Here is a 44,937-nt window from a genome sequence, read left to right as displayed (position 1 = left end):
CACCGTGCACCTACGGACATCATTTGAGCAAAATACTAGATTTTCTTATTCCTGCAATTTGAGCTTTTGTGAGTGTACTTTCATTGGTGTTGCACTTTGAAGCTACTGTAGGTACTGCTCAGACACTTGTAGGTTTAAATAATGCTCCCCCTCAGGGTATATAACTATCAGTTGCTTCCATACTCCGTTTGCTAAGTAAAATTAAAAAAGCAGGTTTTGTATGTATAGTCACCGTGGCACATTCAACATCGTGTCTCAAGTGACCACTGCAGCCGTCGTCCTAGCGGCTGCTGCCTATACATGCAAAACCTGCTTTTTATTTTACTAAGCGCACTTCAAATTCCAGCAACTGATAGTTATATACCCTGAGGGGGAGCACTACTGAAAATAGTGTGTGTCTGAGCAGTACATACTGTAGCGATAAAAGTGCAACGAATTGAAAGAACACTCACAAATAGAAAAGCGAAAAGCAGGAATTAGAAAAACAGTGTTTTGCGATTGTGTCCGTAGGTGCACGGTGCTGGTCTGGGAGGTGGGCAGGGGACGGCGCAGACATTTTAAAAGCGAGGTCGCCTAAGGTTAACTTAAACGGCCCCGCCTTTTCACGTTGTTATGGTAATTTGCTAGGTGGTGAGCTTGAACTTGCTAACAACCTCGGATAGCTCAGACGAAATATCGTTTTGCTGATCTGCCATCTGGTTGATTTCGGTTACGGTTTCTGATAGGCCCTCCACGGAATCCATTACGTTTCCACTGTTTGCTGCGGTATTTTGTGTAGCCTCAGCAATGTTTTGAAGTGCGAATCGAACTTCGCTCATAATATTCTGAATCGAATCTGTCATGATAGAAAGCTTTTCGGAAGTTTCCTTGATGCTTTCAGCATCCTGTCCATATCGCTCTGCAACGGATACGAAGTTCTGGTAGTCAGGTGTAACAGTTTCAGATACATAGTCTAATAGTGATTTAGCATTTGTTGCCAAGCCTTCAAAAGCTTCCTGGATACTAGAGATGGTATCCTGAATCTTCTCTACGGAATCGGTTGTCTGGCCTGCCAGCTTTCCAATTTCTGTGGCAACAACTGCAAAGCCCTTACCTTGCTCTCCTGCACGGGCTGCCTCAATAGAGGCATTAAGTGAAAGTAAAGTGATTTGATCGGCAATGTCAGCAATAACGCTTGCCATCTCTCCGATGTTTTCAACGACCTTAGATTGAGCAATACTGTCTTCTAGCTTAGTTTCGTAGCTAGCCTTCAAGGTCTGTGACTTGTCGAAGGCTTCCTGACTGCTCTTTCCAATTTCTGTTGCACGCTTTTCAATATCAATAGCTAAATCAAGGCTTCCCTTGGTTTCTTGATTAAGGTTGTCAGCAGATTCCGCAACCTGATCAACAGATGCTGAAAGCTCCTCTGTGGCAGCTGATGAATTCATCATATCTGAATTTACCGAGGTCATGATATCTACAATCTTGTCAAACTCTTCCTTGAGACCTTCTGCTGCATGCTTAAGATTTCCACTGGCATCATTGATTTCAACAGAGTAATCCGCAATGTGTTGGATAACCCCCTTGTTGTTTCCGTACATCTCATTAAGAGAATTAGACATAACAGAAAGCTCATCACGGCCTTTGACGTTAAGGCGGTCAACTGTAAAGTCACCTTCTGCAAGCTCTGTTGCAAAGAGCTGAACTCTTCTAATAGTTTTGGCAACACCACCAATTCCTATGACAATGATGATTATTGCTACTGTAACAGCAATTATACATACAAATACTAATGTGTTAATCAATCTATAGATTGGTTGCTTAAGCTCGTAGCTATTAATAACAATCATAAACTTCCAACCAGTTTCTGTGAGAGTATCATAGTAAACTTTATAGGTAGTCTTGCCATCCTTATATTCAGTCACACCTGATGTATTGGCAAGAACATCTTTTGCCATGTTCGCAAAGGAAGTATTAGAATCCTGGAGAACATTTCCGCTATTTTGAACCATCTGCTCATCATGTCCTGCAATCAATAATCCATCTGAGGCTGTAAGAATACCAACACCGGTTTCTCCAACCTTTACATTGGCTATTAATTCAGTGATAGAAGATAGCTCGATATCTACTGTGACACAACCAATCTTAGTTCCGTTTACCACGATTGGTGTAGAGCAAGAAGACATAATCATTCCAGAAGATTCGTCATAATAAGGGTCTGTAATCACCGCATTGTCTGATCCCATAGCATTTGTATAATACTCTTGATTAAAGTAATCATACTCAGCGTTGCTATATTCCCATGTGGTAACTGTACTAGCCCCATCCTTGTATACATAAGGACCGTAATACTTTTCCTCCGAATTATACTTGTATGGCTCGAACCATAGACCTGATCCTAGGACAATGTCATTTGTGGCAATCATATTCTGAAGCATTTTCTCATAGTCGTCCCATGCTGTATAGGTGTATGAACTTGCCACACTGATTGCTATAGCATCTGCAAGAATTTCAACATCTCTTAGTTTACCCTCAATCTCGGCATTATTTGCTTTTAGCTCCGCACTCATAGCCTGTCCAGTCTTTTCATTTACAAGATTCTGACTGGATACCGCAGAAATAATCGTTAATACAACCTGTGCCAAAACTAACACTGGAAGTATCAGCACAAGCATTTTAGTACCAATTTTCCTAAAATTCATACAGTCCCCCCTTAATCTAGACTATACGCCTTCTATGCTATATGATGGTTATTCATAATATTAATCCCAAGCTGTGAAATTTTGTTGAAAAAACCTCGTATAAAAAATGAAAATAAAATAGGACACGCAATATAACGTTGCATGTCCTACAATAATTATAACTAATTCACAAGTTCTTAGGTAAAAGCCCTAAAATACTCAATTCTATTCACTTTGTTTCAAGAAAATGTTCTCAATGGCATTTATAATCTTTGTCTGCATTGGAGGCTTTACGAAATAGCCTGCTGGCTTCAAATCAAGTACAGCATCTACATGTTCCTTGTCAGCAATTCCTGTAAGGAAGATAACCGGAACATCCTTGTAATCCTCTTCCGCTCTAATCATCTCAAGAGTCTGCTTGCCGTCAACAACAGGCATTTCATAGTCAAGGATAATCAAATCTGGTGAATCCTGGCCCATCGCCTTCATACACTGAGCCGCAGAAGTAGCAAGAGTAACTCTATACTTATCCTGGAGCATATTTCGCATATTTCTAAGTAAAACCGGGTTGTCATCCACCACAATAATGTGCTTTTTATCTATATCTACCACATCATTGATTATAGCGTCTGCATTCATGTTGAATTCCTTGCAGATTTCGCGGATGATGACTTCTCTGGTAGGCTGTGGGATGTGCTTACACTGGCCTGAGTAGTAATAAGAAATAAACATCTGCTTTTTCTTTTCTCGACCATAAGTAATTACAGGAAGCTCTGGGTTGTATTCAACAATAGCTTCATAAACTTCCCCCTGAACCAGCTCAAAATCATCTATATCCATGAGCACCAAATCAGGCACATAAAGCTTTAACATACTTCTTACAATCTTGCCGCTGTTTGTACAAAGCTGTGTGTGAAAATGTTGCTCAAGGAAGGAATTCACTTCCGATGTATCGCTACTAAAATCCCCAACAATAAGTATCTTTCGCATGTTTATTCTCCTTAGTCATTACTTTTGTAGCTCGTCTATATCTTGCAAAGCCTCATCATACTCCAAATTCAAAATATGAAGATTGAGATGATCTATCTTTGGTTGAAGCTCTGTAGGATAAGAATAAGACATCACCTGTTTAATCATATTATCTGCCTGCTCTGAATCCTGGCCCCTAATTGCCATCTTAACCATTTCAAGGAGGGCAAATAATTCATCCATATCTTCAAGTTTCGGCTTTTCAACCTCCGAATACAGAACTGAAAGCCTCTGCTTCATAATATCCATTTCTTCCAAGAGAACAGGTGTAAGGGATTTTATCCTGTCTAACCTATTATCTCTAGCCGCATATTCCAAAATCTTTGCAAATCCACCAAGGGATGTAGCACCAATGGTGTTTGCCATGCTCTTTATGGCATGAACCTTGATTCGATAATCTTCTAATGGGAAGTTGCCATCAATCTCATTGTAGTAGCTGGCAACTTGTTCCTTCTCATAATCGATTGCTTCATAAAAATCTACTGCCGTCTGGAAAACCATTTTGGTTTCTGGGAAATGAAGAAGGGCATAATCCCAATCCACTCCTTCAATTTCTGGTAACTCTACCTGACGAGCTCGATTTTTTCTAGCCTCATCTGTTCTATTAGTTTCATGATATTCCAGTAAATCTTCTGGCAGAAAATCTCGAATCGTCTTCTCCAGCTGAGCCGGAACAATTGGCTTGGATAAGAATCCATGGAAGCCCATTGTTAAATATCTTTCCCTTGCACCGGCTATTGCATTTGCAGTCAAGGCGATGACTGGTGTTCGCATACATTTGTTATTTTCCAGTGTGGCCATTGCCTTGAAGGTTTCCACACCGTCCATACCAGGCATCATATGATCCAAGAAAATCATATCATAATGCTCTCTTTGAATCTTTGATAAACATTCTGCACCGCTGGATGCCTCTTCAATATTTACTCTAGACTCTTTTAATAATGCAACAAAAACCTTTCGGTTCATGGTGTTGTCATCCACCACCAAGAATTTTGCATTTGGAGCCTCGAAGCTGGTGCTATATTCATAGTTTGAGGTCAGCTGCTTTAGCTTCTGCTCAAAATCTCCTATGTTTTCGTTGTTAACTATCTCTTGAGTGATAACAAAGGAGAAGGTTGAACCCTTTCCATATTCGCTTTCCACCTCAAGATTACTGCCCATCATCTTTAAAAGATTTTGGGTGATGGTCATTCCAAGACCTGCGCCTTCAATATTTCTGTTTCTGTTTTCCTCCAATCTTTCAAAGGATTCAAACATTCGCTTAATATCTTCTGGCTTAATTCCAATACCTGTATCTTTTACTGCAAAATACAAATCTGCAGTATTGTCGAAATTCCTTTTACAACTAGCAGAAATCTCGATATATCCTTCTCTAGTATATTTTACCGCATTTGTGATGATATTTGTTAATATTTGTCGGATTCTGACATCATCACCTATCATATCTGACGGGATATCAGATGCGATATTTAGCCTTACATCAAGGTTCTTTTCCTTAGCTCTTATTGTAACATTATTGAGAACATCGTGCATCAGGCTCATAAACTGATATTCGCCATTTACCACACCCATTTTTCCTGATTCAATCTTAGTGATATCAAGGATATCGTTTATGAGTGAAAGAAGATTCTGTGAGGCTGTCTTAATATCCAAGGCGTATTCCTCTACCACCTTCTCAGAGGTTTCACGAAGAATCATTTCATCCATACCCATAATAGTATTAATAGGAGTACGAATTTCATGAGACATATTTGCCAGGAAATTACTCTTCGCTTCAGTGGCAATCTGTGCCACCTTCTCTGCCTTCTTTGCCTGGAGAGTTTTCTCCAACAAATCATCGTTATTAATGGAAGCCTGTTTGTACAAGCCTACGTATATAGATTTCTGGAATTTTATGATTGAACCAATGGCAAAAGCACTTATTAAAAGTGATTGCACCACATCAAAGAAAACGCTCTGTCTAGAGTCTAAATCTATAACATAGTCAGGATGATAGTAGGAAATCACATAGCAGCCAACGATTATAGCCACATCAGTGAGAAGCATGAACACAAAATCCATGCCATCCAAAAGCATAAATACAAACACTATTCCCATGGACAACCAGCAGACCATACCACTGTTAATACCACCAGTCAAAAAGAACATAATTGGGAACAGACCTACACCCACAACAAAACATACTGCGATGGTGCTGTTCTTCAATCTATTTCTATAATTTGCCATATAGATGCATATTCCATCCATAACTATTGCAATGGCGATAACACCTGTTAGCGCTGGCGAAGTGCCATTTATTGCATTGAATGGAATAGCAATAATTCCTCCCAGGAAACCAATAATCGTAATGATGTTAAACAATATAAGATCTGTTGGTAAATCTGGGCTAAAGAAATGACCTATAAATCCAATTAATCTTTTCAATGTTTTGCTCCAATTACAAATGCACCTATTACCCGAGCGTACAAAACTCTAATATAACTATAATTGAAATATCAAACCGACACAATAAATAAACCGTGAATTTAGTGTGAAAAAGCCCACTATTCACAGACTTTTTGAACAGTGGGCTAAGATTCCTATTTAAATGTTTTCTATTTGCCAATCTATAGGGGCAAATCCCTTGGATTTCAAGAAATCGTTGGTTTTACTAAAATGCTTACATCCAAAGAATCCGCGGTAGGCAGATAAAGGCGATGGATGTGGTGCCTTTAATATCAAATGATTAGGATTGTTAAGCTTAGCACATTTCTTAGCTGCAGGTGAGCCCCAAAGCAAGAACACTATTGGTCTATCCTGTTGATTCAGGATGTCGATAACTGCATCTGTAAACTTCTCCCAACCTAAATCCTTGTGAGAATTGGCCTCATGGGCTCTAACTGTAAGAACGTTGTTGAGCATCAAAACGCCCTGTCTTGCCCACTTTTCAAGGTAACCATTATTAGGAATAAAGCACCCTAAATCATCGTGAAGCTCCTTGTAAATATTTACAAGAGAAGGTGGAGTCTTTACTCCTGGCTTAACCGAAAAGCAAAGACCGTGAGCCTGGCCTGGCTCATGATATGGATCCTGCCCAATGATTACCACCTTTACCTGAGAAAGCGGAGTGAAATCAAAAGCATTGAAAATATCATCAGCTGGTGGATATACCGGATGCTCATGATATTCTCGCTTCACACTTTCGTATAAGCTCTTGTAATATGGCTTCTTAAATTCTGGAGTCAGTGGCTCCAACCAATCATTACTAATTGCGCTCAACTATTATCTCCTAACTACGCTTGTTACAATGACAATCTCACTATATCCATTTACTATCGCTTTCGCTATACTCAGCAAATGGACATAGTCAGATTGTCATCTACTAGCTTACTTTTTCTAATTACTGCAGAATCCAATCATCCAAAGGTAACCAGAACCCTTTTGATTTGAGTTCGTCTTCGATAATATCGAGGGTCGCTTCGCTGTCGGCGCTGATTATGTGGTAATGATATCCGCTGGTGGCGGAGCTTAAGGATTTTGATTTACCGGATTCAATGGCCTCCATAAATTCCTTTGCCTCGCGGCGGGAGCTGACATTGAGAGGCGCTTCCAGACGATTATAATATCTGTGGTTGATAATTATATTTTCAGCCACTCCTCCATTATCAACTATAGTGAAGAGTTCATCAAGTATTTCCTCATCTGTGTGGCGACTTTTGATAATTCTCTTGCATTTATTTGTATTCGTAATTACGTATCCACGATTTGTGGAGGTAACCTCAATTCCATTTGCTCTGATAAGGGCAATATCTGTGACTACCACCTGACGGCTAACCTTTAGTTGCTCCGCCAAAGCTGTGCCTGATACAGGCTTATCAGATTTTTGAATTATCTCCACTATTTTTTGTCTTCTAGCCTGTCCGTCCATTCTTTCCTCCATTTATCATTTTTATGAAGAACCGTCGTTTATTAGATGGCGTGTAAATTCTTCATTGAGATATCAAGGATTGGTGCTGAATGAGTAAGTGCACCACTTGAAACATAATCAACTCCGCTGTCGATAATGTTTGCGATATTCTCCCTAGTAACATTTCCAGAACACTCTGTCTTTGCTCGACCATCTATTATTTTAACAGCTTCCTTCATGGTTGCAACATCCATGTTATCAAGCATGATAATGTCTGCTCCAGCTTCCACAGCTTCCTTTACCTGCTCAAGAGTTTCTGTCTCAATTTCGATTTTACGAACAAATGGAGCGTAGGCCTTTGCCATTTCAATAGCCTTTGTAATAGAGCCAGCCGCACCAATGTGATTATCCTTTAAAAGAATTCCATCAGAAAGGTTATAACGATGATTCTGTCCACCGCCGCACTTTACCGCATACTTTTCAAAAATTCTCATATTAGGAGTTGTCTTTCTAGTATCAAGAAGCACGGTCTTGCTGCCCTTCAAAAGAGAAGCAACTTCGTTTGTGTATGTGGCAATACCGCTCATGCGCTGAAGATAGTTAAGAGCCACACGCTCACCTGAAAGGAGCACTCTGATATCCCCCTTTACCTTAGCCATAAGCTGCCCCTTCTTAACAGCCTCTCCATCCTTAACATACTTTTCTACAACAGTTGTTTCATCAAGAATCTTAAAAACTCTCTCATATACGTCCATTCCGCAGATGATACCATCCTGCTTACAAATAAGCTCAACTTCGCCTGGCTGTGCCTCTGGCATTACCGAATTTGTAGTAACATCCTCGCTGGAAATATCCTCTCTAAGAGCCATTCTGATAAGCTCGTCTGCATTTAAAGTCATAGTAATATTGTTCATTTTATATAGCCTCCTTCTTGGCTCTTAAGTTTTCTTCTCTTTTAATTTCACCAACTACCATAGCGTGATAGTTTTCCATAATAGATGGCAAGTCTTCGTAACCATCCATGTTTACTAGATTATCAAAATCTTCTACTCGTTTAAAGTGATTCGTATTTACGATATCTGCTGCAGCACGTTTTGCAAACACTAGACTTTCCAAAAGAGAATTGCTGGCAAGTCTGTTTCGACCGTGAACACCATTACAGCTGGTTTCTCCAACAGCATAAAGCTGCTCCATTGTGGTTTTGCTATCCTTATCCACATGGATTCCGCCCATAAAATAATGCTGAGCAGGTACAACAGGCACCCAGGTTTCCAGAGGATCATAGCCTGCCTGCTTGCAACGAGCATAAATATTTGGAAAATGATTTAAAATCTCTTCCTTTGGAATAGGTGAAAAGTCCAGCCATACGTGCTCTGTTCCATCCTTTTCCATCTGGGCAAATATAGCTTTACTTACAACATCTCTAGGCTGAAGCTCATCTGTGAATCGCTCTCCAGCCTTGTTTCTAAGCACTGCACCTTCACCACGAACTGATTCTGAAATTAAAAAGCTTCGTCCACTTTGATTAGAATAAAGTGTGGTAGGATGAATCTGCACATAGTCACAATTTTCAAGCTTAACATTGTGATACATTGCAAGGGCCAGAGCATCACCAGAAATATGGCGATAGTTTGTGGAATGAGGATATACTCCACCAAGTCCACCACAGGCAAGAACTGTCACATCCCCCTGAATAGCTCTTGTTTTTCCGTCCATATCAGCAACCACTATTCCATAACACACATTATCCTTGCAAACCCAATCCACCATTGTAGTGTGTGCCATAAGGGTGATATTGTCTCTCTCCTGAGCTCTTGCTAAAAGCTTGCTGGTAATCTCTCTTCCAGTAACATCCTCATGGAAAAGTATTCTGTTATTGGAATGAGCCCCTTCCTTCGTAAATACGAATTCCCCATTTCGCTTTTCAAACTCAACTCCATAATTTTCCAGGTCTCGAATTATATCCTGAGAGCTTCGAATCATAATCTCCACAGATTCTTTTCTATTCTCATAATGACCTGCTCGCATTGTATCTTCAAAATATGCCTCATAGTCATCCTCATCCCTGAGCATACAGATTCCACCCTGAGCCAAAAAGGAATCACAACCATCCAGGGCATCCTTTGAAATTACAAGTATTTTCTTTTCTCTAGGCAGGCTGAGGGCACAAAATAAACCTGCCACTCCGCTGCCTACTATAATTACATCGTATCTATTATCCATAGTTATCTAAATCCTTTAGTCCGCCACCAACAGCTAATATATTTTTTCTTCATCGTTTACACTATACTCTCAGAAAAAACATATTATCTGCTGGTGTCTCACTTAGTTATTTTGCTAGTTCCAGCATACGCTGGAGTGGGTTTAACGCACGCTGGCGCTTCTCGTCGCTCACTTCTACAACACCGCTGCCATCACGAAGGCAGTTACGAATTTTTTCCAATGTAACCTTCTTCATGTTTGGACAAATCTGCACCGAGCCAGCAGAATAGAAGGTCTTTTCTGGATTGTTCTGCTTCAGCTGATAAAGCACTCCAAGCTCTGTAGAAATAATGAATTCCTGCTTATCAGACTTTGTTGCATAGTCGATGATTCCTGAGGTGCTACCAATATAGTCTGCATATTCAAGCACATCCAAGGTGCACTCTGGGTGAATTAACACCTCTGCCTCTGGATGTGACTCCTTTGCACGCTTTACCATATCTGCTGTTACATTCTTGTGAACATGACAGTATCCATCATTAAAAATAAAGTTCTTCTCTGGAACCTTTGTGGCAATATATCTTCCAAGGTTTTCATCAGGAATGAAAAAGATATTCTTGTTTGGCAATGCCTTTACAATCTTCATTGCATTAGCGCTAGTGACACACACATCTGAGTGCATCTTAAGCTCTGCAGTTGAGTTAATGTAGCAAACCACAGCCACATCTTCATATTCTTTTCTAACTTCCTCAATGCGCTCCACCTCAGCCATATGAGCCATTGGACAATCTGCCTTTTCATCAGGCATCAAAACTGTCTTGTCAGGGTTTAGAATCTTCGCAGACTCACCCATAAACTTTACTCCTGCAAAAACTATAGTCTTTTCCTTCAAGCCAACAGCCACCTTTGCCAGATAGTAGCTGTCGCCGATGTAGTCTGCTATAGCCTGAACTTCGTCATTAACATAATAATGAGCAAGGATTACCGCATCCTTCTCTTCTTTCAACTTTTGTATTTCTTCTACCAGTGTCATAACCTATTCTCCTTTTACTTGGCTTCCCTTCAATATCAACTAGAGCCCAATTGAACCTCTGTCCCACAACCGAAGCGGAAGAGTAGACTGTTGTCAGCCTAAGCTGACTTATGAGGTGTAACTTGACAATAACTATATCATATGACTAGTCTACTGACAAGACAGTTGTAAAAACAGTGATACTCATTGTGTCAAACTGGATTTTTTCATAATAATATGTATAATGTTGTAGCTAAGAATTTAATCGTTTAATTATGTCGGCCTGCTATAACTCCGGCAATCAATTCTTTAATCAAGGAGATATGTATGAATAACAAAAGCTCTAGAGCTTCTAACATAGAATTACTTCGTATTATTGCTATGCTCATGATTATCAGCTATCACATTATTTTGCACTGTGTAAACGTTCAGCTGACTAATCAAACTTCTATCGAAAGACTTCAAAACGGATGGTTTAACAATCCCTTATTTTATAAGCAACTATTGGCACTGGCACTTATAATGCCCTTTGGACTTGTGGGAAATGCTGTTTTCATAATGATTTCTGGATACTTTCTAGCAGACCGCGAGATTGATATGCTAAAGATTTCAAAGAAGCTGTTATCCCAGCTTTTATTTGCAGCTGTAACTTTGGTATTGGCCTCAGGTATTTTTATAAATTACGTAACTGAGGATGAGCTCAGCCAAAACCTTTTCAGCTACATACGAATTCAATACTTCAACAAAATGTCTTGGTTCGTAGGCTACTACTTCATCATCATGCTTTTGGCTTTTTGCTTTTTAAACAGATTCCTTGCCACCCTCGATAGAAAGAAATATCTTGGATTCTTATTTACAATCCTTGCCATTTCCCAGCTTGGTTGGTCCGGTTCGTTGCTTGATGATTTAGCAAAAGGCTTACGTACTGTTGTAATCGGTATTTTCCTTTACGCCTTAGGTGGATACATTAGAAAATATAATCCTTTTGAAAAACTTAGAGGATTTGTTTTAATCCTTATTATCATCGGTACAAATTGCCTTATTGGCATTTCCTACCACAATATTGCAGTAGGAAAAATCCAATCATACTATTACAACCAAAACACTCCTGGAATGGCCGAAGAGTTTTTCACCCAGTCTATTCCAAAGTTTGATAACTACAGTATCGTTGTAGTAATAATCGGCATCTGTGTATTCGAGCTTTTCAGACGCCTCAGACTTCCAGAACTAAAATTCGTAAATACGATAGCCTCTGGAACCTTTATGATTTATCTTCTCCACGACAATGGCTTTGCCTACAGTATCTGGCAAACCCAAGATTGGATAACACTTCTCTACAATGATTTCTGGGGATTCGTAAGACAGCTCGCCCTTTGGACCATAGCTGTATTTGTGATAGGACTTGTAGCCTACTGGATTTTCATTTTACTTATGAAGGTGATTAAGAAATCTAAGTGGTTGTATATAAAAGAATAATTTAGATAACGAATAATAGTGATTAAATATGATAATTAACGAACAAAAAGTAAAAGCAGCATTTGCCAGCTATACAAAAAACTTTAATCCAGAGGATCCAAAGATAGCTCTTAAAATTTCACACACATATAGGGTGGCAGAAAACAGCAGAGCTATAGCATCAAGTCTTAATATGTCTGAAGATGATATTGAAATTGCATGGCTTATAGGTATGCTTCATGACATCGGTCGTTTTGAGCAGATAGAGCGTTACGGAACCTTCAATGACAGTCAATCTGTGGACCATGGTGATTTTGGAGCTGATTTACTGTTTAAAGAGGGCTTGATTAGGAATTATATTGATGTCCGAGATTATGATGCTATTATCGAGACAGCCATCAGACAGCACAATAAATATCGTGTTTGTGAAGGTTTGAATTCCAGAACTGAGCAGTTTGCTCACATTATAAGAGATGCTGACAAAGTTGATATTTTTAGAGTTCAGGTAGAAGAACCTATCATTGGTATATATGGAGTTCCACTTGAGGAAATACAAAAAGAATTTCTGTCAGATGCAGTCTTTGAGCAATTCAAGGAACATACCGCTATATTGAGAGAATTGAAGAAATGTCACCTTGACTACTACGTGGGACATTTCTCTTTAGCCTTTGAGTTGGTATATCCATGCAGCAGAAAACTTACAAAAGAACAAGGTTATCTGGAACAATTGATGGAACTTAAAGTAGAAGATCCAAAAACGCAGGAAAGAATTGATTTCATTAGAGCAGAGATAAATAGTTGCTTAGAATAAAAATAGAGCCTTGGCGACCGCCAAGGCTCTACATCATTTCAATGATTCTTATTTTACTAATTCTAAATTCTTATTTCCCTAAAACTTCCTCAATTCCTTTAGCAAGCTGGTCGGCACAGCTGGTGCCTTTCATGCCACAAAGGTTTCCTTTGAGGACTTCCACTGTGTGGGCTGCATCAGCACCCTCTAAGAGCTTGCCGATGGCCTTTGTATTGCCATCGCAGCCGCCAGTAAATTTTACGTTGTGAAGTTTGCCATCCTCGATTTCAAAATCAATCTGTCTAGCGCAAACTCCCTTTGGAATATATGTGTGTTTCTCCATAATGACTCCTTAATATTTTATAATCTGCCAGTTTAATATGACTTCTTGCTGGCAGGACAAGGGATTGCCAACAAGAATCTATAAAATCTTAGATTTCTTTCACTTGCTGATTGAAAAAAATGATTACCAGCAAGCTATTAAAGTGGATCAATAGAATTGAGCATATCCAAATTCTTTACCTCTGTCTCAGTGAAGGTCTTCTCTGAGAAATCTGCAGGTAAAACTGTTGGCTCATACCAAATCTGACCCATGAAGTAGTTGTAAAGATCCTGGTCTCTAAATGAGTAGCCATGTCTAGCATACATTTCGTTTTTGATGGCATGAATTACCTCTGGTGCTATTCCATCAAAATCCGATGGTGAATATACTTTGTTTGCTGTATCTGCAAGATATGTGCAGTAGCGAGCATTTCCAGTGATTCCCTTTGACTCCCAGTACTGAGAAACCGGACCCCAGTATTTGTTGCCTTCGAGATGACCTGAACGCTCTGTAACAGCAGCTTCAATTTCAGCATCAGACCAACCTGCGATGTTGGATGCATATTCTCCTGGATCAACAACTTCGATAACAACATCTGCAAAGTCGTCTGGGTTAACCCCATCCATAGAAGAGCCAGCCTCGATATTCTCTTCTGAACCCTGCTCCTGAACAGGAGTTGCAGCATTTTCATCTGTAACTGCTAATTTTTTCTTTTCATGATTTAAAATGTTGAAGGTGAGAACGCCCACAAGAATACCTACAACTACACAGGACACACCCTCGATAATCCATCTTTTTGCGTTTGGATGTTGAGTTAAGAAATCTTTTGCGTCATAAAAGCGATCAAAAACCCAATCAACCGCATCCAAAACTCTGTCTCTGAATTCTTCCATTATTATTTTTCCCTTTATTTCCTTTTTCTAACTCTGTGAGAAAAGCCTCTTTTCACACTTCATTATACAGTATAACACATCTTTTTCGGTTATGTTACACATATTACGGCAGTATTACAGGGTCTGTTCTATTGCACTTCTTGTAGCATTTACGCTTCCCTGTGCCATTTCTTTACTTCCACCGCCTTTGGCTCCCAGCAATTCTCTGAGGCCTGTGGCAATAGCTTTGCAATCTCTGGTTTTGCTTCCAATAACGAAATTGTACCCATCTTCATCATTGCCAGAGAAGATTGCACATAATCCAGTATGTTTCTCAACAAGAGCGTTTACACCATCTCGCATATTTTTGGCATCTAAATCCTCTGTGAAGATGGTAACATCCTCAAGTTCAGGAGGATAGTTTTCAATTTTTTCTAAAAGGACTTTTGCCTTAACCTGAGAAATATCGTATTTCAGCTGCTTGTTGTCTGCCACCAGGCCTTCGATTTTTTCAGGAATCTCGTCCTCTCGACAATTCAAGGTCTGATATGCCTTTGTAAGTATATCCATTCTGCGATTGTAATCCTTCAGTGCGCGAAGCCCGCAAAGGATATACACTCTAACGCCACCCTTATATTTTTCAAAGGAGGTGACCTTAAGCATGCCTACCTGACCGGTTGACAGAACGTGTGGTGCACAACAGGCGCAGAAATCAACACCTTCAACTTCCACAATTCTAACAGGACCATCAAGCTCTTTCTTGCTTCGATAATCAAGCTTTGCCAGGGTTTCTGCATCTGGATAATAGGCCTTCACAGGAACGTCTGCTGCAATTACCTCGTTTGCAAGATGTTCAACGAAGCTAACCTGCTCAGCGCTCAAGTCTATGTTTAAATCGAGAGTAACTGTGTTGTCACTAAGATGAAAACCTACATTGTCAGCCCCATAAAGTCTGTGAGCCATGCCTGTGAAGATATGCTCACCTGTATGCTGCTGCATATTTCCAAAACGATGATGCCAGTCAATCATACCGGACACTTGCGCACCCACCTCAAAAGACACATCACAGTAATGGACAATTTCATCACCTTCCACCTGAACATCCATAACCCTGCCTTCACCCAGCAGACCAACGTCACTGGTCTGGCCACCCTGCTCTGGGAAAAATGCAGTTTGATCTAAAACCACCTTATATCTATCTTCGCCATCATTTCCAATGGCCTCACAGGAAATGACCTTTGCTTCAAATTCTTTGATGTAAGCATCTTTGTCGTAAAGCGGAATTGTTTTCATACCCTCTCCTCCAGATTTGTCAGTCGCTTAAGCAAAACAAAATAATTATTTCTTTCTAAAAAGAATATCTCTATTTATCTCTGTATAAAAAGCTTCTCTAAGTCGCTTGTTACTGTAGTTCATACCACGAAGCCACATAAGCTTTGTCATGGTAGCTTCAAGGGTCATATCATAGGCTTCAATCATATGGAAGTCCTGCTTAACCTGACGTCCTACTTCATAAACAGTCATGTTGCTGCCCTCGTTGGCAACCTGAGTGGTCATAACTGCAAGCTTGTCTGTATCCTTCCATTTTTCCATTTCGGTATAGAAGGTTTCCATAAGCGCTTCAGGCATGCCACCTACACCAAAGCTTTCAATGACAATAATGTCATAATTCTCAAAGAGATAGCTTAAAACCTTAGGATTCATTCCAGGATAAAGCTTCAAAAGAGTAACCTTGTCGGACATGTCATAATAGAAATTTGGAATGCCTCTAACAGGAACCTCCGGAATGTATCGAACAATAACTCCATCCTGAATAACAGCAAGATATGGGAAATTAATGCTGGAAAATGCATTATAACTCTTTGCTCTATCCTTCTTTGCTCTGGTTCCGCAGATTACCTTGCCATCAAAAACGATGCTGACATTTTGAGAAGCGTCATCAGCAGCATATATAAAGGAATCTAATAGATTTGTTTTTGCATCAGTAACATCCTTGCTGATTGGCTTTTGCGAACCTGTGACAACAATAGGCTTTGCTGAATTTTGAATCATGTAGCTTAAAGCTGCTGCAGTGTATGCCAAGGTGTCTGTTCCGTGGCAAACAACGAAACCATCATAATTGTCATAATTCTCTTCTATCGTATTTACGATATTTTTCCAGTGATCAGGTGTCATATTTGTGCTGTCGATGCTCATCACCTGAACAGTCTCAACCTGACAGACCTTTTCCACCGCAGGGATATAGGCAAGTACATCCTCTGCTGTAAGACCTGGAGTGAGACCTACCTCTGTTTGTTTTGACGCAATGGTACCACCAGTACCAATCATTAATATCTTCTTCATAATCTAGTATTTCCTAATTGTATTTTTAATTCCCCAAATACTGATTTTAATTTCTTCTAATTGGAATTCCAAAAATCTTTGTCTGGAAGCCATCATAAAGAGAGTTGTAATCTGTGTAATTAATATTGCACTTGAAGCGTTCATTCCAAACATCCTTCAAGTTATCACAGATTTCCTGTCCCTTTTCCTCTTCTGAAAGAATGGTTGGGAAAACATAGTAAATCATAAAATAATTAAGATTCATTTGGTCTGTACCACGAACCTTACCAAACTTTTTAAAGCCTGCAAAAACATCTTCGCAAAACTGTTTACACTCTGCTGTTACATCTGAAGCCTTTACCAGCGCCTCAAACTCACCATATCTATCCTCTTTAAAATTAATGGTATGTGCCTCATATTCCTTTTTGGTATGAACCTTGCTCAGGTAAGCCACATCCTCAAAAATCTTGTTAACGTTGTAACTCATAACATGTCTCCTTCCTACAACATCTAGGTGCTATTTTACAATATTTCAAGTATAATTAAAACTCTCAGAAAGGATGCTTTATGAACGACGAAGAACAGCTTTTATTTAAAAGATTAATTGAGCTTTCAAACAGAGCTTATCAAAATAATATATACACCTTTAGCGATTTCCTCAGTCTTAGCCAACAAGAGGTTATGTACCAGGCCGCCAGGGATAAATCCTTTGCGCCTATTTCCTATGACTTATTTGGTGGCTATGAAAACTGCGAAAGAAAAATGGTTCGCTTTGGAAGTGAAAAGGATTTTGGTTACGAAATAGATTTTCCAATCAAGTGCATCAAGGTGGAGCCTCTGGCAAAGAAATTTGCAAAGGAATACAACCACAGAGATTATCTTGGTTCCTTGATGAGCCTTGGAATTGACCGCAAAAAATTCGGCGATATCTTCGTGGATGGCATGGATGCGTATATCTATGCCGACGAATCTACCGCCGATTATCTTCTTGAAAATTTTGTTTCTGTAGGTCGCAATTCTGTAAAATGTTCCTTCTCAGAACTGCCTGAATCCTACAAACGTGCTACCCTTAAGGAATCCACCATCCAAGTAGCCTCTCCTCGAGCTGATGCTGTCATCGCCAGAGTCTACAACCTGAGCCGCAAGGATACCCTTCCATATTTCACAGAAAAAAAGGTTTCCGTAAACGGGCATATTGTTGAAAACAATGATAAAATCCTTTCAGCTGGAGACTCTGTTTCTGTCAGAGGCTTTGGAAAGTTCAATATTATTGAAGAAGGTGGTTTGTCCCGTAAAGGAAAGCTTAATCTAGTAGTTGAGGTATTTGGGCGATAATATCTCGAGCCAAAAGTCCCTTAATACCTTTCTCATATGTTGCTATAGTTCCTGCAGCACCATGGATGTATGCTCCAGCTGCTGCAGCCTCTTCAGCTTCCATTTTCTGTCCAAGAAGAGCGCCTATAATTCCTGCCAGCACATCTCCGCTTCCCGGAGTGGCCAACCCCTGATTTCCACTGTTGCAATAAAATATCGTATTTACGTTAGCGATCACAGTAGTAAAATTCTTTAGAACCACGGTACAATTATGGGTAGCTGCAAATGATTTTGCAACATTTTCCATATCATAATTAATTTCAGAAACAGGTATATTGCACAGCCGCTCCATCTCCTTTAAATGAGGAGTAAGCACCACTGGCACTCTGGCTGTCATATCATTAAGCATCTCTATATTTTTTGCCAAAAGATTTAATCCATCGGCGTCAACTATTACCGGAACCTTACTATTCCTTGCAACAGTCTCCAAAATAGACATTGATAGATCTGAGGTTCCAAAACCTGGACCAAGAATAATAGAATCTGCCCAGTTAATCTGCTCCAAAACCTCCGTTTCATCAAATGCTGTATAGCCCTTGTACATAGTTTCAGGCAATGCCTGCTGAATAGCTTCGATATTGTTTGCATGGGTGTAAATCTTCACCAGACCAGAACCTGTAACAAGAGCAGCTTGGGCTGCAAGATAACAGGCACCATAAATACTTTCGCTTCCTGCAATAACAAGCACCTTGCCACAAGTACCCTTATTTGCAGTTACAGGTCTAGGCTTAACCCCTTTAAGGATGGTGTCATCTAGAAGCTTAGCTGTATCCTCCTTCGTATTGTATATTCCAACATCTTCTACACTAATGTTTCCTGAAGCCACCTTGCACTCACCCAGTATTAATCCCTTCTTCATATATCCGAAGGTAACTGTTCTGTCAGCTTGCACGCCAATTTCACCTAAAAGTTTTCCACTATCAGTATCAAATCCAGAAGGCATATCCACAGCAACTGTAGGCTTTTCACTTTCGTTCATAAATATGGCTGCAGTTTCGTACTCTCCCCCAAGACCACGGGTTAAACCTATGCCAAACATTGCATCCACATACAAATCACAGTGAGAAAACAGTTTCGTAAATTCCTTTAAACTATAATCATCTACATTCCAAGGATAAATGATTTCTACGCCATAATTTACAGCAATTTTCAACTCATGTCTTAGAGACTCAGAATATCTTTTTGCGTCTCCAAGCATCATCACCTTCACACCAACACCTTTGTTATGAAGGATTCGTGCAACAGCAACTCCATCGCCCCCATTATTGCCAGGACCACAAAAAACTCCTATGTTTTTTGCAGAAGGATACTCTTTTAATATAGTATCGCACACTGCTAGTGCAGCCCGTTCCATAAGCACCAAGCCTGGCACCCCAAAACGTTCTATTGTTTCACTGTCACAGGCTTTCATTTCCGCTGCCGATAGTATCTTATTCATAGCTTGACCTCAAATGACTAATTATCTGATAAGTGTTATACTACTAAGCATAATTATAAATAAACAGACAGAAATTTTATAGGATTATAGGAGAATTATTTTGAAGAAAAAAATTGTTATTGGACTTTGGATTTCTCTATTTATATTGATTATTTGTTTCTGCGTAATGGTTGTTTCTCAGCGCAAACAGCAGCAAGCCGAACAAGAGGCAGCCCTAGCTCGTCTAGAACAGGAAGAGCAAGAAAAAGCTACTGAGGAAGAAACACCTTCTGAAAAGGAAACAGACTCTACTGAAAATGTAAAACCCGACTCTTACACCTTCACAGATTTTGAGGCTACCTACTATTCTCAAAGCAAAGTTAATGTAAGAGAGGAGCCTAACGATACTGCAGAAATTCTTGGCACTTTTTCACTGGATCAGCGTGTAAGCATAGTTGCAAAGTGCAACGAAACAGATTACTACAAGGTTAAAACCAACGGAGATTATGGATACGTTGCCTTTGACGATTTATCAGAAGAATACATTCCTATTCCTTTACCAACCGCCGGCAAAAGCGTACCATCTGCCACCAAGGATATTTTATTCATTGGAAACTCAATCACCCTTTATCCTGCCACCAAGGACTGGTGGGGCTCAGGCTGGGGATGTGGTGCCACCGCACCAGAAAATGACTACGTGCACCTTACCGTAGCCGCCAAAGGGTACGGCTCTTACGACTATATGTCACTTCGTTCATGGGAATTTTCAAGTACCAGAAACTACGAACTAGACGACCTGGATCCATACATCACCAAATACCAGTATGGCACCATCGTTATCGAACTAGGAGAAAACGTTAAAAATCACGAAGACCATTTCAAAGAAGACTTATCAGACATGATAAAGTACATCAAGACTTACAATCCTAACGCGCGAATTGTAATGCTTGACAACTTCTGGCCATACAAGAGCATCATTGCCACCAAAAAGGCCGTAGCCTCCGAAAACGGAGTCACCTACGTAAGCCTCTCCGACATCCAAGGCGTACAAGACTACATGCTCAAAGAAGGAGACCAGTTCACCGCACCCGACGGCACCGTCTACACCATCGGGTCCTTCTTAGCCGGCCACCCCAACGACGCAGGCTTCGCCGCCATCGCGCAGCACCTAATCTCAGCACTGTAGCCCACGGGCCAACCAGCCCTTAGGTGCCATCCTCAATTTTTGTTTTTTAGGCAGGCAGCACCACCCACATAGGTATGGGTTCAATCACAAAATAATGATTCTCTAAATGCTGCATGTAGCTTTTCTTATTGTGGGTGTTCTTTCAATTCTTTGCACTTTGTACGCTACAGTTTGTATTGCTCAGACACACATTTTTTTCAGTAATGCTCACCATCAGGGTATATAACTATCAGTTGCTGGAGTTTGAAGTGCGCTTAGTAAAATAAAAAGCAGGTTTTGCATGTATAGGCAGCAGCCGCTAGGACGACGGCTGCAGTGGTCACTTGAGACACGATGTTGAATGTGCCACGGTGACTATACATACAAAACCTGCTTTTTTAATTTTACTTAGCAAACGGAGTATGGAAGCAACTGATAGTTATATACCCTGATGGTGAGCATTATTTAGAACTACAAGTGTCTGAGCTATACATACAGTAGCTTCAAAGTGCAAAACCAATGAAAGTACACCCACTAAAAGCTACATTTGCAGCATTAAGAGAATCTATTATTTTGCTCAAATTCACCCATACCTATGTGGTGGGTGGTGCTGCTTGCCTAAAATATGCCTAACGCTGAGGATGGCACCTAAGGGCTGGTTGGCCCGTGGGCTAGTTGCTGAGTACGTTGATTACGCGCTGGACGGTGTTGAAGGCCTCGTAGTCGTAGCGTTCCACGGCTTCGATGACGATGACGTCGGCGTTCTTGATGTCGGCGTGGATGTCACTCATGTAGTCGCGATGTGCAATGGTACACTGTGTGAAGTCTTTGGTGAGGTATGGAACCATGTTTACACGGAAGCTGTCACCGATGAAGCATAGCTTCTTTTGATTTGCACCATTTGAGGTAGTGTGAATAATCATCTTTTCTGGGTTTGTTAATCCATCCACGGCTACATCTGGTCGATAGTCTACAACGGCTTCTACATCATCGTGGGTCACCATTGAGTCTGGGATTCCCATGTAGGTGTATAGCTCATATTTCTCTGCGTCTTCTGTTCCTGTAACCCACTGGAAAGGATCAGTCTGCTCAACACCCATTGATGCGTATAACGCATTTGTTCCGAATAATCCACCCATGTGATTCCAGTGGGTATCGTACTTGTAATATACCTGGCTCTGAGAAGAAGCCTGAAGCTCTTCCAACAATGGGTAAATAAACGGCATAGAGGATTCGTTTTGCATTCGTTCGTAGAGACGCTGAATTCGCCTAAAATCCGTTACCCTTTCGACGGATGGCATATACTGTGGATACACAGAGGATTTATTAGGTGCTATGTAGATATATACCTGTTTTCCCTGGGCATCACATATGCTCTTTAAACGATTTGAAATACTGATATAGTGATTGATGGTATCCTCGTCCAAAAGATTGGTGCCTTGATAGCATTCTATTTCATTCTCGCCATATAGGAAGAGCCATCCATCTCTTGCAATTATTACATCCTGATATACGTGAAGTGGGAAGTAGTTATCGTCTACCACCTGTTCTTCTGGCTCTGTGATTGGAGCCTCTTCACCTGGCACAATAGGTTTATTAGTCTGACCTCTGTCCACTTCCTGCTTATTATCGACCTGGGCACTGTACAGTCTCTGTCCAACTGCGATGGCTACCTGCTGATATTTTGCATCTACAATATCGTTAAGCTCTTTGTACCAGGAAATCATCGTATATCTGAAAGGGATTCTATCGTCGATAAATCCTGACATGCTTTCCCCGGTGTTTAAAAGATTTGCCCACTCAATTTGCTGCATTTCTCTTTTTTCAGTCTCCACCACAGAAAGTCTTTTAAAGGTAGATGGTGCAAAAATGCGCAGAGCGCCACCTCCTACCCAAGGGAACACCAGGACACCTAGAAAAATCAATATGAAGATTTTGTTTTTTAGATTCTTTAAATTCATCTAAAACTCGACCTCATAATAGTTACAACTAGAACTGATAATAAATAAATGGATTGTAAGTTCCATTCACTAGGAACAACAAACTAAGTAAAAGTAAAGTTAAGCAGACCAACATGTTGCCCTTTACTGCTTTTACACTCATATGAGCCTGCACAAAACCTCCAAATAGCATCGCACAGATGAAGGCTATGACACTCATTCCTGATAAATAATTGAATAGATTAAGAGGCTTTAATCCTCCAACAAACATCCTTGAGATAAATGCTCCAGCCTCCATTATAGTGCCCGCTCTAAACACCACCCAAAGGGAGTTTACAATTATAAAAATCAAAATACGATTGAAAAACTTAATTGGATTTTTAGCTAATATCTTGCCAAACCATAGACGCTCAAATATCAATAGTATTCCGTAAACTAGGCCCCAAATAAAGAAGGTCCAATTGGCTCCGTGCCAAATTCCTGTTAGCAAGAATACAATAAAAATGTTAAAGCAGGTTCGTCCCATTCCATGTCGGCTTCCTCCAAGAGGTATGTAAACATAATCCCTGAACCAGGTAGACAGGGAAATGTGCCAACGTCTCCAAAATTCTTGTATAGATTCTGCTCTGTAAGGATGATTGAAATTCTCTTTAAAATCGAACCCAAACATCTTGCCAAGGCCAATGGCCATGTCTGAGTATCCGCTGAAATCATAGTAAATTTGGAAGGTGTAACAAATAGCACCAAGCCACGACACGGTCACATCCAACTGGCTGATATCTGAAGACCAAATTTGATCTGCCACTGCAGCCAAAGTATTTGCAATAAGCACCTTCTTGCTTAATCCAAAACAAAATCGTTTTATGCCTTCAGCAAATTCATTGGATCCAACATTTCTCTCTGAAAGCTGGGAAGCAATATCCTTGTAATGAACGATAGGTCCAGCTATAAGCTGAGGGAAGCAAGATATATAAAGGGCAAAATATAGAATATTTCCTTGAAGCTCCGCATCATTTTTATAAACATCAATTACATAGGAAAGGGCCTGGAAGGTGAAGAAGGAAATTCCAACAGGTAGAACAATTTCACTGATGCCAAGTGCACCTGTACCAACACCTGAAAGAATGCCTGTTGCTCTTTGTGCAATTGTAAGCTTGCCAGGATAAAATACGTTCTCGATGGTAGCAATAAAGAAATTGAAATACTTAAAGAAAAACAGCATCCCCATGTCTGCCAACACAGCAAAAATAAGCCCCAAAACACGCACAATATTTCTGTGCCTATTTGGAGCGCAAAGAAAGCCAGCACTCCAGTTAATGAAAATAACCACCCCGATAAGCAGCAGATATTTTACACCACCGAAGGCATAGAAAATCAGGCTTTCAAACAACAGTATATAGTTAGACAGAATGATTTTGCGGTCTATTCCACCACCTGCAATTCTTGGCAGGCCATAATATACCAAGAGGCAAAGTGGTAGGAATATTGTGCAAAATATAAGTGAGCTAAATACCAATTTATTCTCCCTTTTTCTCTATGATTAGTCTGCTAAAAGGTTTGTGTTTATTAAACCAGCCCACCACGTAGTAACATGCTAACGCACCAGCAAAGGTGACTAAAGTGCATAGTAGTGCCTTCATTTCAAAGCTTACATCCGGAAGCAGTTCCTGCACTAAACGTATTGCATAGAACTGATTCAGATAAATCATAAGACTAGCTTTTCCTAGCTGATAAAAAATTGGTTTGTTGAAAAATTCACCCCATGGATTAACATCCAGGAAGGAAAGTGTTACTGCTATCCAAAGGACAAAAATAACTGGATAGCCATAGTTTACGTCCATCTCTGTACATGCAAAATTGAAGGCTATCAGATAGCAAATAAGCTCCACTATTCCTAATATCTTCTTTCCTGCATTTGTAAATTTATACTTATTAAACTGACGAGTAAGACTGTAGGTACAACACCCCAGCGCCATCTCGGATAAACCACGTAAGAAGCATTTGTAAAACATTCCTGTCCAACCGTCTACTCCAGCAATTCCATCATATTCATGGTTCATATAGCCAAGTATAAAGAGTGCCAACAGTGGACAGATTATCTTAACAAACACCTCGTAGTGCTTTCTAAGTAATGGATAAAAAATAAAGGTAACCATAAGCCAAACATCCACGTACCAAGTCAGCTTGTTTACCCAATTACTATCAAATCCAAATACCTGTAAAAAGAAAATAGATGCCCAGGAATCCACCAAATAATGAAATCTATCTAGCATCGTCTCTTCCAAGAAATACGCATTTACGATAATCGTAAGAATAATCGCAAACAAATGATATGGGAAAATATTCCAGAACTTCTTTTTCATTACAAGAGCAGTCTCTGTACCAATAAACTCAGTTGACTGCTCACGCTTTGCATAGGCTGCTGACGCCAGCAAATAGCCGGAAACTAAGAAGAAAAACTCCACTCCGATATAACCTCTTGCAAAGAAATTGAAGCCAGTACTTCCCAGCTCAACAAAGTCATCTCCCGCAAAGCGTTTGTGAATGTGAAAGAATAAAATCGCTAAGGCAAAAATAAAACGCAAAAACTCCACTCGTCCATTTTTCTTAGGCTTCATACTTTTTATACTTCTCCATCGTTATCGTCATCAAAGTCAACGTCGTTGCTCATGTATTCACGACCAACCACACGCTTGGCCTCACGCTGCTGCTCCACCTGAACAGAAAGCATCTCTTTAACGTTTGCAGAATTCTTAATGTTTTTAATCTCAAAGGTTCCAAGACTTTTATCTGAAGAGCTTACAAAAATGGATCCTACTCCAAATAATCTTTGACCAAAGCTTCTCTTAAGCTGAAGGTCCAAAATTCTATATAATCTAACTTCGTTCTGCTCTAAATTAAGAAAACCAGTCTCAACAAAAAGTCTATCCTCACTCATGCTGTACTTTGTAAAACTAAGTGGAAGACCTAAATGTCTTTTTCTGTCATGCCATAAAATATTTGCCATTGTATCCTCCTTAAAGTCAAAATATCATATATGTCCATTATAACCAAAATACCCATGTAAATCAAAATAGTACCTACATATAGAGAAAGACACTTGTATATATCTATATATTTTCAATATCGGTCAAGCCTATACTCATTGAAAATATAAGATATATATCAAGTGTCTTATTTAAAGTTGTTCTATTACAACTCAATCTTTATTCAATCACGGTTCCTTCGTTTTTCGCAATGGCCCTAATGATAAGACGACTCAAGAAGAAGGATCCAATGGCAAGGACGCCGAAGACCACGGCCATGGTAATCATTGTAGAGCTGTCAGCTCTTGTGGCTTCTGACTGGTTTGCAATATCAGAGGCTGTCATGCCTGATACCTCAACTGCCCATTTCATAAAGAGCATAAGCAGAGAGTTTCCTCCGTTGATAAACATATGCATGAAGATTGATGTAAGTGTGCTTCCACTTGCGCGATTCGTATATGCGAATAACACGCCAAGGACCCATGCATAGCAGAACTGATTGAAGTTCAAATGAAGAACACCAAACAAGAAGCCCGACAAAATAGCAGCTGCTGCAAATGGCATAATCTTCTTAAATCTATTTTGGAAGAAGCCTCGCATAACAAGCTCTTCTCCAATCGGTGCAATCACGGCAATTCCAATAACGCTAAGCAAAGTAGAACCACTAAATAATGTATCCAAGTTTTGTATCATCACATTTGGCACAAAAAGCTGTGATACTACGTTTGCAAAAATGTACATTGGGCTGGCAACAATTGTAAGTAACAATACCCAGAAGAAGGTGCTAACCTTAATCCCCTTTATCTTGTATGCTTCAAGGAAACGATCACCTTTTTTGAAGGTATAAATCAAAGTTACCAAAATAAGAAGTGTGTCAAGCACCAGTGTAACTGCGAATATTGAATACTCCATTCCTGTTGCTGTCATGATTCTACCTGCCCCAAAGGACACTCCCAATGTAATGAGTACTTCAAGGACAAATACTATAATGAGCTTTATCAGTTCTTTTTTATCTTTAATCATGTTGATATTCTCCCTTCTTAAATCCTCTTACAAGTTGTACGCCACTGGCATTTTTCTAAAGGTAATCCAGTTTACTATTAATCCTACAATTGCAAATCCAACTAAACCGAGCCATACTGTTCCCTGGTTTGAGGTAGACATGATAATTGATTTAATAGTACCGAGTCCAGCATTTCTAACAACTGGATAGATTTTAGACAGTCTTGGTACTCCAAAAATGAATACCATAAAGGTACCATAGAAAATCCAGTAAGCAATCTTTCCATATTTGATAACATTATTTGCTGCCAAGGCTTCCACCCACATAAAGATTCCAAAACTTATGGCCGCAGTCTTAAGGATGATTGCATTAGGAACATCCTGCAAAATAAGTAAAGACAAACCTGTAACCGCTAAGACTTCCAAAAAATCAACTATTCGACTGTAAATAAATAATGTCTTTCTAGTCATTCCAAAAGATAATGCTCTTGGAACCTCTTCTGCCAAAATAAAAACCTTATAGAAAATATTGATACCGATGTAGGTTCCAAAGATTGTACCGGCTACAATCTGTATTAATTCTCTGCTAGATCCGATTTCATCTCTTGCCATAATAAGACAAATGATTGAAGCCAAGACACCCATTCCAGCAAGAATCCATAAATCATATATAAAGCCGTTCTTTTTAATTTGAACTATTGCTCTAAGATTTCTTTTCATATTTCCTCCAATTTAATGAACCATAAGCTTTGAGTTAAGCTTATAAACCCACATTTCAAATAAGGCAAACACAACAAGCACAACTACAGCAATTAAGGCAATACTTATACTCTGATATTCAAAAACAAAAACACCTGTTGCCTGAAGAGCGAAGGCTGCACCAAAGCTTCCTCCAATTATTGCCATAAATAAAACTGCAATCTTTCCAAATCGCTTAATCTTGTATCCAATAACCTGTCCGATTGGACCAGCTGCAATTGCAAGAATTCCCTCTACAACAATTGTTAATAGATAAGAAGTCTGTCCTGACACAAGGGCAACTATCACATAGCAAAGTGTTGCACCTATTACAAAAGTAAACTGCTTTATGATTTGTCCCCAGAATATATCCTTTCTTCTAGCGCCCATTGATAAAGCCATACTGTCGTACCAGTTTGGGCCATATAAAGAAAACATTCCATTTAGGAAGATTGTCATGAAACCACCGATTGAAAACAACATATCTGTTGCATGCTCTAAAGCAGATTCCCCAGGATCACCACCGATAACTAGCCATTCTGCAAACAGAAATCCTTGAATCAAAATTACCCAAACAATGAACTTTATGCCCTGAAGAAAATAGTATTTTGCCGCTCTCTTTGAAAGGTTGCTCATATTAGGCCTCCCTTCTTTCATCTACACACATTGCATAGAAAAGGTTCTGAAGTGGAACTGGCTCAACCTGTACACCCTCACCAAAGCTTCCAACTGGTTCATCAGCAAGAACCGTAACCACCTTGTTACGACCAATGCTTTCAGGATGATATACCTTAAAGCCTTCCACTGCCTTATCAACTGCCTCTGTCTCACCAGATACACGATATGCTCTAGATAAAAGGGCCTCTGTGTTATCCTCGTACTTAATCTCACCCTTGTCGATAATTATTACCTTCTCAAAAAGTGATGCTGCTTCCTCGATAATGTGAGTACTGATAATAAAGGTACGACCAGTGTTTGCATATTCATCAATCACAAGCTTGTAAAACTGCTCACGAGCAACCACATCGAGGCCTGCTACTGGCTCATCCAAGATTGTGATATCTGCTTTGCTGGCAAGAGCTACGATGATTGTAACTGCTGAAAGCATACCCTTTGAAAGCTTGTTAATTCTCTTCTTAGGATTGATGTTGAACTGCTCGATTAATTCCTTTGCGTATTCCTCATCCCAGTATTGATAAAAGGCTCTGGCTGTTGCCAAATAATCCTTTACCTTTAAAGTGTTTGGACCAAACATTGTAACCTGAGAAATCTCTCGAGAATAGCAGATATGCGAAAGAGCCTCCTCGTTTTCCCATACCGGCTGTCCGTCAAAAGTAACTGTCCCTTCATTGGCAGGATTCTGGGCTGTAAGTATTGATAGTAAAGTAGTTTTACCTGCACCGTTTCTACCAATCAAGCCATAAATTTTTCCAGTTTCAATTTCGATATTAACGTTCTTAAGTACAGTATCCTTACCATACTTTTTAACTATATTCTTACCTGATAATGTTCCCATATTGCCCTCCTTTAACACTTAGGTGTATGTCTACATTTCTTTGCTTGTATCTATCATTTTCTTAAGCTCATCCTTACTAATACCAATAAGCTTTGCTTCAGTAATAATCTTCTTTACAAATGTCTCATAGAAGCTTTCTTTTCTTTCTTCCATAATCTGTTCCTTCGCCCCCGTTTGTACAAACATTCCGATGCCTCGTTTCTTATATAGGATGCCCTTATCCACCAAAAGATTTATACCCTTTGCTGCAGTTGCAGGATTGATTTTATAAAACTTAGAAAGCTCGGTTGTGCTAGGAACCTGCTCTTCTTCCTTTAAAATATCTCGAAGGATTTCATCTTCGATCATTTCGCTAATCTGCAAATAAATTGATTTATCTTCCCCTAAATTTTCTAGCACCTGACTCACCTCCTTTAGTTCGTCGGTTAATTACTTGTGTAATTAACCATAACACCAAAGTGTATTTTCGTCAACAGTTTCCCAAAACTTTTTTATTTATTCTTATTTTGAAGCATAAAAAAAGACCGAAGATACGCTGTTTTCGGTCTTTTCAACACTTATTATATTAAAACTCCATCACCATACCAACCTTGAATTGGTGTATACGGTTTCCAAATTCTGCTTTCATAATCTCGTAAGCCCTATCTTTTGTACAGTGGCCAGTGTAGATTTGGTTTATGCCCGTTCTGCTTATACTTTCGGCTGTACGCTCCACTTCTCTATCTCTTTTATTGAACAGATGAAGCCCTCCAACCAGTGCATACACATGCTTATTAGGAAAGGTTCTTTGTACCTCATTGATAATGTTTACTGCGCCACCATGAGAACAACTATTAAGGATTACAAGTCCCGTATCTGTATCAAGAACCAGGCTTTGCTCATGGGAAAAATCATCAGGCTTGGTGCCATGATCATTTTTCCTGTACATCATTTCACTTCGACCAATCCAGGCTAATCTAGCAGTTTTGTGCGGAATAAGATAGACTCCATCACACAATTCATAATCGCCCCTGACAAGGTGAATCCTATCAGAATAATCCGTTATTAAATTTTTAGGTATGCCAATATATTTCTTTGAAAACCAACCCATGTGATAACAATCTGGTGCCACAGATTCTCTCATATAAAACTTTGCTTTAGAGTTTTCCTGAAAGAACCTTGGAATACCATTGGCATGATCATAATGTGCATGACTCAACACACCATAATCTATACCCTTGATATCAAAACCAAGCTTTTGCAAGTTCTCTGCAAACAAATCTGTTGAACCCGTATCCAATAGAATCTTTTTATTACCATACTCTACAAGAATGCTCAGTCCCCATTCTCCTTGCAGTTCTCCATCTGGAATGTTGTCTACAATTACCGTTAATTTTGTTTTCACGCCCCACGTCCCCTTAATTTATTTCTAATATCCACAGCTAGTTTGTTTTCCTCCTGAGATACGCCATGGACTTTTTCATTTCCATATTTCACTCTATAGTATACATCAAAAACCACAGATAAATCTTCTTTTATGTAATCAGGCGCAATATCCACATAATCAGACAATAAGCCTCTATCTACAAAAGTATCCTCGTGCTGCTTTACCAAAATTTTCTTTATCTGCTCCACATCTAAGGTAAGCCTCTGTTCTTTCGTGCCACGATGATATTTAATCTGTTTTATTGCCGTTGTTCCACCAAACAGAAGTCCAATAAGAAGTATTAGGCTACCAAGAATGATACCGGTAATTTTTGCTATTTCTAGTGGCAGACTTTTGCCTTGCTTTTCTACAGGATTAACTTCAACTACATCTATATCCTCAACCTCGTAGTTTACCGATTCAATTTCTGGATTTGCATTCTGATACCAGCTGTAGGTTTCCGCTGTGGCATATGCTCCAGTTGGCTCAAAAGGAACCCATCCCACACCATTTATATATGCCTCTGGCCAGGTATGAGCACAGTCTCCTGTGACAACATATTCCTCCTGACGCTCAAAGGGATAGGTATATCTAAAGCCCTGAACCGCTCTGGCAGGAATGCCAGACAGACGAAGAAGCATAACCATGGAAGATGTATAGTGAACACAGTACCCTTCCTTAGTTTCAAACAAAAATCTATCTGCTATGTCCGCCATACCCTTAGCCGTTTCCATGGTAGAATCTTGATTATGACCACCCACAGCGTTTGTGGTATATGGATACTTTCGAAGAAAAGCTTCAACGGTTTTGCATTTATCAAAATCGTTTGTTTTATCTGCCACCAGTTCCTTTGCCAATTCCTTCATCTGCTCACTGCATCCATCGGTTTTAAGATAATCAGATAAAGCCGCCTCTTGCTCAGGTGCTAATGATTCCTGGCTAGCCTTTCTAAGCAGCTCCATAAGATTGGGATTTCCATAATCAATATTCAAAAAATGAGCCTGTAGGTGATAGCCTTTTTTGTGTGCCTTTGATGCAGAACCACCCACAACTTCATTGCCTTCTGATTGAAGTTCGATGGTGTTCACAGGAGAAATCTCATCTGGAGTATTAATATACCCATAATCAATGTTTACTTTTGATACACTAGAAAACTCTTTTGCCTCTTTTTCGCTTACCCCTTGTTTTTCAAGAAAGCTTTGCCAATCCTCCAACTGGTCATTTTCAACACCAAGTCCACCGACCAGATAGATTGTCTTTCTTAACTTCATCCTCTTTCCCGTTTCTGAATCCGTATATACGAAGTAAGGATTTTCTGCAGAAGATAGAATAAGTTGAGGTCTACCGCTTCTTCTTAATTTTCCACCCGTAATATCAAAGGAGCTGTAACCTGTTTCATATATACTACTTCCAAAAGCAGAGGATATGCTATAGGTGGTGTTAAGAACTTTCTCCGCGAGAAAATCACCTGCCTGCTCCACCTTGGTCCAATCTATAGGATTTTCACTCATTGGAAGGCAAATAATTAGAAGCGAAATAATAGCAAAATACATGAAAGGGTAGGTTCGTTGAAGTGCTGAAATTGTAAGAGGCACCAAAAGTGCAAACAGCAACTTATCGGAAAGATAATCACCTCTAAAACAACCCAGTGCAAAAACTATATATATAGCCAGCAAATCCATAACAAAACAGCCGTAGATTAGTAGCTGATTTTTGAAGGGAATATAAGCCCATACCAGTTTGCATATGAATGCCACTAGAACCGCTCTGTTAAAAAATGTAAAGCTTTGATTATTTCCTAATAGAACCAGTATGACCAATACTGGAAGGATATTTAGTAAAGGTGCAATCTCGGCTTTTACAAATTCTTTAAAAACTATTTCCAAAAGGCAGAACAAAAGAAACAGTACCATAATACCCACAGAAAAAGCTGTCCTAGGCATATCAGCACCGCTTAACTGAACATATATTTCCACGCCAAGAATTACCATTGAAAATATAAAGAAGAATTCTTTAATCTTATCCGCAAATAGTGAAGATATCTTCTCCTTCACTGCTATCTTCTTTAAGGATAATCCAAGTTTCCATTTCATCTGTCCGCTCCCTTATGTTACCCGCAAGTTGTTTGATTTCCTCATGAGCTTTGTTGGAATCATAAAAAATGCTGTCAGCCACAATAGAATAAAACTCCATAAAGCTTTCATAGGAATCCACAAGCCTTTCAACTATTGTTCCAGAAGGATAAATTAGCTTTATTGGCACCCCTTGGTTTCCAAAGTGCCAAGCTGCCGAAACCAAAAACTCCAGCATATAATCTCGTCGTTTAAGGAAGTCCATATTCTGCTGCTCCCTTTCCACATTGGCAGCTTCCACTAGAATAGTCACGGAACGCTTTTCCATCCTCTCAGGAGTTCTTACCATAAGCTCTGACAATCTAGCTGTTACCTTCCAGTTAATAGATGACAATGCATCTCCAGTCTGATAAGAACGCAAATCACTTCCAGGTGTATCTTCAAATACATGTGTACTCTTAAAGCCTGTGGAATTTACCAGGTTTTCTAAATCCAAAACCTTGTCTGCAATAGCAGTTATCCTAGGGCTAACAATAGCTCTAAAGGAGTATGGCACATCTAGTTCTGCTGTAAAAATATTAAAGACCGACTTGAAGGTCACAGTCTCAAGACCTATATCATAGGCACCTGCGTACAGACAGTTTATACCTGACTTGAGTTCTTTTTTCTCAAAGGATTTTAGGGACAATATATCCCCATCCTTTATTTCATACAAAACACATCTATCTTCGTATACCCCTAGCTTCATTTCATGAATTGGAAGGGGCCCTGCGTTTTCAATGAGAATTCTATACTTGTGTTCCTCTCCCTTTGTAAGCTTGTGAACGTCCACCTCTTGGTATACACACAGGCATCTGTAATTAATTATGATGTACAAAATCGATACTGGAACAATCAAAAGAAGGGCATAAAGCACCCCATAAGAAAGCGGACCGCCATAGAAACTCGAATATACTATGGCAGCCACAAGAAAAGCTAAATATATAATTAGATTCTTTTTTTGAATAGTTACACTCATGGCACCATGACCTTTTGAAGGATAAGTCTAACCACCTCATCCTTGGTGGTATGACTAAGTCTAGCCTCTGGAGTTAAAACCAAACGATGTGGAAGTGTAAGCTTTGCGGCCTCTGCTACATCCTCTGGCACACAATAATCTCTGTCATTTATGTAGGCAAGTGCCTGAGCTGCTCTAAACATAGAAAGCAGCGCTCGAGATGAAGCTCCACAGGAAACCTCTGCCACATTTCTTGTTTCCTCCACAATGCTTACAGCATAGGCTCTAAGATTCTCGTGGATGGTAACAGCCTCCACTTCTTTTTTCATTTGTAGGATGTCTTCACCTGTTATGACTGGTGTGGTCGTTTCATGCAGAGAGCCCTCTAAAAATCTTTTTGCCATATCCTGTGATGCTGCAGTATCTGGATATCCCACTGACAGCTTCATCATAAATCTATCCAACTGTGATTCAGGTATAGGATAAGTTCCCGCCATCTCAATAGGATTCTGTGTGCCTATAACCATAAAAGGTTCTGGAACAGGAATTTGCTTTCCATCAATGGTAACACTGTGCTCTTCCATAACCTCCAAAAGGGCCGACTGAGTTTTTGGTGAAGTACGATTAAGCTCATCCACCAACACAATGTTATTGACCACAGGGCCTTCCTGTAACTGGAAGTTTCCCTCCTTGGCATTATATATTGAAATGCCTGTTATATCTCCAGGTGTTGTGTCTGGAGTACACTGAATTCTTGCAAAAGAAAGAGCAACTGAATCTGCCAATGCTTTTGCCAGAGAAGTCTTGCCCACACCAGGTACATCTTCTAAAAGTACATGTCCACCTGCAAAAAGGGCGACAATGACCCTATCAATCACGTCGCCCTTTCCAACTATTCTACGCTCAATGCTATCCTTAAGCATTCTCGTTTTTTCATTCATTTAATTATTCCCCCAATTTGTGCCCATTGGCACCAAAACAATTCTAGTCAACCTCGTCCTTAGTTCATATCGATGATTCCAGGATCATCCTCCATAATAATTGCCGCAATAATGTAAGCTAAAATTCCGCCACCTGCAGCAAGAGTGAATACCACCCAAATAAGTCTTACCACTGTAGGATCAATATCAAAATAGTCTGCTATGCCACCGCAAACTCCACACAGCTTTCTATGTCTACTCTTATATAATCTCTTTTTCATTACTTTCCTCCATTTACGAAAACGTTTAACCACTTCAATTATAGCGCACTGCGGCTAATACCACAATGTAAAACTATTGTGCCAATTTCTCCATTATTGCAGCTCTCTCATCACCTTCGATACCAAGTGCATCAAGTGCCTGCTCCATTGACCAATTCATATTTGTCATGAGATTTTTTACATTAACAGCAACACTATCAAGTGTATGTTCTTTTGCATATTCCTCTGCATACTTTTGAACTGCTTCACACATATTGTCACGTCCTTTCTTCACTTCTACAATATTTTAAACTCGCAGTTATAATCATAGTCAATATCCACACAGGATATACACTTCCCAATATAACTGCGAAAAAGAAATATCCAAGATCATCTGCCATAGGATAAAACTCCCTATGTAGCTGATAATACACCACAGAGTCATGCTGCATAAAAAGAAAATGTACATTTATGGCAGCAAATATTGCTATAGCTATTGTAGCTAAGTTAATCATCTTACCGGATTTATTCTTACAGCTAACTATCAATTTAATTCCGGCTCTCGCTATCACGATATAATAGATTACAAATAACCAGAAATAGAAATTAGTATGATTGTTCTTCCATATGTATTCAAAAAAATCATCTATAAATCCTAATCCAGCATCTCCAACAGCCCAGTAAAAGGTTTCAAAAACAACCCCTGCAACCACGGCAAGACATATACTTAAAGCTGTCTTCTTCTTTTCATCCATGTTATTTATCTTTTGCATCATCATATATTATATTTAATATTTATTTCCTCTTCAATTAGTCATATTTTCAGAATAGCTTTCAGTTGCTACACTTATTATCTCCTCTACAAAAAATTGCAGTTAAATCTATTGACACAACCAGTATCTGGCTTTAATATATTAGCTAAGAAATGGGTTTTGTGTCTGGTAAGCCTTGAAGGCTGAGAGAGTTGCTCGTTTCTTTTTTTATGTCTATAACATCGTACAAATAGAGCTTATTATCATTGGCATGTCTTATTAGCATTGATGCATGATATAAATTATATCGCTCAACCTTTCCATCATCTGCAAAGACTGGAAGCGCAAATCTTGAATCGCATCTATACCATCCATATTTGGCATCTCGTAAATGCTTCTTAGCTGTATTTTCCCTATGAAACTTTCCTGTTGCTATACTCAATAACTCAGGTATACCTTGTGTTGCATTAGCTTTGGCTTTAGCATTACCACCTCTTAGACTTTCAGTATACTCAGATCCCGTATATTCATCTGGCAAGTCTGAACCTATGTACACTAAATCCTTCGTATTAGAGATTTCATATACATCTCCAACGTATTCAAATAAATATTCTTTTACTGCATCCCAATCAACTCCTCTTTTTCCTTTAAACCGGATATCATTAATTAAAACAACATCCTTCCCCTCAGAATCAAGCACAATATTCACATTTCTATTATTCTCCACCTAAAATAAATCCTTTCATTTCTAAATATCCTCTAATTCTTCCAACTGCTTCAATGCCTTCAAGTACGCCATTAGTCTTTTAGCCTGTTCTTTTTTGAGGCTGTGAATCTCCAATAACAACTCCTCATCCTTCTGTTTTGCTACATAATCGATTGGTGAATCCACAAAATCTTCATCAATATCTTTTCCAGTAAGAAGCTGCTCAGGTGATACATCCAATACCCTACATATATCCATAATTTTATCAGCGGATGGAGTATGGCTCTTACGCTTCCAATCGCTTATTGTACTTGGTGCTATTCCAGCAGCTTTTCCAAAAGCATTCTGGCTCAACCCTCTTTTATCCATTAAAAAAAAGATTCTTTCTGTAATAGTCATATTCCATCCGCCTTTCCGAATCTCTCGTCGCATATCCATAATCGCTAATACGAATATTTTATCATGTGATTATCACATGTTCAATATCTAGTCCATTATAATTCTAATGTAAAATCAAATATTACAAATCAATCAAAATAATCCTATATTTATACAAAAAAATAGTAGCATCCGAATAACCACGAATAATGTTATTCGAATACTACTATCAATTAGATTTCCTCAAACTATTAAATTGACGATTTCTTTTTATCACCCTTTAACCATCTCCGCCACCGTCTCTGTATGCATGGTATGTCCAAACTGGTCACAGACGGTGTAGCGCTGAAGATGATAGCCACGTTCCTCAAGGTACTTAAGGTCACGGGCTAGGGTGGCGCTGTCGCAGCTGACATAGACGATGCGTTTTGGCTGCATTTTTACCATGGTATCCAGAGCCACAGTGTCGCAGCCCTTACGAGGTGGGTCTACCATGATGACATCTGGATGAGACATTTTCTCATAGATTTCTGGAAGAACAACCTCTGCCTCGCCACAGTAGAATTCGGCGTTGTCTAAACCGTTAAGCTTTGCGTTTGCCTTGGCGTTTTCAATGGCCTGTGGAACCACTTCAATGCCGATTACTCGACCAGCATGTTTTGCCATAGAAAGGGATATGGTTCCAATTCCACAGTAAAGATCCCAAACCTCTTCTGTACCGTGTAAATCTGCATACTCTAAGGCCTTACTATATAGTCTCTCCATCTGGTCATGATTAACCTGATAGAAGGAATTTGCACTGATATCAAAGGCGATGGTATCACCATTTGTAAGAGTAATGGTGTCACGGATAGCTTCTTTGCCATAAAGTATCTTTGTCTCATAGCCCATAATCACATTGTCACGGCGAGTGTTGATATTGAGTACCAGAGACGCCAACCCAGGCTCTACTGATTTCACGTGAGAAACCAGCGAATCTATTGCTGGAAGCTTGTCTCCGTTTACAACTACACAGACCATAGTCTCGCCTGTGGCCTTGCCTTCGCGAACAAATACGTGACGAATTAAACCTTTGCCAGTTGCTTCCTCATATGGTTTAACACTATTTTCCTTCATGTAATCTATTATCGTATATACGATATTCATGCTTTTCTCAGAGCAAATTTTGCAGTCCTCAGACGGAACGATTCTATGACTTCTTGCCCCATAAAATCCTGCAATAATATTGCCTTCCTTATCGAGACCAATAGGCACCTGTGCCTTGTTACGATAGCGAAGTGGATCTGTCATTCCAAGGATTGGCTCACGGATAGAATCCACAAAGTCACGGTCGTAGCCACCAATCTTTACCAGGTTGTTAGCCACAATATTGTCCTTTATTTCCAGCTGTTTATCGTAGGAAACCTGCATAATCTGACAACCGCCACACTGTTTTGCGTTAGGGCAGGCTGGCTGAACACGGTATGGACTTGCCTCAACCACTTCTTTTAATGCAGCGAAGCAATAGGTCTTTTTCACCTTTGTGATGATGGTGTCACACACATCTCCTACCACTGCATCTTTGACAAAAATGGTCACACCATCAGTGTGACCAATTCCTGCGCCCTCAAGGGACATATCTTCGATTGTAAGTCTTACAATATCGTTTTTATTCATTAATTCTTACCTGTTCTACGAATGTTTGAATCCAAAAGACGATTGAAGCCCTGCCATGTCAGGTTGTTTTCCTCAACATTCTCAAGAGCCTCGTAGATGGTTTCAAGCTTTGCGTCAATGTTGTCAGCAAAGGAAAGAGCGATAGCCTCTGCAATAGCTGGCTTCTTTGGAGAACCAAACTCAAGCTCTCCGTGATGTGAAAGAATACAGTGGATAAGCTCCTTGCGCTTTACCTCTGGGAAGCCTTCGATATCATCGATGGCACGATCCAACATGTTTGCTCCAACATAGATGTGACCTAAAAGCTGTCCCTCATCTGTGTAGTCGTTGCGAGGAAACTCTGAAAGCTCCTTCACCTTTCCTAAATCGTGGAAGATTGCTGCTGTAATGAGCAAATCTCTATCCAAGAATGGATACTGCTGACTAAAATAATCACAGTTTGTAGCTACCGAAAGTGTGTGCTCTAAAAGACCACCTGTAAAACCGTGATGAACAGATTTTGCAGCTGAATGTGACTTAAACTGCTCGATAAATTCCTTATCCTCAACAAAAAACTTGTTAAGTAAAGCTTTGAAGTATGGAACCTTAACAGACTGAATAAGCTTTGTAAGGCTAGCCCACATTTCTCCAACGTCCTTCTTACTGGCTGGGATGTAATCTGAAATCTCAAATTCTCCCGGATTGGCCTTGCGAAGGCGCTTTATATTAAACTGAAGTGCACCATTCCAGCTGGTGATATCACCTGTGACAGTGATGAAGTCAAGCTCGTCATAATCGCTGATGCCTTCGGAATCAACATCCCAAATCTTGGCATCAATGGTGCCTGTCTTATCGCATAAAGTAAGTGACTCAAATGCCTTTCCTGTCTTTGAAATGCCCTGAGACTTTTTCTTGCAAAGGTATGTTTCTGTACCTCTGTCTCCCTCTTTGAGGGTGTTAATGTATTTCATGTAATTCTCCATTTCTAAGCCCTAATAAGAGCCGCGCGGATAAACCGCAAAAATCTTATTTCATTATACGGGAAGAATTACAGATAATCAATGTAAGACTATAGTGTTTTATCCCTTTACAGCACCTTCTGCTATTCCATTAACCATGTTTTTAACTAGGCAAAAATAAAGGATTACTATTGGAACTGCTATAAATACACTTCCTGCTGCAAATCGTGCAAATTCTGTCTCATCAAGGCTCATTAAGCCGACTGCAACTGTGTACAAATCCTTCTCTTTAAGGAGTAATTTAGGAAGGATAAAATCAGACCATGGCCAGGTGAAAGAAGTAAGAGCCGTATACACAATTATAGGTTTAGACAATGGCAAATTTATCTTCCAGAAGATTTGCGCTGCGTTTGCTCCATCAATCTTGGCAGCCTCATCAATGGCCTTTGGGATTGTATCAAAAAATCCCTTTTGAGTAAGGTAGCCCATTGGTGCTCCAGCTGCATAAATCAATATCAAACCCCAGATTTGATTTATCATTCCAAACTGAGTCATCAAAATATAAATTGCAGTCATTCCCATAAAGGAAGGAAACATGCTGAGAATCATAGTTGATTTCATCATTGGTTTTCTTGCCTTAAAATCAAATCTAGACATTGTGTATGCAGTAAGAATTGTGAGAAAGGTTCCAAGCAAACAGCTTCCCACTGCAACAAATAACGTATTTACGAACCAGCGAGGATAGTTGTACATTGTAGTGTCTGTGAACAACTTTTTAAAGGTTCCTACGCTGTAGCTGGTAGGGAAAAATCCTCTGAAGGAATATATACTTCCCGACTTTGAAAAGGATGCTAGCACTATCCAAAGACAAGGGAAGAAAAAGACAAATGCTACTGCTATAAGACATGCATAGGTCAAAGTAACATCAATTATTTTCGAGGCTTTATTTTGTTTAATCATTGAAATGTGTCCTCCTCCTTAAATGATGGTGAATTCACATACACCACTAATGAAATAACTGATGTAATAGCAAATATAATCAAACTGATGGCTGCACCTATACAATAATAATTGTTATCGATGGAAAGATTGTACAGCCAATTTATAAGCAAATCAGTATCACTGGCAAGAAAATATCCGTCAAGATATAAGCCGCCTCGAAGGAAATAAAAGATACCAAAGTTGTTGAAATTTCCAATAAACTGTCCTAACAAAACTGGCGTAGTGGCAAACAACATAAATGGCAAGGTAAGCTTCTTAAACTGCTGCAATGGAGTAGCTCCATCAATTCTTGCTGCCTCATATAAGGACATATCCCTGTTGGATAAATGACCTGTTGCAAGAAGCATTATTGATGGTACACTTATCCAACAATTGACTATTAATCCAATGATTCTTGCAGACCACTTTGCGTCCAAGTCAAGAAATCCTATTGCTGTACCACCATTCATTCTTATGATTTCATTGATTGGACCACCGTAAGAAAACATAAATTTAAAGGCCAATAATGTAATGAAACCTGGTATGGCATAGGCTAGAACTGGGAATGCTCTCCAAAAAGCCTTGCCCTTTACACAGTCCTTGTTCAAAAGCAGGGCCAGGCCTAAACCGGCGAAATAGTTTAATGTGGTAGACAGTATAGCCCAAAGAACATTCCAGCCTAATATTCTAATAAAGGTGGGCGCAAATTTTGAGAGTGTAAGTATTTTTTTGAAATTGTCTATCCCAACCCAATCAACAAGCTCAGGAGGGACAATGCTCCCACCATAATTAGTAAAGGAAATCAGTATCATGAAAATTATTGGTAGTACGTTAAAGATACAAACTCCAATAACCGGAAGTACTAATACTGTTATATAAAACTTTTTATCAAGTAGCTCCTTCAGTTCTGTCAAAAAGCTCTTAGGTTTCTTCCCGCTTTTTACATCAGCCTCCACTGCCAGGGCATCCTTCAAATTTGTCACATAGATGGCAACAAATATTCCCAAAACAATCCAGGCAAATATTCCCATTAAAAGCATAACCACAGAATTGTCTCCAAGGGTTCCTGTCCATGCATCAGCTTTGGTGGTACCTAGTGTGAAAAAGCCTTCGATATCAGAGATTCCTCTGTTTACAAAGTATGCTACGGCAGCCACCTCAGTAAGGAAAAACAAAAGTCCCTTTCCGATACAGCCATATGAAATTTGCGCTCCTCCCATAAGGACTGCTGATAACTTCACCCGCCAAGAGCTTTCTATAAAATTTTTAATTAGTGTTTTAAATCTATTTGTCATACTACTCCCTTTATTCCAAGGTGAAAATTGCATCGTGAATCTGCTGACTCATATCCTCAAGTCCTGTCTGAAGAGAATCTAAATCCTTGTATTTCTTTTCTGTTTCAGCTCTAAAAGCGTCCTTTGCCAAATCTGTGAAGAAGGTCTGACCTGGAGTCCAAATTTGTCCAACCTCTTTTATCGATGGCATTAGGACAATGTTTCCTTTTTCAAGATTAGCGAACATTTCCTGAGATAAGCCACCAACTTCTTTTGCAACATCCTCTCTGGCTGGTGAAATACCAAGGGTCTCATTTCGAAGCATAATCATCTCATATTTAGTCGCAAAATCCACAAATGCTAAACATGCGTTAGGGCTCTTAGTGTATGAGCTTATAGCATAACCATTTACACCACCCATCATTTTACTGTCAATGAAGGATGGGTTTTCATCTGATAAATCACCACTTTCTGGAAGCTTTGGAAGGGCGGTCATAACAAGTTTTTCATCTGCCTTTGCCTTGGCATCTTCCTCTGAAAGACCTTCCTCCTCATAGTTACCAACAAGTTCATCATAGAAGGTAGTGTATGTATCTGGTGTAGAAAGTGTTGCAAAATATGTACCGTCAGCAAGCTTGCTATAAGCATTTGTAGTGATAGTGTCATCGATACAATCCTCGTTCATAGCAGTTGCCAACTGACTTAACACCCAAGCACCTTTTTTTGAATCACCAGCTGCAAATCCAATATTCTCTGGGTTTGTGTTGTTATCACCAAATATGTATCCGCCATATGAGAATAGAAATCCGCTAGAAAAATATACGTCGTACAAGGATTTCATGTAGCCGTACTTATTTGAATCTTCTGAGTGTCTTGCAACTGAGAATTTGTACATATCATTCCAGTTTTCAACCATATCAGGAGTGTCATTTCCATCCTTATCCCAGTTTTCCTTCCAATCCTCTGGAAGCAGATCCTTGCGATAATACATCATTGGGCACTGAACATTTACTGGCACACCACAGGTGTATGTCTGTCCATCCACATCCACCTTATAGGCATCCCATGCAGCCTCAGGAACCTGAGAATAACAGTCTAGTTGTTCCACAGGAAGTGGAAGTATATGCTTTCCCTGGGCATACTGCATTATTACGTCATTTGCCTGATATAATACGTCTGGACCATAACCATAAGGGCCATCATTTGCAAGATCCAAATACTGATCCATATTTGCATCCACAGCTGTTATGCCGTACTTTTCGTATTCTTTATTGAAGGCATCAATAAGTTGACTAAAATATCCTTTGGAAATGGCAGTGTCATTTTCCAAAACCTGGATTGTTACGTTCTCCTCAAGCTCTCCTGAAAAAATACTATTTTCTCCACCTGCTTTTGTTGTACCTGATTTCTCCTCAGATTTTCCACATCCAACAAAAGAGGCTATCAACATAGTGGATGCCAACGCCAATGCAACTGTTTTCTTCATTACTAAACCCCCTTAATTTCGTATTCAGTAGGACTTGTTACTACAAGCTCAATTGTTTTATCTTCTAAGCTTCGCTTCACAATAAGCTTTTTATTATCAGCAGTTATACTCACATCCCCATACTGTAGCGCCTTATTGGTTCTTTTAAGGGATAGTAAGGACTTAACTTTGTTAAGAAATTCCTTATCCCATTCCGACTCATTCCAATTGAAACAACGTCTGCAATCTGGATCATAACCACCTTCCATAGCCTGTTCTGTCCCATAGTATAGACAAGGTGTACCAGGGAAAAACATGGTTAATGCCAATGCTGTCTCAAGCTTCTTTTTATTGTTTCCTGCCTCTGAAAAGAATCTGTGAGTATCATGAGAATCAAGAAGATTCAGCATCATATAATTAACCTGCTCAGTATTTCTCATAAGTATAGCATTAAGTCTTTCAGCAGTCTGAACTGCATCACTTCTTTCCTTTGCAAAGTAATCCAGACAAATCTTCGTATATGCGTAATTCATAATACTATCCTGCTGATCTCCCATCAAGGCAGGGTAAGCATCATGCCAGTTTTCTCCGATAATAACTGCATCTGACTTCTGGCCCTTTACAGCCTTTCTGAATCTTCGCCAAAAATCATGAGAAACTTCATCAGCCACATCCAATCTCCAGCCATCTATATCTGCCACCTTTATCCAATAAGTAGCAATATCCAAAAGGAAATCCTGCACATCCTCACAAGCGGTATTAAGCTTTGGCATATAATCACAGTATGCAAAACATTCGTAATTACGTTTTTTCATATCTGGCTTATCACCGTCAATTAAAAACCAATCGTAATAGATGGATTCTTTTCCATTCTTCATTACATCCTGGAACTGCTCCATTTCATAGCTGCAATGATTAAACACTGCATCCAACACAATTTTGATGCCCCTGTCATGAGCCTCCTTTACCAGGTTGATTAAATCCTGAATAGTACCAAAATGTGGATCAATCTTCTTGTAATTTTTTATATCATATTTATGATTTGAATCTGATTCAAAAATTGGGGTGAGATATATAGCTGAAATTCCAAGCTCCTTAATATAATCAAGCTTTTTGATTATTCCCTTAATATCTCCTCCAGCAAAGCTTTTTGGTGTAGGCCTATCCCCCCACTTCATATCGATATAAGAGGTATCCTTCTCGTCATCGCCCTTATAAAATCTATCCACAAAAATCTGATAGAACACTGATGACTGCATCCAATCCACCATTGGCATTACATCGTTTTCGTTTATATACGGAAACTGAAAAACATTGTAAAAGCATTCCTCATAATTGTAGGTATCAGTCAATCCATCCTCGCTGTAATACAAGCTTTCTGCTCCCACCTGAAGCTTGAAAATATATACAAATCTTACATCTGTAATCTTAAGCTTCACCTCATAATATGCAAAAAGCTCATCCTCATATTTTAGAGGAACATCAACTGTGTTTCGCTCCTTTTGGTAATCATACTTTACACCGTAAATAAGCTGAACCTTAAGACCTGCGGCAGCATCCTCCTTGGCGGTTCGAAGTCGAATAACCACCTCATCCACCGCAGTAGCAAAACAATATCTGGATTCTGGAATATGTAATAGTGCGTGTCTGTTCATCTAATCTCCTTTAATTGCTATAAGTCCATGTAATTGTGTCGTAAGGATTTGAGTTGAAATTCTCTTTTGTTTCCTCTGTGTAATACTGGTTTTCTTCGTCATATACATCCTCTGCTGGATACGTTGTAAGGGTAAAGGTATATGTCCCGGCAACCTCCACCTGAATGTTGGATTTTTCTGGAGGAGTATCTCCAAGTCCGCCTGCATTCTTCAAATATGTCTTGCCATCAAGCATACCAGTCTCTAAATATCCGAAGCCCCTCTGGTCAGCCCAATCTGAATCAACTGCGAACTGGAACTGATCTCCCTCTTGTAAATCAAGTGTGATAGTGTACTCATTTTGCTGTTGGTTATCAGTTTTTGTCATTGTCTGAGCATCTCCAATTACCTTGCCCCAGTCTGAATCCTTCAAAACCTGTGATTCGCCAGAGCCTACAATTGCAAAGGTTCTTGTATCCTCAGAATAACTTACAAAACCTGCGTATAAGCTTGTGTCTTCTGTAATCAATCTGGTGAAATCAAACTGTCGTGTAAGCTTTGGTGATACATACCATCCCACAAAGGTGTAACCTTCTTTTTCAGGTGTGTAGCTATCAACTGTCTCCTTGTTCTGAACAGTTTTTGTATCAAGCACTGTCTGTCCATCTGTGTCATAGAAGGTTACGGTGTGCTCATCAAGCTTTCCAGCGCTTTCCACATTCACCTCTTCAGTAACTGCTCCTTCTGTCTGTCCACAACCTGTCATTACTC

General features: G+C 39.6%; 43 protein-coding genes (1 of these 43 only partly in view). 4 read left to right on the top strand and 39 right to left on the bottom strand.

What is annotated here, in order from left to right; genetic code table 11:
- Positions 1-623: 623 nt before the first annotated feature.
- From BLR54_RS07800 to nadA, 8 genes are all read right to left on the bottom strand, one after another.
- The gene (locus BLR54_RS07800) at positions 624-2,681 is read right to left on the bottom strand and encodes a methyl-accepting chemotaxis protein (protein ID WP_090419152.1); all 2,058 of its coding nucleotides are present in this window, start codon (positions 2,679-2,681) and stop codon (positions 624-626) included.
- Positions 2,682-2,885: 204 nt separating this feature from the next.
- Positions 2,886-3,650, bottom strand: coding sequence for a response regulator (locus tag BLR54_RS07795; RefSeq protein ID WP_090419150.1), 765 nt, complete (start codon positions 3,648-3,650; stop codon positions 2,886-2,888).
- Positions 3,651-3,668: 18 nt separating this feature from the next.
- Complete coding sequence (locus BLR54_RS07790) at positions 3,669-6,113, bottom strand: ATP-binding protein (RefSeq protein WP_090419147.1); 2,445 nt, start codon at positions 6,111-6,113, stop codon at positions 3,669-3,671.
- Between the two features lie 159 nt (positions 6,114-6,272).
- Positions 6,273-6,947: a uracil-DNA glycosylase gene (locus tag BLR54_RS07785; RefSeq protein WP_090419144.1), complete on the bottom strand. Its 675-nt coding sequence runs from the start codon at positions 6,945-6,947 to the stop codon at positions 6,273-6,275.
- A 121-nt stretch (positions 6,948-7,068) separates the two neighbouring features.
- Positions 7,069-7,596: a transcription repressor NadR gene (locus BLR54_RS07780; RefSeq protein WP_090419141.1), complete on the bottom strand. Its 528-nt coding sequence runs from the start codon at positions 7,594-7,596 to the stop codon at positions 7,069-7,071.
- A 41-nt stretch (positions 7,597-7,637) separates the two neighbouring features.
- Entirely contained in the window at positions 7,638-8,489 is an 852-nt protein-coding gene (gene nadC, locus BLR54_RS07775) for a carboxylating nicotinate-nucleotide diphosphorylase (RefSeq protein WP_090419137.1), read from the bottom strand.
- A 1-nt stretch (position 8,490) separates the two neighbouring features.
- Positions 8,491-9,798: an L-aspartate oxidase gene (locus BLR54_RS07770; RefSeq protein ID WP_090419135.1), complete on the bottom strand. Its 1,308-nt coding sequence runs from the start codon at positions 9,796-9,798 to the stop codon at positions 8,491-8,493.
- A 106-nt stretch (positions 9,799-9,904) separates the two neighbouring features.
- Complete coding sequence (gene nadA / locus BLR54_RS07765; protein WP_090419132.1) at positions 9,905-10,810, bottom strand: quinolinate synthase NadA; 906 nt, start codon at positions 10,808-10,810, stop codon at positions 9,905-9,907.
- Between the two features lie 306 nt (positions 10,811-11,116).
- Here nadA and BLR54_RS07760 point away from each other — a divergent pair, with 306 nt between their 5' ends.
- Positions 11,117-12,265, top strand: coding sequence for an acyltransferase family protein (locus BLR54_RS07760; protein WP_090419129.1), 1,149 nt, complete (start codon positions 11,117-11,119; stop codon positions 12,263-12,265).
- Between the two features lie 28 nt (positions 12,266-12,293).
- Positions 12,294-13,055 carry an HD domain-containing protein gene (locus BLR54_RS07755; protein ID WP_090419126.1) on the top strand — a complete coding sequence of 254 codons (762 nt, stop codon included), beginning with the start codon at positions 12,294-12,296 and terminating at the stop codon, positions 13,053-13,055.
- 70 nt (positions 13,056-13,125) lie between these two features.
- Here the strand turns inward: BLR54_RS07755 and BLR54_RS07750 are convergent, their stop codons facing one another.
- The 5 genes from BLR54_RS07750 to BLR54_RS07730 all read right to left on the bottom strand — a co-directional run bounded on the left by BLR54_RS07750 (position 13,126) and on the right by BLR54_RS07730 (position 17,037).
- Positions 13,126-13,377, bottom strand: a complete 252-nt coding sequence (locus BLR54_RS07750; protein ID WP_090419123.1) for a TIGR03905 family TSCPD domain-containing protein — start codon at positions 13,375-13,377, stop codon at positions 13,126-13,128.
- A 137-nt stretch (positions 13,378-13,514) separates the two neighbouring features.
- Positions 13,515-14,249: a YARHG domain-containing protein gene (locus BLR54_RS07745; RefSeq protein ID WP_090419120.1), complete on the bottom strand. Its 735-nt coding sequence runs from the start codon at positions 14,247-14,249 to the stop codon at positions 13,515-13,517.
- A 114-nt stretch (positions 14,250-14,363) separates the two neighbouring features.
- Entirely contained in the window at positions 14,364-15,521 is a 1,158-nt protein-coding gene (locus tag BLR54_RS07740) for an alanyl-tRNA editing protein (RefSeq protein ID WP_090419117.1), read from the bottom strand.
- A 45-nt stretch (positions 15,522-15,566) separates the two neighbouring features.
- A complete protein-coding gene (locus tag BLR54_RS07735; protein WP_090419114.1) occupies positions 15,567-16,571 on the bottom strand; it encodes an asparaginase in 1,005 nt (334 codons plus the stop codon).
- Positions 16,572-16,617: 46 nt separating this feature from the next.
- On the bottom strand, positions 16,618-17,037 hold the full coding sequence (locus BLR54_RS07730; RefSeq protein WP_090419111.1) for a hypothetical protein: 420 nt from the start codon (positions 17,035-17,037) through the stop codon (positions 16,618-16,620).
- Between the two features lie 80 nt (positions 17,038-17,117).
- On the opposite strand from BLR54_RS07730, the gene BLR54_RS07725 reads away from it, so the two are divergent.
- The gene (locus BLR54_RS07725; RefSeq protein ID WP_090419108.1) at positions 17,118-17,885 is read left to right on the top strand and encodes a YlmH/Sll1252 family protein; all 768 of its coding nucleotides are present in this window, start codon (positions 17,118-17,120) and stop codon (positions 17,883-17,885) included.
- Here the strand turns inward: BLR54_RS07725 and BLR54_RS07720 are convergent.
- Positions 17,854-19,362, bottom strand: a complete 1,509-nt coding sequence (locus BLR54_RS07720) for an NAD(P)H-hydrate dehydratase (RefSeq protein WP_090419106.1) — start codon at positions 19,360-19,362, stop codon at positions 17,854-17,856. The genes BLR54_RS07725 and BLR54_RS07720 overlap by 32 nt on opposite strands.
- Before the next feature lie 100 nt (positions 19,363-19,462).
- On the opposite strand from BLR54_RS07720, the gene BLR54_RS07715 reads away from it, so the two are divergent.
- The gene (locus tag BLR54_RS07715) at positions 19,463-20,527 is read left to right on the top strand and encodes an SGNH/GDSL hydrolase family protein (RefSeq protein ID WP_090419104.1); all 1,065 of its coding nucleotides are present in this window, start codon (positions 19,463-19,465) and stop codon (positions 20,525-20,527) included.
- Between the two features lie 650 nt (positions 20,528-21,177).
- Here BLR54_RS07715 and BLR54_RS07710 read toward each other — a convergent pair.
- The 25 genes from BLR54_RS07710 to BLR54_RS07595 all read right to left on the bottom strand — a co-directional run.
- Positions 21,178-22,467 (bottom strand): alginate O-acetyltransferase AlgX-related protein, encoded by a 1,290-nt coding sequence (locus tag BLR54_RS07710; protein ID WP_090419101.1) that lies wholly within the window; start codon positions 22,465-22,467, stop codon positions 21,178-21,180.
- Between the two features lie 28 nt (positions 22,468-22,495).
- Positions 22,496-23,962: an MBOAT family O-acyltransferase gene (locus BLR54_RS07705; RefSeq protein WP_090419099.1), complete on the bottom strand. Its 1,467-nt coding sequence runs from the start codon at positions 23,960-23,962 to the stop codon at positions 22,496-22,498.
- 1 nt (position 23,963) lies between these two features.
- Positions 23,964-25,064, bottom strand: coding sequence for an acyltransferase family protein (locus tag BLR54_RS07700; RefSeq protein WP_090419096.1), 1,101 nt, complete (start codon positions 25,062-25,064; stop codon positions 23,964-23,966).
- A gap of 5 nt (positions 25,065-25,069) precedes the next feature.
- Positions 25,070-25,453: a PH domain-containing protein gene (locus tag BLR54_RS07695; RefSeq protein WP_090419094.1), complete on the bottom strand. Its 384-nt coding sequence runs from the start codon at positions 25,451-25,453 to the stop codon at positions 25,070-25,072.
- A 199-nt stretch (positions 25,454-25,652) separates the two neighbouring features.
- On the bottom strand, positions 25,653-26,495 hold the full coding sequence (locus BLR54_RS07690) for a CPBP family intramembrane glutamic endopeptidase (RefSeq protein ID WP_090419089.1): 843 nt from the start codon (positions 26,493-26,495) through the stop codon (positions 25,653-25,655).
- A gap of 27 nt (positions 26,496-26,522) precedes the next feature.
- Positions 26,523-27,194 carry a hypothetical protein gene (locus BLR54_RS07685; protein ID WP_090419086.1) on the bottom strand — a complete coding sequence of 224 codons (672 nt, stop codon included), beginning with the start codon at positions 27,192-27,194 and terminating at the stop codon, positions 26,523-26,525.
- A 12-nt stretch (positions 27,195-27,206) separates the two neighbouring features.
- The gene (locus tag BLR54_RS07680) at positions 27,207-27,848 is read right to left on the bottom strand and encodes a hypothetical protein (protein ID WP_090419083.1); all 642 of its coding nucleotides are present in this window, start codon (positions 27,846-27,848) and stop codon (positions 27,207-27,209) included.
- A 1-nt stretch (position 27,849) separates the two neighbouring features.
- Positions 27,850-28,728: an ABC transporter ATP-binding protein gene (locus tag BLR54_RS07675; RefSeq protein WP_090419081.1), complete on the bottom strand. Its 879-nt coding sequence runs from the start codon at positions 28,726-28,728 to the stop codon at positions 27,850-27,852.
- Positions 28,729-28,758: 30 nt separating this feature from the next.
- A complete protein-coding gene (locus BLR54_RS07670; RefSeq protein ID WP_090419078.1) occupies positions 28,759-29,127 on the bottom strand; it encodes a GntR family transcriptional regulator in 369 nt (122 codons plus the stop codon).
- A 166-nt stretch (positions 29,128-29,293) separates the two neighbouring features.
- On the bottom strand, positions 29,294-30,112 hold the full coding sequence (locus BLR54_RS07665; RefSeq protein ID WP_090419075.1) for an MBL fold metallo-hydrolase: 819 nt from the start codon (positions 30,110-30,112) through the stop codon (positions 29,294-29,296).
- Complete coding sequence (locus BLR54_RS07660; protein ID WP_090419072.1) at positions 30,109-32,226, bottom strand: transglutaminase-like domain-containing protein; 2,118 nt, start codon at positions 32,224-32,226, stop codon at positions 30,109-30,111. Before BLR54_RS07660 ends, BLR54_RS07665 begins: the two co-directional genes overlap by 4 nt.
- Positions 32,153-33,223 (bottom strand): DUF58 domain-containing protein, encoded by a 1,071-nt coding sequence (locus tag BLR54_RS07655; RefSeq protein WP_090419070.1) that lies wholly within the window; start codon positions 33,221-33,223, stop codon positions 32,153-32,155. The genes BLR54_RS07660 and BLR54_RS07655 overlap by 74 nt, the downstream gene beginning before the upstream one ends.
- A complete protein-coding gene (locus tag BLR54_RS07650) occupies positions 33,220-34,143 on the bottom strand; it encodes an AAA family ATPase (protein ID WP_090419067.1) in 924 nt (307 codons plus the stop codon). Before BLR54_RS07650 ends, BLR54_RS07655 begins: the two co-directional genes overlap by 4 nt.
- Before the next feature lie 59 nt (positions 34,144-34,202).
- Entirely contained in the window at positions 34,203-34,403 is a 201-nt protein-coding gene (locus BLR54_RS07645) for a PspC domain-containing protein (RefSeq protein WP_090419064.1), read from the bottom strand.
- Positions 34,404-34,476: 73 nt separating this feature from the next.
- Positions 34,477-34,656 carry a hypothetical protein gene (locus tag BLR54_RS07640; RefSeq protein WP_090419061.1) on the bottom strand — a complete coding sequence of 60 codons (180 nt, stop codon included), beginning with the start codon at positions 34,654-34,656 and terminating at the stop codon, positions 34,477-34,479.
- Positions 34,657-34,660: 4 nt separating this feature from the next.
- Positions 34,661-35,161: a hypothetical protein gene (locus tag BLR54_RS07635; RefSeq protein ID WP_090419058.1), complete on the bottom strand. Its 501-nt coding sequence runs from the start codon at positions 35,159-35,161 to the stop codon at positions 34,661-34,663.
- 139 nt (positions 35,162-35,300) lie between these two features.
- Positions 35,301-35,861 carry a hypothetical protein gene (locus tag BLR54_RS15090; RefSeq protein WP_242871216.1) on the bottom strand — a complete coding sequence of 187 codons (561 nt, stop codon included), beginning with the start codon at positions 35,859-35,861 and terminating at the stop codon, positions 35,301-35,303.
- 21 nt (positions 35,862-35,882) lie between these two features.
- Complete coding sequence (locus BLR54_RS15085) at positions 35,883-36,239, bottom strand: helix-turn-helix domain-containing protein (RefSeq protein ID WP_242871215.1); 357 nt, start codon at positions 36,237-36,239, stop codon at positions 35,883-35,885.
- Between the two features lie 252 nt (positions 36,240-36,491).
- Positions 36,492-37,874, bottom strand: coding sequence for a 23S rRNA (uracil(1939)-C(5))-methyltransferase RlmD (gene rlmD, locus BLR54_RS07625; protein WP_090419053.1), 1,383 nt, complete (start codon positions 37,872-37,874; stop codon positions 36,492-36,494).
- Positions 37,874-38,824, bottom strand: coding sequence for a 3'-5' exoribonuclease YhaM family protein (locus tag BLR54_RS07620; protein ID WP_090419050.1), 951 nt, complete (start codon positions 38,822-38,824; stop codon positions 37,874-37,876). Before BLR54_RS07620 ends, rlmD begins: the two co-directional genes overlap by 1 nt.
- Before the next feature lie 108 nt (positions 38,825-38,932).
- Positions 38,933-39,772 (bottom strand): sugar ABC transporter permease, encoded by an 840-nt coding sequence (locus tag BLR54_RS07615; RefSeq protein WP_090419048.1) that lies wholly within the window; start codon positions 39,770-39,772, stop codon positions 38,933-38,935.
- The gene (locus BLR54_RS07610) at positions 39,769-41,013 is read right to left on the bottom strand and encodes a carbohydrate ABC transporter permease (RefSeq protein ID WP_090419180.1); all 1,245 of its coding nucleotides are present in this window, start codon (positions 41,011-41,013) and stop codon (positions 39,769-39,771) included. The genes BLR54_RS07615 and BLR54_RS07610 overlap by 4 nt, the downstream gene beginning before the upstream one ends.
- 85 nt (positions 41,014-41,098) lie before the next feature.
- Positions 41,099-42,553, bottom strand: a complete 1,455-nt coding sequence (locus BLR54_RS07605; RefSeq protein WP_090419045.1) for a sugar ABC transporter substrate-binding protein — start codon at positions 42,551-42,553, stop codon at positions 41,099-41,101.
- A gap of 2 nt (positions 42,554-42,555) precedes the next feature.
- On the bottom strand, positions 42,556-44,187 hold the full coding sequence (locus BLR54_RS07600; protein WP_090419043.1) for a glycoside hydrolase family 13 protein: 1,632 nt from the start codon (positions 44,185-44,187) through the stop codon (positions 42,556-42,558).
- Between the two features lie 10 nt (positions 44,188-44,197).
- On the bottom strand, positions 44,198-44,937 hold the 3' portion of the coding sequence (locus BLR54_RS07595; RefSeq protein ID WP_090419040.1) for an InlB B-repeat-containing protein. Its footprint extends 55 nt past the window's final position; only the last 740 of its 795 coding nucleotides appear in the window; its start codon lies beyond the right edge, outside the window; it ends in the stop codon at positions 44,198-44,200.

It is taken from the genome of Pseudobutyrivibrio sp. YE44 (assembly GCF_900104335.1).
GTDB lineage: Bacteria > Bacillota > Clostridia > Lachnospirales > Lachnospiraceae > Pseudobutyrivibrio.
Note: the sequence above shows the minus strand (reverse complement) of the source record. Positions and strands in the feature narration are given on the sequence as shown.

Excerpts from the sequence above, each read along its gene's own strand:
- BLR54_RS07800 (WP_090419152.1), bottom strand. The coding sequence starts at position 2,681 with ATGAATTTTAGGAAAATTGGTACTAAAATGCTTGTGCTGATACTTCCA.
- BLR54_RS07795 (WP_090419150.1), bottom strand. The coding sequence starts at position 3,650 with ATGCGAAAGATACTTATTGTTGGGGATTTTAGTAGCGATACATCGGAA.
- BLR54_RS07780 (WP_090419141.1), bottom strand. The coding sequence starts at position 7,596 with ATGGACGGACAGGCTAGAAGACAAAAAATAGTGGAGATAATTCAAAAA.
- nadC (WP_090419137.1), bottom strand. The coding sequence starts at position 8,489 with ATGAACAATATTACTATGACTTTAAATGCAGACGAGCTTATCAGAATG.
- BLR54_RS07770 (WP_090419135.1), bottom strand. The coding sequence starts at position 9,798 with ATGGATAATAGATACGATGTAATTATAGTAGGCAGCGGAGTGGCAGGT.
- nadA (WP_090419132.1), bottom strand. The coding sequence starts at position 10,810 with ATGACACTGGTAGAAGAAATACAAAAGTTGAAAGAAGAGAAGGATGCG.
- BLR54_RS07760 (WP_090419129.1), top strand. The coding sequence starts at position 11,117 with ATGAATAACAAAAGCTCTAGAGCTTCTAACATAGAATTACTTCGTATT.
- BLR54_RS07755 (WP_090419126.1), top strand. The coding sequence starts at position 12,294 with ATGATAATTAACGAACAAAAAGTAAAAGCAGCATTTGCCAGCTATACA.
- BLR54_RS07750 (WP_090419123.1), bottom strand. The coding sequence starts at position 13,377 with ATGGAGAAACACACATATATTCCAAAGGGAGTTTGCGCTAGACAGATT.
- BLR54_RS07745 (WP_090419120.1), bottom strand. The coding sequence starts at position 14,249 with ATGGAAGAATTCAGAGACAGAGTTTTGGATGCGGTTGATTGGGTTTTT.
- BLR54_RS07740 (WP_090419117.1), bottom strand. The coding sequence starts at position 15,521 with ATGAAAACAATTCCGCTTTACGACAAAGATGCTTACATCAAAGAATTT.
- BLR54_RS07735 (WP_090419114.1), bottom strand. The coding sequence starts at position 16,571 with ATGAAGAAGATATTAATGATTGGTACTGGTGGTACCATTGCGTCAAAA.
- BLR54_RS07730 (WP_090419111.1), bottom strand. The coding sequence starts at position 17,037 with ATGAGTTACAACGTTAACAAGATTTTTGAGGATGTGGCTTACCTGAGC.
- BLR54_RS07725 (WP_090419108.1), top strand. The coding sequence starts at position 17,118 with ATGAACGACGAAGAACAGCTTTTATTTAAAAGATTAATTGAGCTTTCA.
- BLR54_RS07720 (WP_090419106.1), bottom strand. The coding sequence starts at position 19,362 with ATGAATAAGATACTATCGGCAGCGGAAATGAAAGCCTGTGACAGTGAA.
- BLR54_RS07710 (WP_090419101.1), bottom strand. The coding sequence starts at position 22,467 with ATGAATTTAAAGAATCTAAAAAACAAAATCTTCATATTGATTTTTCTA.
- BLR54_RS07700 (WP_090419096.1), bottom strand. The coding sequence starts at position 25,064 with ATGAAGCCTAAGAAAAATGGACGAGTGGAGTTTTTGCGTTTTATTTTT.
- BLR54_RS07695 (WP_090419094.1), bottom strand. The coding sequence starts at position 25,453 with ATGGCAAATATTTTATGGCATGACAGAAAAAGACATTTAGGTCTTCCA.
- BLR54_RS07690 (WP_090419089.1), bottom strand. The coding sequence starts at position 26,495 with ATGATTAAAGATAAAAAAGAACTGATAAAGCTCATTATAGTATTTGTC.
- BLR54_RS07685 (WP_090419086.1), bottom strand. The coding sequence starts at position 27,194 with ATGAAAAGAAATCTTAGAGCAATAGTTCAAATTAAAAAGAACGGCTTT.
- BLR54_RS07680 (WP_090419083.1), bottom strand. The coding sequence starts at position 27,848 with ATGAGCAACCTTTCAAAGAGAGCGGCAAAATACTATTTTCTTCAGGGC.
- BLR54_RS07675 (WP_090419081.1), bottom strand. The coding sequence starts at position 28,728 with ATGGGAACATTATCAGGTAAGAATATAGTTAAAAAGTATGGTAAGGAT.
- BLR54_RS07660 (WP_090419072.1), bottom strand. The coding sequence starts at position 32,226 with ATGAAATGGAAACTTGGATTATCCTTAAAGAAGATAGCAGTGAAGGAG.
- BLR54_RS07655 (WP_090419070.1), bottom strand. The coding sequence starts at position 33,223 with ATGAGTGTAACTATTCAAAAAAAGAATCTAATTATATATTTAGCTTTT.
- BLR54_RS07650 (WP_090419067.1), bottom strand. The coding sequence starts at position 34,143 with ATGAATGAAAAAACGAGAATGCTTAAGGATAGCATTGAGCGTAGAATA.
- BLR54_RS07645 (WP_090419064.1), bottom strand. The coding sequence starts at position 34,403 with ATGAAAAAGAGATTATATAAGAGTAGACATAGAAAGCTGTGTGGAGTT.
- BLR54_RS07640 (WP_090419061.1), bottom strand. The coding sequence starts at position 34,656 with ATGTGTGAAGCAGTTCAAAAGTATGCAGAGGAATATGCAAAAGAACAT.
- BLR54_RS07635 (WP_090419058.1), bottom strand. The coding sequence starts at position 35,161 with ATGATGATGCAAAAGATAAATAACATGGATGAAAAGAAGAAGACAGCT.
- BLR54_RS15085 (WP_242871215.1), bottom strand. The coding sequence starts at position 36,239 with ATGACTATTACAGAAAGAATCTTTTTTTTAATGGATAAAAGAGGGTTG.
- rlmD (WP_090419053.1), bottom strand. The coding sequence starts at position 37,874 with ATGAATAAAAACGATATTGTAAGACTTACAATCGAAGATATGTCCCTT.
- BLR54_RS07620 (WP_090419050.1), bottom strand. The coding sequence starts at position 38,824 with ATGAAATACATTAACACCCTCAAAGAGGGAGACAGAGGTACAGAAACA.
- BLR54_RS07615 (WP_090419048.1), bottom strand. The coding sequence starts at position 39,772 with ATGATTAAACAAAATAAAGCCTCGAAAATAATTGATGTTACTTTGACC.
- BLR54_RS07610 (WP_090419180.1), bottom strand. The coding sequence starts at position 41,013 with ATGGGAGGAGCGCAAATTTCATATGGCTGTATCGGAAAGGGACTTTTG.
- BLR54_RS07605 (WP_090419045.1), bottom strand. The coding sequence starts at position 42,553 with ATGAAGAAAACAGTTGCATTGGCGTTGGCATCCACTATGTTGATAGCC.
- BLR54_RS07600 (WP_090419043.1), bottom strand. The coding sequence starts at position 44,187 with ATGAACAGACACGCACTATTACATATTCCAGAATCCAGATATTGTTTT.